Annotated in this window: 49 protein-coding genes and 2 tRNA genes (1 of these 51 running past the window's edge); 16 read left to right on the top strand and 35 right to left on the bottom strand. The window is 72.5% G+C overall.

Features of this window, described 5'->3' with window-relative positions; all coding sequences use genetic code 11:
* Together ACPA54_RS14895 and ACPA54_RS14890 are read right to left on the bottom strand one after the other, a co-directional pair.
* On the bottom strand, positions 1-2,116 hold the 5' portion of the coding sequence (locus tag ACPA54_RS14895; RefSeq protein WP_423529758.1) for an MMPL family transporter. The gene continues 17 nt to the left of window position 1, outside the view; only the first 2,116 of its 2,133 coding nucleotides appear in the window; the start codon lies at positions 2,114-2,116; its stop codon lies beyond the left edge, outside the window.
* A 181-nt stretch (positions 2,117-2,297) separates the two neighbouring features.
* A complete protein-coding gene (locus ACPA54_RS14890) occupies positions 2,298-3,104 on the bottom strand; it encodes an SDR family NAD(P)-dependent oxidoreductase (protein ID WP_423529756.1) in 807 nt (268 codons plus the stop codon).
* 318 nt (positions 3,105-3,422) lie between these two features.
* Here ACPA54_RS14890 and ACPA54_RS14885 point away from each other — a divergent pair, with 318 nt between their 5' ends.
* Positions 3,423-5,117 carry a SpoIIE family protein phosphatase gene (locus tag ACPA54_RS14885; protein WP_423529754.1) on the top strand — a complete coding sequence of 565 codons (1,695 nt, stop codon included), beginning with the start codon at positions 3,423-3,425 and terminating at the stop codon, positions 5,115-5,117.
* A 28-nt stretch (positions 5,118-5,145) separates the two neighbouring features.
* Here the strand turns inward: ACPA54_RS14885 and ACPA54_RS14880 are convergent, their stop codons facing one another.
* The 4 genes from ACPA54_RS14880 to ACPA54_RS14865 form a co-directional block, all read right to left on the bottom strand.
* Positions 5,146-5,622 carry a VOC family protein gene (locus ACPA54_RS14880; RefSeq protein ID WP_423529752.1) on the bottom strand — a complete coding sequence of 159 codons (477 nt, stop codon included), beginning with the start codon at positions 5,620-5,622 and terminating at the stop codon, positions 5,146-5,148.
* Positions 5,623-5,727: 105 nt separating this feature from the next.
* Complete coding sequence (locus tag ACPA54_RS14875) at positions 5,728-6,933, bottom strand: aminotransferase class V-fold PLP-dependent enzyme (RefSeq protein ID WP_423529750.1); 1,206 nt, start codon at positions 6,931-6,933, stop codon at positions 5,728-5,730.
* A 141-nt stretch (positions 6,934-7,074) separates the two neighbouring features.
* The gene (locus tag ACPA54_RS14870; RefSeq protein ID WP_423529748.1) at positions 7,075-8,697 is read right to left on the bottom strand and encodes an ABC transporter substrate-binding protein; all 1,623 of its coding nucleotides are present in this window, start codon (positions 8,695-8,697) and stop codon (positions 7,075-7,077) included.
* A gap of 74 nt (positions 8,698-8,771) precedes the next feature.
* Positions 8,772-9,569 carry a TauD/TfdA family dioxygenase gene (locus ACPA54_RS14865; protein WP_423529746.1) on the bottom strand — a complete coding sequence of 266 codons (798 nt, stop codon included), beginning with the start codon at positions 9,567-9,569 and terminating at the stop codon, positions 8,772-8,774.
* 77 nt (positions 9,570-9,646) lie between these two features.
* Here ACPA54_RS14865 and ACPA54_RS14860 point away from each other — a divergent pair, with 77 nt between their 5' ends.
* Together ACPA54_RS14860 and ACPA54_RS14855 are read left to right on the top strand one after the other, a co-directional pair.
* The gene (locus tag ACPA54_RS14860; RefSeq protein WP_423529744.1) at positions 9,647-10,291 is read left to right on the top strand and encodes a TetR/AcrR family transcriptional regulator; all 645 of its coding nucleotides are present in this window, start codon (positions 9,647-9,649) and stop codon (positions 10,289-10,291) included.
* Between the two features lie 61 nt (positions 10,292-10,352).
* Positions 10,353-11,171, top strand: coding sequence for a hypothetical protein (locus tag ACPA54_RS14855; RefSeq protein ID WP_423529742.1), 819 nt, complete (start codon positions 10,353-10,355; stop codon positions 11,169-11,171).
* 60 nt (positions 11,172-11,231) lie between these two features.
* On the opposite strand, the gene ACPA54_RS14850 is transcribed toward ACPA54_RS14855, so the two are convergent.
* Positions 11,232-11,861, bottom strand: coding sequence for an HdeD family acid-resistance protein (locus tag ACPA54_RS14850; protein WP_423529740.1), 630 nt, complete (start codon positions 11,859-11,861; stop codon positions 11,232-11,234).
* A gap of 185 nt (positions 11,862-12,046) precedes the next feature.
* The gene (locus tag ACPA54_RS14845; RefSeq protein ID WP_423529738.1) at positions 12,047-12,868 is read right to left on the bottom strand and encodes an NAD(P)H-binding protein; all 822 of its coding nucleotides are present in this window, start codon (positions 12,866-12,868) and stop codon (positions 12,047-12,049) included.
* A gap of 134 nt (positions 12,869-13,002) precedes the next feature.
* Here ACPA54_RS14845 and ACPA54_RS14840 point away from each other — a divergent pair, with 134 nt between their 5' ends.
* On the top strand, positions 13,003-13,626 hold the full coding sequence (locus ACPA54_RS14840; RefSeq protein WP_423529736.1) for a TetR/AcrR family transcriptional regulator: 624 nt from the start codon (positions 13,003-13,005) through the stop codon (positions 13,624-13,626).
* Between the two features lie 9 nt (positions 13,627-13,635).
* Here the strand turns inward: ACPA54_RS14840 and ACPA54_RS14835 are convergent, their stop codons facing one another.
* The 4 genes from ACPA54_RS14835 to ACPA54_RS14820 all read right to left on the bottom strand — a co-directional run bounded on the left by ACPA54_RS14835 (position 13,636) and on the right by ACPA54_RS14820 (position 15,193).
* Complete coding sequence (locus ACPA54_RS14835) at positions 13,636-13,998, bottom strand: DUF2203 domain-containing protein (RefSeq protein ID WP_345679534.1); 363 nt, start codon at positions 13,996-13,998, stop codon at positions 13,636-13,638.
* Positions 13,999-14,119: 121 nt separating this feature from the next.
* Entirely contained in the window at positions 14,120-14,335 is a 216-nt protein-coding gene (locus tag ACPA54_RS14830; protein WP_423529734.1) for a hypothetical protein, read from the bottom strand.
* 117 nt (positions 14,336-14,452) lie between these two features.
* Positions 14,453-14,528, bottom strand: a tRNA-Arg gene (locus ACPA54_RS14825).
* 574 nt (positions 14,529-15,102) lie between these two features.
* Positions 15,103-15,193 (bottom strand) — tRNA-Ser (locus ACPA54_RS14820).
* 148 nt (positions 15,194-15,341) lie between these two features.
* On the opposite strand from ACPA54_RS14820, the gene ACPA54_RS14815 reads away from it, so the two are divergent.
* On the top strand, positions 15,342-19,205 hold the full coding sequence (locus tag ACPA54_RS14815; protein WP_423529732.1) for a PAS domain-containing protein: 3,864 nt from the start codon (positions 15,342-15,344) through the stop codon (positions 19,203-19,205).
* A 67-nt stretch (positions 19,206-19,272) separates the two neighbouring features.
* Here the strand turns inward: ACPA54_RS14815 and ACPA54_RS14810 are convergent, their stop codons facing one another.
* On the bottom strand, positions 19,273-20,916 hold the full coding sequence (locus ACPA54_RS14810; protein WP_423529730.1) for a long-chain fatty acid--CoA ligase: 1,644 nt from the start codon (positions 20,914-20,916) through the stop codon (positions 19,273-19,275).
* Between the two features lie 124 nt (positions 20,917-21,040).
* Positions 21,041-22,612 (bottom strand): MDR family MFS transporter, encoded by a 1,572-nt coding sequence (locus ACPA54_RS14805; protein ID WP_423529728.1) that lies wholly within the window; start codon positions 22,610-22,612, stop codon positions 21,041-21,043.
* Between the two features lie 295 nt (positions 22,613-22,907).
* On the opposite strand from ACPA54_RS14805, the gene ACPA54_RS14800 reads away from it, so the two are divergent.
* Positions 22,908-23,426 carry a hypothetical protein gene (locus ACPA54_RS14800; RefSeq protein WP_423529726.1) on the top strand — a complete coding sequence of 173 codons (519 nt, stop codon included), beginning with the start codon at positions 22,908-22,910 and terminating at the stop codon, positions 23,424-23,426.
* Here ACPA54_RS14800 and ACPA54_RS14795 read toward each other — a convergent pair.
* From ACPA54_RS14795 to ACPA54_RS14770, 6 genes are all read right to left on the bottom strand, one after another.
* Entirely contained in the window at positions 23,380-24,213 is an 834-nt protein-coding gene (locus ACPA54_RS14795) for a DUF1906 domain-containing protein (RefSeq protein ID WP_423529724.1), read from the bottom strand. The two genes, ACPA54_RS14800 and ACPA54_RS14795, sit on opposite strands and share 47 nt — an antisense overlap.
* 193 nt (positions 24,214-24,406) lie before the next feature.
* Positions 24,407-25,588 (bottom strand): lipid-transfer protein, encoded by a 1,182-nt coding sequence (locus tag ACPA54_RS14790; RefSeq protein ID WP_423529722.1) that lies wholly within the window; start codon positions 25,586-25,588, stop codon positions 24,407-24,409.
* Positions 25,585-26,010 (bottom strand): MaoC family dehydratase, encoded by a 426-nt coding sequence (locus ACPA54_RS14785; RefSeq protein WP_345679541.1) that lies wholly within the window; start codon positions 26,008-26,010, stop codon positions 25,585-25,587. The genes ACPA54_RS14790 and ACPA54_RS14785 overlap by 4 nt, the downstream gene beginning before the upstream one ends.
* On the bottom strand, positions 26,007-27,140 hold the full coding sequence (locus ACPA54_RS14780; protein ID WP_423529719.1) for an acyl-CoA dehydrogenase family protein: 1,134 nt from the start codon (positions 27,138-27,140) through the stop codon (positions 26,007-26,009). The genes ACPA54_RS14785 and ACPA54_RS14780 overlap by 4 nt, the downstream gene beginning before the upstream one ends.
* Positions 27,141-27,142: 2 nt before the next feature.
* On the bottom strand, positions 27,143-28,129 hold the full coding sequence (locus ACPA54_RS14775) for an OB-fold domain-containing protein (protein WP_423529717.1): 987 nt from the start codon (positions 28,127-28,129) through the stop codon (positions 27,143-27,145).
* Entirely contained in the window at positions 28,126-29,307 is a 1,182-nt protein-coding gene (locus ACPA54_RS14770) for an acyl-CoA dehydrogenase family protein (RefSeq protein ID WP_423529715.1), read from the bottom strand. Before ACPA54_RS14770 ends, ACPA54_RS14775 begins: the two co-directional genes overlap by 4 nt.
* Before the next feature lie 1,256 nt (positions 29,308-30,563).
* On the opposite strand from ACPA54_RS14770, the gene ACPA54_RS14765 reads away from it, so the two are divergent.
* Positions 30,564-31,034, top strand: a complete 471-nt coding sequence (locus tag ACPA54_RS14765; RefSeq protein ID WP_423529713.1) for a hypothetical protein — start codon at positions 30,564-30,566, stop codon at positions 31,032-31,034.
* Here the strand turns inward: ACPA54_RS14765 and ACPA54_RS14760 are convergent.
* Positions 31,016-31,645, bottom strand: coding sequence for a DUF4291 domain-containing protein (locus ACPA54_RS14760; protein WP_423529711.1), 630 nt, complete (start codon positions 31,643-31,645; stop codon positions 31,016-31,018). The genes ACPA54_RS14765 and ACPA54_RS14760 overlap by 19 nt on opposite strands.
* A 306-nt stretch (positions 31,646-31,951) precedes the next feature.
* Between ACPA54_RS14760 and ACPA54_RS14755 the strand changes: the two genes are divergently transcribed.
* The gene (locus ACPA54_RS14755) at positions 31,952-32,788 is read left to right on the top strand and encodes a phosphotransferase family protein (RefSeq protein WP_423529709.1); all 837 of its coding nucleotides are present in this window, start codon (positions 31,952-31,954) and stop codon (positions 32,786-32,788) included.
* A gap of 25 nt (positions 32,789-32,813) precedes the next feature.
* On the opposite strand, the gene ACPA54_RS14750 is transcribed toward ACPA54_RS14755, so the two are convergent.
* Together ACPA54_RS14750 and ACPA54_RS14745 are read right to left on the bottom strand one after the other, a co-directional pair.
* Complete coding sequence (locus ACPA54_RS14750) at positions 32,814-34,253, bottom strand: DUF2079 domain-containing protein (RefSeq protein ID WP_423529708.1); 1,440 nt, start codon at positions 34,251-34,253, stop codon at positions 32,814-32,816.
* Between the two features lie 72 nt (positions 34,254-34,325).
* Positions 34,326-35,099, bottom strand: a complete 774-nt coding sequence (locus ACPA54_RS14745; protein WP_423529884.1) for a DUF1838 family protein — start codon at positions 35,097-35,099, stop codon at positions 34,326-34,328.
* Between the two features lie 115 nt (positions 35,100-35,214).
* On the opposite strand from ACPA54_RS14745, the gene ACPA54_RS14740 reads away from it, so the two are divergent.
* Positions 35,215-36,024 (top strand): cyclase family protein, encoded by an 810-nt coding sequence (locus ACPA54_RS14740; RefSeq protein WP_423529706.1) that lies wholly within the window; start codon positions 35,215-35,217, stop codon positions 36,022-36,024.
* Positions 36,025-36,426: 402 nt separating this feature from the next.
* Complete coding sequence (locus tag ACPA54_RS14735; RefSeq protein ID WP_423529704.1) at positions 36,427-36,747, top strand: hypothetical protein; 321 nt, start codon at positions 36,427-36,429, stop codon at positions 36,745-36,747.
* 10 nt (positions 36,748-36,757) lie between these two features.
* Here the strand turns inward: ACPA54_RS14735 and ACPA54_RS14730 are convergent, their stop codons facing one another.
* From ACPA54_RS14730 to ACPA54_RS14720, 3 genes are read right to left on the bottom strand one after another with little or no spacing between them, the layout of a single operon-like run.
* Positions 36,758-37,636, bottom strand: coding sequence for a 1-aminocyclopropane-1-carboxylate deaminase/D-cysteine desulfhydrase (locus tag ACPA54_RS14730; RefSeq protein ID WP_423529702.1), 879 nt, complete (start codon positions 37,634-37,636; stop codon positions 36,758-36,760).
* A 37-nt stretch (positions 37,637-37,673) separates the two neighbouring features.
* Positions 37,674-38,564: an RNA polymerase sigma-70 factor gene (locus tag ACPA54_RS14725; protein WP_423529700.1), complete on the bottom strand. Its 891-nt coding sequence runs from the start codon at positions 38,562-38,564 to the stop codon at positions 37,674-37,676.
* A gap of 23 nt (positions 38,565-38,587) precedes the next feature.
* Positions 38,588-39,505, bottom strand: coding sequence for an NAD-dependent epimerase/dehydratase family protein (locus ACPA54_RS14720; protein WP_423529698.1), 918 nt, complete (start codon positions 39,503-39,505; stop codon positions 38,588-38,590).
* Between the two features lie 236 nt (positions 39,506-39,741).
* Here ACPA54_RS14720 and ACPA54_RS14715 point away from each other — a divergent pair, with 236 nt between their 5' ends.
* A complete protein-coding gene (locus ACPA54_RS14715; RefSeq protein ID WP_423529696.1) occupies positions 39,742-41,292 on the top strand; it encodes an SPFH domain-containing protein in 1,551 nt (516 codons plus the stop codon).
* Between the two features lie 190 nt (positions 41,293-41,482).
* On the opposite strand, the gene ACPA54_RS14710 is transcribed toward ACPA54_RS14715, so the two are convergent.
* The 3 genes from ACPA54_RS14710 to ACPA54_RS14700 all read right to left on the bottom strand — a co-directional run bounded on the left by ACPA54_RS14710 (position 41,483) and on the right by ACPA54_RS14700 (position 42,964).
* The gene (locus ACPA54_RS14710; RefSeq protein WP_423529694.1) at positions 41,483-41,686 is read right to left on the bottom strand and encodes a hypothetical protein; all 204 of its coding nucleotides are present in this window, start codon (positions 41,684-41,686) and stop codon (positions 41,483-41,485) included.
* Positions 41,687-41,847: 161 nt separating this feature from the next.
* A complete protein-coding gene (gene tenA, locus ACPA54_RS14705; protein WP_423529692.1) occupies positions 41,848-42,543 on the bottom strand; it encodes a thiaminase II in 696 nt (231 codons plus the stop codon).
* Positions 42,544-42,646: 103 nt separating this feature from the next.
* Positions 42,647-42,964, bottom strand: a complete 318-nt coding sequence (locus ACPA54_RS14700) for a cupin domain-containing protein (protein ID WP_345679556.1) — start codon at positions 42,962-42,964, stop codon at positions 42,647-42,649.
* 192 nt (positions 42,965-43,156) lie between these two features.
* Here ACPA54_RS14700 and ACPA54_RS14695 point away from each other — a divergent pair, with 192 nt between their 5' ends.
* The 3 genes from ACPA54_RS14695 (at position 43,157) to ACPA54_RS14685 (ending at position 45,844) form a co-directional block, all read left to right on the top strand.
* Complete coding sequence (locus tag ACPA54_RS14695; protein ID WP_423529690.1) at positions 43,157-43,531, top strand: phage holin family protein; 375 nt, start codon at positions 43,157-43,159, stop codon at positions 43,529-43,531.
* Between the two features lie 38 nt (positions 43,532-43,569).
* On the top strand, positions 43,570-44,703 hold the full coding sequence (locus tag ACPA54_RS14690; protein ID WP_423529688.1) for a cystathionine gamma-lyase: 1,134 nt from the start codon (positions 43,570-43,572) through the stop codon (positions 44,701-44,703).
* A gap of 244 nt (positions 44,704-44,947) precedes the next feature.
* A complete protein-coding gene (locus ACPA54_RS14685; protein WP_423529686.1) occupies positions 44,948-45,844 on the top strand; it encodes a LysR family transcriptional regulator in 897 nt (298 codons plus the stop codon).
* Between the two features lie 37 nt (positions 45,845-45,881).
* Here ACPA54_RS14685 and ACPA54_RS14680 read toward each other — a convergent pair whose 3' ends face one another.
* From ACPA54_RS14680 to ACPA54_RS14655, 6 genes are all read right to left on the bottom strand, one after another.
* Positions 45,882-46,346 (bottom strand): NUDIX domain-containing protein, encoded by a 465-nt coding sequence (locus ACPA54_RS14680; protein WP_423529684.1) that lies wholly within the window; start codon positions 46,344-46,346, stop codon positions 45,882-45,884.
* A 773-nt stretch (positions 46,347-47,119) separates the two neighbouring features.
* Positions 47,120-47,791, bottom strand: coding sequence for a response regulator (locus tag ACPA54_RS14675; RefSeq protein WP_423529682.1), 672 nt, complete (start codon positions 47,789-47,791; stop codon positions 47,120-47,122).
* Positions 47,776-49,215, bottom strand: coding sequence for a sensor histidine kinase (locus ACPA54_RS14670; protein ID WP_423529680.1), 1,440 nt, complete (start codon positions 49,213-49,215; stop codon positions 47,776-47,778). Before ACPA54_RS14670 ends, ACPA54_RS14675 begins: the two co-directional genes overlap by 16 nt.
* Positions 49,216-49,246: 31 nt before the next feature.
* Positions 49,247-51,460, bottom strand: a complete 2,214-nt coding sequence (locus ACPA54_RS14665) for an MMPL family transporter (RefSeq protein ID WP_423529678.1) — start codon at positions 51,458-51,460, stop codon at positions 49,247-49,249.
* A 329-nt stretch (positions 51,461-51,789) separates the two neighbouring features.
* The gene (locus ACPA54_RS14660; RefSeq protein WP_423529676.1) at positions 51,790-52,437 is read right to left on the bottom strand and encodes a response regulator transcription factor; all 648 of its coding nucleotides are present in this window, start codon (positions 52,435-52,437) and stop codon (positions 51,790-51,792) included.
* Complete coding sequence (locus ACPA54_RS14655) at positions 52,401-53,690, bottom strand: sensor histidine kinase (RefSeq protein WP_423529674.1); 1,290 nt, start codon at positions 53,688-53,690, stop codon at positions 52,401-52,403. Before ACPA54_RS14655 ends, ACPA54_RS14660 begins: the two co-directional genes overlap by 37 nt.
* 218 nt (positions 53,691-53,908) lie before the next feature.
* On the opposite strand from ACPA54_RS14655, the gene ACPA54_RS14650 reads away from it, so the two are divergent.
* Together ACPA54_RS14650 and ACPA54_RS14645 are read left to right on the top strand one after the other, a co-directional pair.
* The gene (locus tag ACPA54_RS14650) at positions 53,909-55,474 is read left to right on the top strand and encodes an MFS transporter (RefSeq protein WP_423529672.1); all 1,566 of its coding nucleotides are present in this window, start codon (positions 53,909-53,911) and stop codon (positions 55,472-55,474) included.
* A gap of 297 nt (positions 55,475-55,771) precedes the next feature.
* Positions 55,772-56,560 carry an SDR family NAD(P)-dependent oxidoreductase gene (locus ACPA54_RS14645; protein ID WP_423529670.1) on the top strand — a complete coding sequence of 263 codons (789 nt, stop codon included), beginning with the start codon at positions 55,772-55,774 and terminating at the stop codon, positions 56,558-56,560.
* Positions 56,561-56,733 lie beyond the last annotated feature (173 nt).

The following is a 56,733-nucleotide window of genomic DNA, read 5'->3' as shown; positions in this document are numbered from 1 at the left end:
GCGACCGGTCGTCCGGACGGGTCGCCGCCGGCACCTCCGGGCGGGACTTGGCCAACGGACCCGGCCACCACACGCGGCGGCCGAGCAGCAGGCTTGCCGCGGTGACCAGGAACGTCCGCACCACGAAGGTGTCGAGCAGCACCCCGACGGCGATGACGAAGCCGACCTCGACGAGCAGCACCAGCGGCAGCACGGTCAGCACCGAGAACGTCGCGGCGAGCACGAACCCGGCCGACGCGATGACCCCGCCGGTCGAGGTGAGCGCGGGCAGCACGGCCCGCTCGGCCGGCAGTCCGGCGTGCACTTCCTCGCGCATGCGGTGCATCAGGAAGATGCCGTAGTCGACGCCGAGCGCGACGAGGAACACGAAGGTCAGCAGCGGCAGCGCCGGGTCGACGCCGGCGAACCCGAACACCGGCTCGAAGACCAGCGCGCCGAGCCCCAGCGCGGCCCCCCACACCAGCGCCACCGCGGACACCAGGATCAGCGGCGCCACCAGGCTGCGCAGCAGCGCGACCAGGATGAGCAGCACCGCGGCGAGGACCAGCGGCACGACCACCATGCGGTCGCGGGCGTTGGCGTGCTCCTGGTCGATGCGCTGCGCGGTCTGGCCGCCGACGGCGGCGCCCGGGACGGCGTCGAGCCGGTCGCGGAGCCGTTCGACGGTGGCACGTTCGCCCGCGGATTCCGGGCGGTCCTTGGCGTGCACGGTGATCTCGGTCCAGCCGTCCGCGGAGCGGCCGAGCCGGGCGTCCGCCACGCCCTCGGTGGCGGCGGCGCGGGCGACGGCGTCGGCGGCCCGGCCGGCCGGGGCGATGACGTCGATCGGCTGGCTGCCGCGTTCCGGGAACGCCTGGGCCATGACCTTCGCCGCGCTGACCGACTCGGGGGTCTTGGTGAAGCCGTCGGCGAGGTTGAGGTTGCCGGGCATGGCCAGGGTGCCGAAGGCGAGCGCGCCCAGGAGGATGCCGCCGCCGACGAGGATGCCGGCGGGGCGGCGCGCGACGAAGACGCCGATGCGGGCGTAGGCGCTGCGCCGCGGCTTGTCCTGGGTGCCGTAGGCGGGGATCAGCGGCCAGAACACCCGGCGTCCGAGCAGCACGAGGGCGGCCGGGAGCAGGGTCGTCATCACCACGAGGGCGCTGACCACGCCGACGGCGCCGACCGGGCCGAGGCCGCGCATGTTGTTCATGTCGGCGGCGAGCAGGCAGGTCAGGCCGGCGACGACGGTGCCCGCGGAGGCGAGCAGCGCCGGGCCGCAGCCGCGCAGGGCGATGCGCATGGCGTCGTAGGGGCGTTCGGTGCGTCGCAGTTCGTCGCGGTAGCGGGCGATGAGGAGCAGCGCGTAGTCGGTGCCCGCGCCGAACACGAGGACGGTCATGATGCCGCCGCTCTGCCCGGTGACGGTCAGACCGGTGGCTTTGACCAGCAGGTAGGTGAGTCCGCGGGACGCCGCGGCGGCGACGCCGACGCACAGCAGCGGCACCAGCCACAGGAACGGGCTGCGGTAGGTGGCGATCAGCAGCACGGTCACGACGAGGACGGTGACCAGCATGAGCGTGCCGTCGAGGGAGCCGAACACTTCGTCCATGTCCGCGCCGGTCGCGCCGGGGCCGCCGACCAGGACGTCCAGCCCCGCGGGGTGGTGCTCGGTCAGGGCGCGGACGTCGTCGACGACGTCGGCGCGCAGTCCGGCGCTCTCCCCGAGTTGGAAGGTGTAGACGGCGGTCCGGCCGTCGTGCGCGGCCGCGGGCGGTGGTGCTTGGCCGCCGACGGCCTGGAATTCGGCGGCGATCTCGCGGGCCTGCGCGTCGGCGGCGTCGCGGTCGGCCGGGGTCAGGCCGCTGTCGCGGTGGTAGACCACGGCGATGTCGGTGGTGCTGCCGCCGGGCAGGTCGGCGAGGACGTCGGCGACTTTCGTCGACTGCGCGCCGGCGGGCAGGTAGGACACCGCGTCGTTCTTCTGCTCGCCGTTGAGCTTGCCCGCAAGGGGGCCGAGGGCCACCACGAGGAGGACCCACACGGCGAGCGTCCCCCACAGCCATTTCCGCTGCCCCGTGGTGCGGGACGGGGGTGCCGTGCTCGGTGGTGATGCCGGTCGTTCCCGCGCTTCCATGAGCGCCCGCCTTCCGCGTCGGCCGGTGGATTTCCTGCTGTCCAGGCTTCCGGCGGAAAGGCATCGGTTCGTCGGGCGGGCGACCGATTGGGCGGGTACTGCGGCGGGTGGCGCGGCCGGGCGGCTACTCCGCGGGGCAGTACTCCCGGCGGAGTAACCACGGCGGCGCGCGGTAGTCGGGTCACATGTGGGTGCCGCCGTCGACACGGATCTCGGTGCCGGTGACGAACGCGCCGTCGTCCGAGGCGAGCATCGCGATGACACCGGCGATGCGCTCCGGCCCGGCGAAGCCGAACTGGGTGTTGTCGGGGTTGATCGCCGGGGTGAGCTTGGCGAACAGCGCCATGTCGGCGTCCGCGGGCAGGCCCGGGCCGAGGCTCTGGCCGCTCTTGCCGGACGCGTCGGTCATGCCGCTGCTGATCGATCCCGGCGCGACGCACACGGCGCGGAGGCCCTGCTTGGCGTACTCCGCGGCGATGGCGTGGGTGAACGACTGCACGCCGCCCTTGCTCGCCGCGTACGCCGCCATATAGGGGTGCGCGAACGACGCCGACGTGGAGCTGAAGTTGACCACCACGCCGCCGCCGGTGGCGAGCAGCGCGGGCAGCGCCTCACGGGTGACCAGGAAGGTGCCGGTGAGGTTGACGCCGATGACCTGGTTCCAGGCGTCCAGCGTCATCTGCTCGGTGTGCACCGACCGCAGGATCCCGGCCGCGTTGACCAGCACATCGAGCCCGCCGAGGTCGCGGATGGCGGCGGGCACCGACGCACGGACCGACTCCTCGTCGCCGATGTCCACCACGATGGTGACCAGCCGCCCTTCGGCACCGGCCCGGTCCGCCTTCGCCGCGGTGTCGTCGAGGCCCGGCTGCGCGATGTCCGCCGCGGCGACCGTGGCGCCCTCCGCCAGCAGCCGCAGCACGGTCGCCTGCCCGATGCCCGATCCACCGCCGGTGACCAGGACCTTGCGGTCGGTGAAACGCTGCATGGCTCTCCTCCTGGGGGGTGATAGCCGCCCGGCGCGGAATCTCCGGGCGTCCCGGCCAGGGTTCCCGGGCACGAACGAACCACAACATCCCCGGACGAAAACGATCGTTTCCCGGCGGCGGCCCCCGACCACCCCCGGCGACCGAGCGGCAATTTCGCCCGGTTGGCGCGTTACCGGCGCCCGGCCCGGCGGATTAACGTGCCCACATCGGCTTCCCCATTAGATGCGACACTGAGGCGACACCCCGTAGCCGACCTCCTCCGCGTCGGCGACGATGGTCACACACAGGGCGATCTCGAGGATGCGAAGGCATGGGCCGTGGGTGAGTGGTGGCAGGAAAGCGCGTCCGACGCGATGTTCGCGGACTGCCCGTTCGGGCTGGGCATCCTCGCCCCGGACGGCACCGTCCTGGCCGTCAACCGCGCCCTCGCCGACCTGCACGGCGTCCCCGCCGACACCCTGCCCGGCACCCGTGCGCACGAGGTCTCCGGCCCGCTCTCGCACCCCGAAGTCCTCGCGTCGCTGCTGCGCGCCGACAAGACCGGCGAACCCCACGTCGACCGGGTGATCCGCGGCCGGGTGACCGGTGTGGCCCATTCGTACGTGTGCAGCTTCGCCATATGGCCGCTGCGCGGCGACGGCGGCGTGCGCGGCGTCGGCATCACCTTCACCGACATCACCGGCGACACCTCCGCGCTCACCCGCATGGAGCAGGTCCGCGCCCGGCTCGCCCTGGTCAACGAGGCCGAGCTGCGCATGGGCTTCAGCCGCGACGTCGTCGGCTGCGCCGAGCAGGTGCCGCTGGTCGTCGTGCCGTCGTTCGCCGACGCGGCCGCCGTCGGCCTGTTCGACGCCCCGGTGCCGATCAGCATGCTCCCCGAACACGGATTCGACCCGCCGCCCGGCACGCTGCTGCGCACCGTCGCCGCCGTCGTCGACCCGAAGATCCCCGACCTGCCCGTACTGTCCCCGCGCGACTACGGCCGCCCGTTCCCGGTCCCGCCCGAAGTCCGCGCCGCGCTGCGCCGCCAGCGCGCCGAACTCAGCGGCGTCGACCCGCGCGAGACCCCGACCGTCATCGGCCAGGCCACCCCCGACGCGCCGCCGCTGCGCACCCACCTGCTCAAGGCCGGCATGCACTCGCGCATCGTCGCGCCGCTCATCGCGCGCGGCCGCGCGATCGGCATGACGATGTTCGCCCGGCTGGCCGGCAGCCCGCCGTTCGAAGCCGACGACCTGCAGACCGCCGAGGAACTCGGGCTGCGGGCGGCGTCGTCGATCGACAACGCGCAGGCGCACGTGCGGCAGCGGCACGCCGTCCGCACCCTGCAGCGGCATCTGCTGCCGCGTGACCTGCCGGAGGCCCCGGGGCTGTCGTTCGCGTACGCCTACCAGCCCGCCCGCGCCGGGCGCCTGGCGGGCGGCGACTGGTACGACGTCATCCCGCTGTCCGAAGGCTGCGTGGCGATGGTGGTCGGCGACGTCACCGGCCACGGCCTGCAAGCCGCCGCGCTGATGGGCCAGTTGCGGGTCGCCGTGCGCGCGGTCGCCCGCCTCGAACTCCCGCCTGCCGCGCTGCTCGCGCACGTCGACTCGCTGATGGACGACTTCGCGGTGGACGGCGAACTCGCCAGCTGCGTCTACACCGTCTACGACCCGAAGGACCGCACGCTCACCTGGGCCCGCGCCGGGCACCCCCCGCCGCTGCTGCTGTCCCCCGGCGAACGCCCGCGCGTGCTCGGCGGCCCCGCGAACGCGTTGCTCGGCCTCGGCGGCATCACCTTCGAGCAGACGTCGTACAGCGTCGCACCGGGCTCGACCGTCGTGCTCTACTCCGACGGCCTGGTGGAACGCCGCGGCCGCGACATCGACACCGGCATCGACGACCTGACCGGCGTCCTCGACGCCGAAGGCGCGGACGCGTCCCCGAACCGGCTGCGGGAGGCCGCCTTGCGGGTGCTCCCGGCCGATCCGGAGGACGACGTCGCGCTGCTGATCGGCCGCCTCACCTGACCGGCGACCACCCGGCGGGCACCCGTGGTCACTGCCCCGCGTGCGCCTTGCGGATGGTCTCGAGGTCGATCTTCTTCATCCGGTACATCGCTTCGGTGGCCCGCTTGGCCTTGGCCGGGTCCGGGTCGGCGACCAGGTCGAGCACCTCGGACGGGAAGACCTGCCAGGACAGCCCGAAGCGGTCCTTGAGCCACCCGCACGGCCCTTCCTCGCCGCCGTCGGTGAGCTTCTCCCAGAAGTAGTCGGCCTCCGCCTGGTCGGCGCACGGGATCTGGAACGAGACGGCCTCGTTGAAGGTGAACTCGGGTCCGCCGTTCAGGCCCACGAACTTCTGCCCGTTGACGGTGAACTCGACCACCATCACCGAGCCCGGCTCGCCGGGGCCGGCATCGTTGTAGTGCGCGACCCGGCCGATGCTGCCGTCCTTGAACACCGACAGGTAGAACTCGGCCGCTTCCTGCGCCTTGCCGTCGAACCACAGGCACGTGACGATTTCGCCGCTCATCGGATTCTCCTCCGAGGTGGGAACGAGCTGTCACCAGTACCGACTGCCCGACCACCGCCGACTCATCGGTCCGGCGCCGACGAACTGCCCGATCGGCCTACCTGCCTAACCCGCCCGGTCCGTCCGTCCGACGCGCGGCGCGGGCAGCGAGGCGGCGAGCAGGGCGATCTCGTCCTCGGTGTTGTAGTAGTGCGCGGACGCGCGCACCACCGAGGCCAGGCCGCGCGCCCGCAGGTCCCATTGCGCGTAGTCGCCGACCGACACCGACACGTTGACCTTGTGTGCCGCGAGGTGCCGGGCGACCTCCGCGCCGTCCACGCCTTCGACGGTGAACGACACGATGCCGCAGCGCCGCGCCCCCAGGTCGCGCACCGTGACGCCGGGCCGTTCGGCCAGGGCCGCGCGCAGCGACTCGCCCAGGGCGGCCACCCGGGCGCCGATGCCGTCCAGGCCGAGTCCGAGCGCGTAGTCGACGGCGGTGCCGAGGCCGATCTTGCCCGCGTAGTTGGTCTCCCAGGTCTCGAAGCGGCGGGCGTCGCCGCGGATTTCGTACGTGTCCGGGCTGGTCCAGGTGGCCGCGTGCAGATCGAGGAAAGGCGGTTCGAGGTCTTCCAGGACCCGCGACGAGCAGTACAGGAAGCCGGTCCCGCGCGGCCCGCGCAGGAACTTGCGGCCGGTCGCGCTCAGCAGGTCGCAGCCGATCTCGGCGACGTCGACCGGGAGCTGGCCGACGGACTGGCAGGCGTCCAGCAGGTAGAGGACCCCGGCCTCGCGCGCCGCCTTGCCGACCGCCGCGGCCGGGTTCACCAGGCCGCCCTGGGTCGGGATGTGGGTGATGGCGATCAGTTTCACCCGCTCGTCGATCATCGCGCGCAGCGCGTCGACGTCGATCTGCCCGGAGGCATCGTCGGGCACGGCCTCGACGGACACCCCGTGGCGGCGGGCGGTCTGGAGGTACGCGATCGCGTTGCTCGCGTACTCGGAACGGCAGGTCAGGATGCGGTCGCCGGGCTGCCAGCGCAATGCGTAGAAGGCCATGTCCCAGGCCCGGGTGGCGTTCTCCACGCAGGCGATCTCGTTGCGGTCGGCGTTGACGAGCCGCGCGAGCGCGTCGTACGTGTGGTCGATCCGTTCCGCCGCCGCGGCCGCCGCCTCGTAGCCGCCGATCCGCTCTTCCAACCGCAGGTGCCCGACGACCGCCTCGGTCACCGCGGTCGGCGGCAGCGCCGCTCCGGCGTTGTTGAGGTGCGTGACATGCGCGCACCCCGGTGTCTCGGCACGCAGGCGGGCGACGGTGGACGCATCGAACAACGTGGCCTCCGAGGTACGGGACGGCGGTCGGGCCCGCGGCGCCGGGCCCGTCCCGCACGCTAGCGGGCCCGACGCCACACCGCTCGCCTCGGAGGGCCGGACGCCGGACGCCCCCGATCCCGCGCGGCCGGCCCGGCAGGCTCAGCCCGCCCGGCCCAGCCGGTCCGGCAGCAGACAGGCGTCGCCGAACATCTCGATGCCGGTGATGTTCTTGCGGTAGGCCGTGTAGGAGCACGCGTTCAGGTACGTCCACACCGGCACTTGCTCGGCGACGCGCTTCTGCACGCGCCCGTACGCGGCCTTGCGCACCGCCGGGTCACTCGCCGCGCGTGCCTCGTCGATCGCGGCGTCGGCCTCCGCGTCCGTCCAGCCGCCCAGGTTCGCCGGACCGCCGGTGCGCAGCAGATCGGACAGCGCCGGCTCGGGATCGGTGAAGGAGATCGAGTACAGCGACGCGTCGAAGTCGCGGTTGACGATGACACTGCTCTGGTACGCGGGGCCGTCCACACCCTTCACGTCCATCCGCACGTTCTTCAGCGTGCCCAGGCGGCTCTGCACGAACTCGGCGATCTTCCGCGACACGGGGCTGTTCACCGCGGTGAACGAGAACGCCAACGGCTTCCCGGCGGCCGCCAGTTCGTCCAGCAGGGTCTGCGCCCGCGCACGGTCCGGACCGGGCTGGACGGCGGCCGGGTCGGCGTAGGGGCTGTCCGCCGGGAACAAGCCGGTCGTGCCCGCCGCGCCGTGGCCGTAGACCGTCTTGACCAGTTCGCCGCTGTCCAGCGCGGCGGCGAACGCCTGCCGCGCCCGCACGTCGTCGAACGGCGCGCGGGTGGTGTTGAAGACGATGAGGTAGCCGCCCGCGAGCACGGTCGACGCGACGGACACGCCCGCCGCGTCCCGGGCGACCTCGGCACCGGGCAGCGCCGAGCCGAGCAGCAGGTCCGCGCCGCCGGTCGACACCGTCGACAACTGCTGCTGCTCGTCGGCGACCGTCTTGACCACCAGCTTGTCCAGGAACGGGCGCCCGGACTGCCAGTAGTGCGGGTTGCGGTCGAACGTCGTCTGGCTGCCCCGCAGCCACGACGCCACCACGAACGGCCCGGCGCCGACCGGCGCGGCCGCGAACGCCTTCGGGTCCGCGCTGATCGCCTTCGGCGAGCCGACGAACGCCATGCTGCGCGCCACGACCGACGCGAAGTGCGGGTTGGGCGCGGGCAGTGTGACGGTCAGTGTGACCGGGTCGGTGACCGCCAGTTTCAGATCCTTGGCCGCCCGGAACTGCGGGGAGCGGACGCCGGGGTCGGCGAGGCGGGCCCAGTTGAAGCGCACCGCGTCGGCGTCCAGCGTCGTGCCGTCCGAGAAGAGCACACCGGGGCGGAGCTTGAGCACCCACGTCGTCCCGCCGTCCGGGCTGGTCAGCGACTCGGCGAGCTGCGGCCGGACTTCGCCGGTGTGCTGGTCGGCGTACACGAGCACGTCGAACACCGCGGCCATGCGGGTGCCGTAGGTGATCCCGGTCGGGTTCACCAGTGCCGGGTCGAAGCCGTTGGCTTCCAGCGACATCACCAGCGTCGCGGTGCCGCCGCGCACCGCGGCGGCGGTCGGTGCCTGCCCGCTCCGCGCTGCGGACTTCCCGCCGGAGCCGCCGGACCCGCCGCACGCGGCGGCCGAGGCGGCGAGGGCGGAGGTGAGCACGCCGGCGGAGAAGGCGCGCCGGGTGAGACCGGGCGCGGCGGGCAGTCTTCGGAACGCAGGGATCATCGGGGCTCCTCGAAGGTGGGGCGGAAAGACAGGCGGGGGTGGCGGCCGCGATCGCGGCCGCGGCGGGTCCGAGGTCAGCGGGGTTCGTCGCCCTCGATGACGATCCGGTGCATGACGCGCGGGGCTTGGTAGTCGTAGACCGCGTAGTGCTGCGTGCTGCGGTTGTCCCAGAACGCGATGTCGCCCGGCCGCCAGCCGAACCGCACCTGGAAGTCCGGGCGGGTCACGTGGTCGAAGAGGAACGGCAGCAGCAGTTCGTTCTCGCGTTCGTCGAGTTCGACGATGCGGGTGGTGAAGATCCGGTTCACGTACAGGCAGCGGCGGCCGGTGACCGGGTGGGTACGCACGACCGGGTGGGCGACCACGGGCAGCGCGTCGGGGTCGCCGCCGCGGTGGGTGCGCGACTTGGTGAAGTCGTGTTCGGCCGTGAGGCCGTCGAGCAGGGCGCGCATCGGGGCGGACAGCGCGGCGTACGCGCTCTCCATGTCCGCCCACAGCGTGTCGCCGCCGAGCGGGGGCAGCGACACCGCGCGCAGCATCGTGCCGAGCGGCGGACGCGCCATGAACGTCGCGTCGCTGTGCCAGATGTCCGCATTCGACTGCTTGGGGCCGTCGCCGGTGGCCAGCACCATGACCTCGGGCAGGTCAGGCGCGGGCGGGTGGCCGAACGGGAACCGCTGGAGCGTCCCGAAGCCGGCCGCGAAGTCGCGCTGGCGGTACGCGTCGATGTCCTGGCCGCGGAAGAACAGGACCTGGTGGGTGTGCAGCGCCTCGGTCAGCGCCGCGTAGGCGTCCGGTCCGAGGTCGTCGTTCAGGTCGATACCGGCCACTTCGGCACCGATCGCGGGGGTGAGGGGGCGGATGTCGAACACGGGCACTCCAACGTCGCACGCAATTTGAGACAGGTCGTCTTAACGGTTTCTGAGACGGAATGTCTTACACTCGTCGCGTGGATGTCAAGACCCGCACCCGCGCCCGGCTCCTCGACGCCGCGGAACGCCTCTTCGCCGAGCGCGGCGTCGCCGCGGTATCGCTGCGCGAAATCGGCGCGGCCGCCGGGCAGCGCAACAACTCGGCCGTGCAGTACCACTTCGGCACCCGAGACGCGCTGGTCCGGGCGCTCTACGAAGACCGCCTCGCCCCGCTCAACCGGCGCCGCCTCGCCCTCCTCGCGGCGCTGCCCGAGGACCGCCGCACCGACCTGGCCGGCCTCGTCGACGTGTACCTGCGCCCGCTCGCCGAGGCGATGCGCGACGGCTCCCACGACGGGCACTACGCCCGCTTCATCCACCGCTTCACCCTCGAAGGCGAGGTGCTGACGCCGCCCCTGGAAGCGGACTTCGCCGGCGGCATGCGCGCGGTCACCGCCCTCATCGCGGACGCCCTCGCCGCGGCCGAGCCCCACACGCCCCCGGCCGTGCACAGCGCCCGCCTGCGGCTCATGCAGCTGCTGGTCACCGGGACCCTCGCGGACAGCGAACGCCGCCTCGCCGACGGCACCGAGCTGCCGCTCCCGTTCGACGACTTGCTGACCGAACTCGGCCACGCCGCGGTCGGCGTCCTGCGCCCCCACGGAGCAACGCGGCACGGGTGACGCTCCGCGCCGCCGCGCGCCGCTCCACGCCCGGACGGGACGCGGTTCCTATCCTGCGGCTGTGACGCCAGGAGCAAACCCCTCAGACGACGGCAGTCAGGACAAATCCGAGGTGCCCGCCCCGGACCGCGCCCTCGACAAGCGCGGCGGCCCCGGCCACAGCGTGCTCCTGCTCGTGATCCTCACGCTGCCCGCGCTGAAGGTCGCCTGGACGGTCGGCGAAGGCACCGCGACCCGCGACATCGTCACCACCATGGGCCTCGCCAACTGGCCCAACATCGTCGTCGGGATAATGCTGAGCGACCCGGCGTTCGCCTCGCTGCTGGCCATCGTGGTGTCCCGGATCAGCTTCGGCTACTTCGCGGCCCGCGGCGCCATCCCCCGCGGCGACGACGCGGCGTCCAGAGCCCGCGTGCTGACCCTGGCGTTCGCCTCGCCGATCGCGTACGGCGTGCTCGTCGGGGTGTTCTTCGGCCCGTGGTGGGCGCTCTTCACCGCCGCGGCCTCGGCCGTCCTGCGGCACGGCGTCGTCGTCGAATACCGCGCGGGACGCCGCGGGAACCACCCCGAACGGCGCGCGGCCTCGACCACCTGGGAACGCCGCAGCACCACGGCCGGACACCTCGCCGCCCTCGTCCTCACCGCGGTCGTCCTCCCCGTCGTCGCCCTCGCCGACGCCTTCGACGGGCGCGCCTGGGCACCCGTCGTGCACTGCTCGGTCGACTACGGCCAAGGCCCGCACCGCGCCCGCCTCATCGAACTCGACCGGGTCGGCAACGGCATCGTCGGCTGGGACACCGGCGCCCGCGAAATCGCCAACGGCCTGGACTGCGCCGCCGCGGAGAGCGACGTGATCCGCGCACCGTGGTGGCGAACCTGACGAGGGTGCCGCCCCGGTGGTCCGGGAACGACACCCTCGGTGTGCGCATGCCGCGCGGGATCAGCCCTCGATGCGGGTCCCCGACCCCGTCGACCGCCACTCGCGTTCGGACAGGTGCCGGGTGTGCCTGCGCAGGGCGATGCCGGTGACGAACTCGGTGATGCCGACCACCATCAGCCAGATGCCGACCACGACCGCCAGCACCTTGATCGAGTCGAACGGCGCCGCCAGCAGCACGATGCCGCCCAGGAACGTGACGACGCCGACGAACACCTGCCACCCGCGGCTCGGCACGGTCGGATCCATCGCCGCGGCCATCACCTGCGTGATGCCGCGGAACAGCCAGCCGATGCCGATCCACAGCGCGAGCAGCAGGATCGACTCCAGCGTCCCGCGGAAGCAGAACAGGCCCAGCATGATCGACAGTGCACCGCTGATGAACGCCAGGATGCGCATCGCCGTCGACAGGTGGTCGCCGAACGCGGCCACCAGCTGGAACACACCGCTCACCAGCAGGTAGACGCCGAACAGCACGCCGACCACGCGCAGCGACGGGCCCGGCCAGATCAGCACGATCAGCCCCAGCGCGAAGGACGCGATGCCCATGATCAGCATCGCCTGCCACGCGCTGCGGGCCACCCGGTCCAGGTAGGCACCGAGGGTCGGAGGGGTCTCCATATCGTTCTGCATGGCACCCAGCTTTCGTCGTCTGCCGCCGGTGGCCGTCGCCGACCGCATGACGCGTCGAGCGATGGTCAAAATATGACAAATCGACTACATCAGGCTGCCCGCGGCCCCGCAAGACGAGACCGGGGCGGGCGCCCGCATCCGGGGCGAGATACGCCCGAACGCAGGGACCGCGCCCCGGCGCCGCGTCAGCGGAAAGCGTCGGCGTTCGCGGCGGCCCAGTCGGCGAACGTGCGCGGCGCGCGGCCGAGGAGCCGGGCCAAGTCCGGCGCCGGGGTGCGCTCGTGGCCGGTCGGGGCACCGAGGATGCCGAGGGTCGCCTCGAGCACCGGCGGCGGCATGAACCGGGCGAGCTGCTCGGCGGCTTCGGCGCGGGACTGTTCGACGTACCGGACCGGCTCGCCGAGCACGTCGGCGAGCACCCGGACCCGCTCGCGCGGGGTCAGCGCCTCGCCGCCGGTCAGCTCGTACACCTGCCCGGCGTGCCCGTCGCCGCGCAGCACCACGGCGGCCGCCTCGGCGAGATCGGCCGGGTGCACGGCCGGCAGCGCCACATCCCCGAACGGCGCGGCGACCGTCCGCGCCGCACGCACCCCTTCGGCCCACTGGAACGCGTTGCTGGCGAAGCCGCCGGGACGGAGCACCGTCCACACGAGGCCCGACGCGCGGACGGCCTGCTCGTACGCGACCGCGTGCGCATAGGCGTCCGGCCGCGTGCCGGCCCCCTGCGAGGACAGCAGCACCAGCCGCCGCACCCCGGCGGACCGCGCCGCGTCCACCACCGCGGCCGGGTTGTCCCCCGCCACCAGCAGGAACGCCGCATCGGCGCCCGCGAACACCTCCTTCAACCCGCCGGGATCACCGAGGTCCCCGGCGCGGAACGCCGCACCGCCGGGCAGCCCGCCGTCGGGCGCATAGCGCGCCACCCCGACGACGTCCTCGCCCGCCGCCACGAGCAGCTCCACCAGCGCACGCCCGACATTGCCCGTCGCACCCGTCACCACGATCACGGCAGTTCTCCCTGCGTTCTCTTAGTTAGTCATCCAACTAACTTCCGATGCGACGAAGGTAGCCGCCCTGCGCGAGCGCTGTCTAGAGTGTTTTTAGTCGGACAACTGACTCGCCCCGAGGAGCAGCACTCGCGATGGCCCGCAGCACCGCATCAACCGCCGGCGACAGGCCCGAGGCCGTGCCGGCCCGCAAACGGTCCGGCAAGCGCGAACGCCTGATCGCGGCGACGACCGACGTCCTGCACCGGCAAGGCGTCGAGAAGACGACGATCGCGGACATCGCCCAGGCGGCGGACGTGCCGGTCGGGAACGTCTACTACTACTTCAAGACCAAGGACCAGCTCGTCCAGGCCGCGATCGGCGAGCACCGCAGCCGACTCGGCGCACTGACCGAGATCCTCGACCGCGAGCCGGACCCGGCCGCGCGCCTCAAGGCCCTGATCGCGGGGTGGGTCGACCAGCGCGACGTGGCCGCCCGCTACGGATGCCCGTTCGGCACCCTGGCCTCCGAACTCGACAAGCGCGACGACGGCCTCGACCGCGAAGCCGCGGACGTGATGCGGGAGTTGGTGGACTGGGCAGCCGTGCAGTTCGGCGCGTTGGGCCGGGAAGACGCGCACGACGCGGCGGTCGCCCTGGTGGCCGGGTACCAGGGGATGTCGCTGCTGGCCAACACGTTCCGCGACCCGGAGATCATGACGGTGCAGGGCGCGCGGCTCACCGCCTGGATCGACGAGATCGCGGCGGAGGAGAAGTAGCGACGCGGGTCAGGCGAGCGGGCGGCGTCCCGCGAAGCCCAGGTCCTCGCGGTGGTACCAGGCGAGTTCGCGGTCGCCCTCGAGCCAGCAGAGCAGCACCGCGACGCCGTCGATCTCCGACGGGAAGTCCACCAGCAGCGGCGCGAACCCCTTCAGCTCGGCCCCGGACTGCTGGACGTCCGTCATCAGCTCGTCGAGCCGCGCGTGCATCCCCTTCAGCTCGGGAAGCCCGCCGTGCGGGGTCGGGCCGCCCGCGTCCGCCAGATCCGCGGCCAACTCGGCGGCCTGCCCGCGCACCACGACGATCTCGTCGAGGGTCGGCAGCATCTCGGCGAGCGCCTCGCGCGCTTCGTCCACGGTGAACAGCCCCATGCGGCCAGCTTGCCACGACGCGGACCGGGCCCCACGCGCGGCTCGGCGGGACCGGCAGCCGAGGTCGACGACGAGCCGATGCCGTGCCCATGCCGAGCCGATGCCGGGCCGAACGACGGGATCACCGAATCCGGCAGCGCCGCTCCGGACTCCCGGCCGGCCTGGACGACGCCCCTGACGCCGACGTGACCGCCACCCCGCGGGGCGAGAACACCACCCGGTCGTCCGCCCGCAGGAACAACGGCCTCGCCAACACGAACGCGCGGTCCCCGGCCACGAACTCGTTCACGAGCACCAGGCGTCCCACCACCGCCGAGCCGTCCCCTGCGATCCGCATGCCGCGAGCGTGCCACGTCGGGCTGTCCCCGACCGCCCAATTGCCGCACCCGGTTACGGCGTTGGCAGCCCACGCAAAGCAAGAGGCCCTCTCGATCACTCGAGAGGGCCTCTTCGCTGGTGCGCTCGGCAGGATTCGAACCTGCAACCTTCTGATCCGTAGTCAGATGCTCTATCCGTTGAGCTACGAGCGCTTGTCGTTGCGACGAGAAGAACAATACAGGAACTCCCGCCGGGCATGAAATCGATTAGCGACGGGGTAACGGTATGGGGGTTGAGCTGCGTGTTTGGGGCATTTTGGGAGTCCGGCGACCTCGGATACACCGGCCGGACGCGCCGATGGGACACGCCGATGAGACGGGGGCCACACGCGCGCCGTGATTCCGCCGGCCCACCCCGCAGCACCCTCTCCGTCGCTCCCGGAGCCATGGCCGACGACACCACCGCACCCACAGCGAGCCGCCCCCCGGGCCCGCCCCGGCCCGCGCCACGCCCGTCGTGTTCGCTCAGAGCGAAATGCTGGGTTTGGTGCACTGGTACGGAAGGCGGGTTTTGTGCGGCGTGGATCACACCCGGACGACGCGGCCGGGCGACCTGCGCGGGCCGGCGCAAGGACAACGGCAAGGCATCCGCCGCCCAATGGACTTGACGGACAATCAGGGCGTCGCGGCACACGTGCCGTACCGGCACGGCTACGGTACGAACCGATCCGGGGCCGGGCGGGCACACAAAACAGCCCGTCCGGCGGACCGGACGGGCTGTTCAGAGCGGAGGCTCCGGGATTTGAACCCGGGATGGGGTTGGTTACCCAAACCGCATTAGCAGTGCGGCGCCATAGACCAGACTAGGCGAAGCCTCCATCGGTGTAACCCGACGGCGGATAGATTACCTGCCAGGTCAACACGACTGCAAAAACAATGGGATAGTCGGTCGTGACATGCCTCGGGGGGACGGGCAAGGATGGGCCGTCGGCACAGTCCAGGGGACGTTGAGGAGGTACGCGCTTCGTGAGCAGCAGGCCATCTCGGGGCGCTGCTCGCCTCGCCGCCATACTCGACGCACTGCCGGACGCCCTGCTGCTCGTGAACCGCAACGGCACGGTCGTCAACGCGAACGCGATGGCGCTGGAGGCGTTGGAAGCCCCCGGCACCCCGATCGTCGGACGCGGGTTGCTCGACCTCCTGCCGACCTTCGACCGCAGCCGCATCCCCGGGTCGGTCCGCGCCGTGGAGCAGGACAGCCGGACGAAGCCCGCCCGCATGACCGCGCGCCGCACCGACGGCTCGCTCATGCCGGTCGAGGTCACCAGCGCGAACCTGCCCGGCGCCTACGACGACGAACTCCTCATGATCGTCGTCCGCGACCTCAGCGACTCCCTCGACGTCGAGTCCGAGCTGCAGCGCCAGCAGCGGCAGACCGAGATGATCCTGCGCGCCGCGTCCGAAGGCATCATCGGCATCGACTCCGACGGGTCGATCGTGCTGGCGAACCCGGCCGCCGCGCGGATCCTGCGGCACCGGGCCAGCGATCTGGGCGGCCGGTCCCTGCACGAACTCCTCCAGCCGAAGAAGGCGGACGGCTCGCCGCTGCCCGCCGACGAGTGCCCGGCACTGATCACCCTGAAGTCCGGCCGCAAGCAGCGGCTGCGCGACCAGGTGCTGTGGCGCGGCGACGGCGAAGCGGTGCCGGTCGAGATGACGACCGCGCCGATCCTGCTCGGCGAGACGGTCGTCGGCGCGGTCATGACGTTCACCGACACGTCGCGGGAACGCGCGCTGGGCGAGCGCCGCGAGCAGCTCGTCGAGCTGGTGCAGGCCGAGCTGGTGGCGCGGATCGAGGCCGGACGGGCCCGGCTCAAGACGCTCGCGGACGGCAGCATCGGTGAACTCGGCCCGAGCGCCCGCCGCGTGGTGCGGCAGGTCGCGAGCGACCTCGAGGAGCTGGCCGGGCTGGCCGGCGAAGTGCTGCAGCACCAGGCCGGCGAGGACAAGCCGGCCGCGGAGCGCACCGCGGCGACCGTCGACGACCTGCTCGACCGGGCGCTGGAGACGGTGACCTACCCGGCGCGCGCGGCAGGCGTGCAGTTCTCCCTGACCGCCGCCCCGGTGGGCGTGCAGGCCGACGTCGACGCGATGACACGGGCGCTCGGGCACCTGCTCGCGGACACCGTGGGCGCCGTCGAGAAGGGCGCGACCGTCGTCGTCGCCGCCGAAGAGCGCGACGGGAAGGCCCGCATCGAGGTGCGCGGCCCCGCCAGCCGCGGGAGTTCGGTGCACGTGCCGCTCGCCCGCACGGTGGTCGAGGCGCACGGCGGCACGGTCGAGCACACGACGGAAGACGACCAGAGCGTCTATGTGGTCGAGCTGCCGGCCGACAAGGACGCCGCGGAGAAGGCCCGTCCGCAGGAGGGCTCGGACGGCAACGCGCATGTGCGCGCCCGCAAACGGGCCCGCACGACCCCGGCCGTCCGCCCCGGCACCGCCGCCACGCCGCAGGACGACGCGGCGAAGGCGAAGACCGGGAAGCCGGACGAGAAGACCGGCGACAAACCCGACGACAAGCCCGAGAGCTCCGCTGCCGAGGCCGACGAGACTGCCGCGGACCCGAAGGACACCGCCGGCCAAGACGCGAAGTCCGAGACCTCGGACGCCCCGGGCGACGCCGAAGCCGCCCCGCCGGCCGGTGCGTCCGGCGGTGGCGCCGAGGTCGCGGTGCGGACCCCCGGGGACTCCGGCCCCCGGGCCGCCCGGCTCGCCCCCGCGACCCCCGCCGTGCCGCCGGTGCCGCCGCTGCCCGTTCCCGCCAAGCCGATCGCGCTCCCGGCCGGCCAATCGGCGGCCGCGGGCGGCCCGCCGTCCGTACCGCTGGTGCCCGCCTCGGGCGGACGCCGCGGCCGGCGCGCCCTCCAAGCCTCCGGCGCGCACACCGAAGCGGACAACGCCGACAACGCGGCCGACCACGCCGGGCAGGCGGCCAGGCCGCCCGCCGCGCACGGCCCGTTCGCGCTGGAAGGGCCGCGTCCGGAAGGACCGCTGCCGGCGCCCGCCGCCGAGAGCACGCCCGGCGCGGCTCCGGACCACAGCGGCGGCCACGCGCTGCCGCCCGCACCCGGCGCGCCGACGCCGTACGCCCCGGACGGGTACGGCCCGCAGCCGCAGTCCGGCCCGCACCCCGTTCCGCAGCAGGGCCCGCAGTCCGCTCCCCCGCCCGCCGGATACCCCGGCGACCAGTCCGGCCCGCACTCCCTTCCGGGTCGGCATGGCGGCGGTCCGGTGTACGCGCCCGAGCCCGGCGGATACCCGGCCGGTCCGGCGTACCCCGGCGCGGCCGCCCAGCACGCCCCGGGTCAGCCGGACGACGGCAGCGATCCGCACGCCCCCGGCCGCTACCTGCCCGGCCCCGGCGCTTTCCCGCCCGGGGCGGGTCAGCAGCACGCGCCGCAGGCCCCGCACGGCGGTCCGCCGTCCCAGCAGCCGCAACTCCCCGGCCCGCAGGGGCCGTACGGCCTTCCCGCCGGCCCGCACTACGGGGGTCCCGCGCTGCCCGGTCCGCAGCAGGGCCACGACAGCGGCGCCTACCCCACCGCCGAAGCACCGGGCGCGGAAGGCCCGCCGAGCGGCAGCACGCCCGCGGTCAACCGCAGCGGCGAGCGCCCCGCCGTCACCCGGCGCGGTGCGCCCGCGCGCACCAACGGGCACCACACCCGGCACATGGCCCGGGCCCGGCACCACCTGTCGGTTCCGCCCGCGTCGATACCGTCCCAGCCGCGCTCCGGCCCGGGCGGCCGCTCGACGAGCGTGCAGGACCGGGCCGAGACGCCGCCGCCGAACCCGTCGGCCGGGGACGCGCCGACCGCGCTGATGCCGCCGATACCGGCGCCGCCCACCGACCTGCCGCCGCAGCCCGGGACGCCGCAGGCGATCCCGCCGATGCCGGCCGCGCCGCCCGCCGCGCCCGGCTACGACCCCGGCCACCAGACCGGATACGGCAACGGCCCCGACAGCGGTCCGATCACTCCGGTGTCCCCGCCGCCGGGTTCCGGCCCCGCGCTGCCGGGACGGCGTCGGCGTGCCGCCGCGCAGCCGGAAGCCCCCGTGCCGCCCGGCGAACTCGCGGCGCTGGACCCGGACTACCCGGCGATGGTCGCGCCCGCACCGGACGGCCGTCCGCGGCGTCTGCTGGTGTGGCCCGCGCCCGACCAGGCGACCGCCGGTGCGTTGACCGCGCGCGGCTGGGACCCGGTGCTGGTGCGGTCCCGCGACGAGGTCGACGCGAGCGCGGCGGGCCATCCGGCCGCGCTGTTCGTGGACCCGCTGACCGGGCCGATCACCCGCACGGCGCTGCAGTCGCTGCGGACCGCGGCGACCGCGGCGGAGATCCCCGTCCTGGTCACCGCGGGACTCCAGCAGGCCACCCGGGAAGCGGCGTTCGGCGCCGACCCGGCGGTGCTGCTGCGGTCGCTGGCGCCCGCAGACAGTGCCGCGCACGCATCGCGTGTGCTGCTCGTCGAGGGCAATGCGGACATCGCGGCCGCGTTCACGGCGTCGCTGATGCGGCGCGGCATGGACGTCGCGCACGTCACCTCGGAGAGCGAGGCGGTGTCGAAGGCGTCCAGCGTCGAGCCGAACCTCGTGGTGCTCGACCTCATGCTGGTGCGGCGGCGCCGCCTCGGCATCGTCGACTGGCTGCGCAACAACCAGCGCCTGCACTCCACGCCGATCGTCGTCTACACGACGGTCGACATAGCGCAGGACGACCTGCACCGGCTGCGGACCGGCGAGACCGTGCTGTTCCTCGCCGAGCGCTCGACCCGCGAGGACGTCCAGCAGCGCGTGGTCGACCTGCTCACCAAGATCGCGTCGGTGGTCTGAGCAGCACCCGGAACAACGGAAAGGGCCCGGCGTCGCGCCGGGCCCTTCGGGTTTTCCGCCGACCGGGTCAGAGCGACACGACGTCCAGCTCGTCGTCGCCGTACTGGCGCCGGATCACCTTCTTGTCGAACTTGCCGACGCTGGTCTTCGGCACCGCCTGGACGATGCTCCACCGCTCCGGCACCTGCCACCGTGCGACGCGCGCCGCGAGGAACTCGCGCAGCTCGGCGAGCCCGGCCGTGGCGCCGGGCCGCAGCACCACCGTGGCGAGCGGGCGTTCGCCCCACTTCTCGTCCGGGACGCCGACCACGGCCGCCTCGGCGACGTCCGGGTGCGCCATCAGGAGGTTCTCCAGCTCGACCGACGAAATCCATTCGCCGCCGGACTTGATGACGTCCTTGGCGCGGTCGGTCAGCCGGAGGAAGCCGTCCGGGGTGAGCGTGCCGACGTCGCCGGTGCGCAGCCAGCCGTCGTGGAACCGGTCGCCTTCCGCCGAGTCGGCGCCGGTCTCCCCGCCGACGTAGCCGCCCGCGATCCACGGGCCGCGGACTTCGAGTTCGCCGACCGATTCCCCGTCGTGCGGCATGAACGTGCCGTCCGGGCCGACCAGCCGGGCCTGCACCGACGCGGGCAGCCGGCCCTGGGTGACGCGGTACGCCATCTCCGCCTCGCGGTCGAGCCCGGCCGGCGGCCGCGCCACGGTGCCCAGCGGCGACGTCTCGGTCATGCCCCACGCGTGGATGATGCGGACGCCGTGCCGCTCCTCGAACGCCTCCATCAGCGCGGGCGGGCACGCCGATCCGCCGACCACGACCTCGCGCAGCGACGACACGTCGGTCTTGTGCTGGTCGAGGTGGTCGAGCAGGCCGGTCCAGATCGTCGGCACGGCGGCGGCGATGCTGGGCTTCTCGGCGGCGATCATCGCGGCGAGCGGCTCGGGCTGGAGGAAGCGGTCCGGCATGAGGATCGACGCGCCGGAGAGCATCGCCGCGTACGGAAGGCCCCACGCGTTGACGTGGAACATCGGCACGACCGGCAGCACCTTGTCGGTCGGGCCGAGGCCGAAGCCCTCCACCATGCACACCTGCATGCTGTGCAGGTAAGTGGAACGGTGGCTGTAGACCACGCCCTTGGGGTTTCCGGTGGTCCCGCTCGTGTAGCACATCGCGGCGGCGGTGCGTTCGTCGATGTCCTCGGCCCACGGGAAATCGGTGGGCTGGCCGGCGATGAGGTCGTCGTAGCGGTGGATCTGCTTGCCCTGGCCTTCGAGCGGCGCGAGGTCGGCGTCGCCGGTGACGACCACGTGCTCGATGGTCGCCAGGTGCGGGAGTGCGGGGGCGAAGAGCGGGACGAGGCTGCCGTCGACCACCAGGACCTTGTCGTCCGCGTGGTTGGCGATGTAGATCAGTTGGTCGGCGGGCAGCCGCAGGTTGAGGGTGTGCAGCACGGCGCCCATCGACGGGACCGCGAGGTAGCACTCCAGGTGCTCCTGGTTGTTCCACAGGAACGTGGCGACGCGCTGGTCGCCGGTGATGCCCAGTCCGCGCAGCGCGTGCGCGAGCTGCGCGGTGCGCCGCCCGACCTCGGCGTAGGTGGCGCGGCGCGGTTCGGCGCCGGTCCACGTGACCACTTCGGACGTGCCGTGCACGGTGGTGCCGTGCTGCATGATCCTGGTGATCGTCAGCGGCACGTCCTGCATCGTGCTCAGCATCGTCAGACCTCCCGGGTCGGGTGCGCGGGGTGCGCGGGTGTGCCGAGACCGGGGCGCGCGCTCGGCGCGCGGCCCCGGTGCTACCGGCGGGTACCCAGGATTCTGCTGGGCATATCGCGGCTTGTCAGCCCCGGGTGGCGGCCTTTTCCAGGTCCGTCGCCGAAGTGGCGGCCGGTTCGCGGGGTTCGCGGGCTTCGAGGACCTCCGCGGGCCCGTCTTCGGGGTCGTCCTTGCCGCGCAGGGCGGTCTCGCGGATGGCGAGCACCGCGAGGAAGCCGAGCAGCGTCACCGGCGTGGCGATCAGGAAGACGGTGTGCAGGCCTTCCAGGAAACCGTCCAGGACGGCGCCGCGCAGCGGGGCGTCCAGGGCGTGGATGGCGGACGGGCTGCCCAGCAGGTGGCCGACGTCGGTGCCGGGCGGCGGCGCGACGTGGCGTTCCTTCATCAGGTTCGGGATGTCCGCGGCGAGCCGGTTGCTGAGGATCGCGCCGAGGACGGCCACGCCGACGGCGCCGCCCATCGAGCGGAAGAACGACGCGGCGGAGGTGGCGATGCCGATGTCGTCCTTGTTCGCGTCGTTCTGGATGGCCAGCACGAGGACCTGCGACGACAGGCCCAAGCCGACGCCGAGGACGAGCATGTAGAGCCCGGCGAGTGCGAGCGGCGTGCCGCGGTGCAGCGAGGACAGCAGGAACATGCCGAGCGCGATCATCGGCAGGCCGATCATCGGGAAGGCCTTCCAGCGGCCGAACTGCGTGATCAGGCGGCCGGAGGTGACGGATGCGCCGAGCATGCCGAGCACCATCGGGAGGGTCATCAGGCCGGAGCGGGTCGGGCTCATGCCGCGCACGATCTGCAGGTACTGCGGCAGGTAGATCATCGCGCCGAACATCGCGAAGCCGACGAAGAACGAGCCGGTGCCGGCGAGCTTGAAGGTCCGGCTGCGGAACAGGTGCGGCGGCAGGATCGGCTGGACCGCACGGCGTTCCTGCCACACCGCGCCGCCGCCGAGGGCCACCGCGAGCAGCACGAGCGTGTAGGTGGTCGCGGAGTTCCACGCCCACTTCTGCCCGCCGAGCGACAGCGCCAGCAGGATCGAGGTGACCGCGCCGGTGATCAGCGCCGCCCCGAGGTAGTCGACGTGCGCTTCGCGGCGGACGTGCGGGAGCTTCAGCACGCGCTCGACCATGACGAGCGCGGCGACCGCGAACGGGATGCCGACGTAGAAGCACCAGCGCCAGCCGAGCGCGTCGGAGCCGACGAGGAAGCCGCCGATGAGGGGGCCCGCGACGGTCGCGACGCCGAACGCCGAGCCGATCCAGCCGGAGTAGCGGCCGCGGGTGCGCGGCGTGGTGACGTCGGCCATGATCGCCTGGGTCATCGCGGTGATGCCGCCGACGCCGACGCCCTGGGCGGCGCGGGCGGCGATGAGCTGGCTCATGCTCTGCGAGAAGCCGGCGAGTGCCGAGGAGAGCGCGAAGACGATCAGCGCGATGCGGAACAGTCGCTTGCGGCCGTACAGGTCGGACAGCTTGCCCCACAGCGGCGTCGAGGCCGTGGTGGTGAGCAGGCCCGCGCTCGCCACCCAGGCGAGCTGGTTCTGCCCGCCGAGGTCGCCGACGATCGTGGGCAGGGCCGTGCTGATGACCGTGCCGGATATACAGGCCACGAACAGCGAGACGAGCAACACGCTCATCACACGCATGATCTGACGGTGCGTGAACTCGCCGGCCACGGGAGTTTCCGTGCCGGCAGGTCTTTCTGACGTTGTGTCACTCGCCGAGACGCGCATGCTCCACCCCATCATTGTTTCGTGCAACTAAAGGTAGCGGCGTTAGTTGTGGCAAGCAACCGGAATCAAGATCCCCGGGAGGGGTGTGACGGGACTCGCGTCGTGGAGGTCACGGCAATGCCTACGAACGAGTGAAAAACTGTGCCAATTCGACCGTTCGGGCTAATGCCCCCGTACGGCAGCAACGAGGATGAGCGGCATGTACGCGACGCACACTCCCCCTTTCGCGTCTCCCCCCGAGCCGCCCCTGGCCGCCTTCGACGTCGTCCTCCCCGACGCACTCGGCCATCCCGCTCTGGGATTCCGCGACGGCACGTGGTTCCGCATCGGCCACGCGCACCCGCCGCGCCCGGTCGCCGCCCGGAGCGCGATCCTCGGGCACCCCGACGCGGCCGGCCCAATCGTGCAGATCATGTGCTGGTGGATACGCGAGCACCCCGGCGACCGGCACGCCGTCGACCTGGCCACCGAACTCGCGCTGCTCGTAGGCGACATGAGCCGCAGCATCCCGACCCCGCGAATGCCGGTCGACTACCTGCCCGCGCCGCGCGACGCCCGCGAGCCCTGGGCCGGATTCCGCGAGCCGCCCGCCCGGCCGGCGGAGATCGCCGCGGCCGCCGCACCGGAACGCGGCGCCCTGCCCGCCGGGCCGGAGGCGCTGCGGCCCGCGGTCAGAGCACTGCCACCGGCCCCGCCAGCTCGTTCCGGTCGATGGTGATCGCCACCCCGCCGTAGGTCTCCTTCACGTTGCCGGCGTACTGGTGCACGCGGCGGCCCAGCCAGGCGCCGTCCGGGATGGCACCGTCGCCCGAGGTGACGGCCCGGTCGTCCCAGCGGGCGTACCAGAGCGCGTCGGGCAGCAGCCGGGTGCCGTCCGCCTTGAGCACATCCTCGATGCCGGAGTCGAGGCTGCTGTAGTAGCCCGCGACGTAGCCGCGTTCGTGCACCCGGAGGGTCCACGCGGACACGAAGTTCAGCACGTCGCGACTGCAGTCGGCGTTGCGGTTGTCGTACGCCTCCATGTCGAAGTACAGCGCGCTGCCTTCCTTGAGACCCAGCGCGGCGGCGCGGTCGACCGCGTCGTCGGCGTCCTCCCGGCCCATGTCCCACGACCGGGCCGGGTCGATGCGCACCGCCTTCGTCGAAGCCGTGCAGGACGCCTGGGCGCCGACGTAGACCGGCAGGAAGTCCCAGCCTTGCGCGTGCACCTGGCGCACCCAGTCCTGGGTCAGGCCGGCGTTCGCGCACGCCCGGTTGGCGCCGCCGACGTAGATCCCGACCGCCTTGTACGGCGACGCGCGCCACGCGTCCATCGCGGCGACGGACGGCGCTTCGCAGGTGTCGAACCCCGGAGCGGCGACGGACCGCATCACCGATGCCTTGGGGGCGGACGCGGCAGATGCGGGCTTGGGCTCGCCGGACGCCGCAGCGGCGGACGGAACGGCGAAGCCGACCAGGGCGAGGACGACGAGACCGGCAATTCCGGCACGGAAGTGAGGACGCACCCCACCACCTTGCGACCGGCCGCTCACGAAAAGCGACAAATCATCAGCAACACGCCGGGCCGGCCCGCCTGTTGGGCCGTCCGGGGGAACGACGCGGGCGCCGGAGGCTGTTCGCCTCCGGCGCCCGCAATGCCCTGCTCCGCCGGTCCCGCCGCCGGTCCCGCCCGCGGGCGCGTCCCGGGGCGGTCCCGGATCAGGCCTGGCTGAGGATCAGCCCGGACGTCGGCACACCGGTGCCGGCCGTGACCAGCACGTTGTGCACGTCCTCGACCTGGTTCACCGACGCGCCGCGGATCTGCCGGACACCCTCGGCGATGCCGTTCATGCCGTGCAGGTACGCCTCGCCCAGCTGGCCGCCGTGCGTGTTCGTCGGCAGCTTGCCGCCCAGCATGAGGTTGTTGTCGGCCACGAACCCCGGCGCCTCGCCGCGGCCGCAGAAGCCGAACTCCTCCAGCTGCATCAGCACGAACGGCGTGAAGTGGTCGTACAGCACCGCCGTCTGGATGTCGTCCGGGGTGAGCCCGGACGTCTGCCACAGCTGCTTGGCGACGACCTGCATCTCCGCGAGACCGGTCATCCCGTCGCGGTAGAAGGAGGTCATCATCTCCTGGTTGCGGCCCGCGCCCTGCGCCGCCGCGGTGATGACGGCGGGCGACTGCCGCAGGTCCTTCGCGCGCTCCGAGCTGACCACGACGATCGCCTGGGCGCCGTCGGTCTCCTGGCAGCAGTCCAGCAGACCGAGCGGCTCGACGATGCGGCGCGCGTTCTGGTGGTCTTCCATGGTGATCGGTTTGCCGTAGAAGTACGCCGCCGGGTTGGTCGCGGCGTGCGCCCGGTCCGCGATCGCGACGTGGCCGAACGCCTCGGTGGTGGCGCCGTACACGTGCAGGTAGCGCTGCGCGAACATGGCGACCCACGACGCGGGGGTGAGCAGGCCGTACGGCATGTTCCAGCCGATCGCCACACCCTCGGCGCTGGGCTCGCGCTCCAGCACGCCCGAGCCGAACCGGCGGCCCGACCGCTCGTTGAACGCGCGGTAGCAGACCACCACGTCGGCCACGCCGGTGGCGACCGCCATCGCCGCGTGCGCGACGGTGCCGCACGCCGCGCCGCCGCCGAAGTTCACCCGGCTGAAGAACGACAGGTCGCCGATGCCGCACGCCTGCGCGACGGAGATCTCCGGGTTGGTGTCCATCGTGAAGGTCACCAGGCCGTCGACGTCCGACGGCTTCAGGCCCGCGTCGTCGAGCGCCGCGCCGACCGCCTCGGCGGCCAGCCGCAGCTCGGACCGGCCGGATTCCTTGGAGAACTCGGTCGCCCCGATACCGGCGATCGCCGCTTTGCCCTTGAGGTTGTCCGCGTGCTTGAGGCTCATGCCTGCCCTCCCGGGAGCGCGACGGTCACAGTCCCCGTCACGTGGTTGCCGAGCTTGTTCGCCCCGACCACGGACACCTCGACCAGGCCGTCGGCCTTCGCGGTGACCTTGCCGGTGATCGTCATCGTGTCGCCCGGGTAGTTCGGAGCACCGAGGCGGATGGCGACCTTGCGCAGCTCGGTCTCCGGACCGCCCCAGTCGGTGACCATGCGGCCCACGAGGCCGTTGCTGGTCAGGATGTTCATGAAGATGTCCGGCGAGCCCTTGGCCTGCGCGAGGCCCGGGTCGTGGTGGACGTCCTGGTAGTCGCGCGTGGCGATCGCCGTCGCGGTGATGAACGTGCGGGTCAGCGGGACGACCAGCTCGGGCAGTTCGTCGCCGACGTTGACCTCGTCGTACGTCCGGCTCGTCAGGTTGGTCATGCCCCTACTCCCTTGGAATTCCCCGCGCCGCTCGCGAACAGTGCACCGAGCGTGGCCAGTTGCTGGATTCCGGTGCCGAGCGTCGCATCGATCTGACGCCCCCACAGGAAGTGCCGGTGGATGGGGTGGTCGATATCCGACCCCATGCCGCCGTGCAGGTGCTGGCACGCGTGCACGACGCGCTTGCCGCCCTCGGACGCCCACCAGCGCGCGACCAGCGCCTGCTCGGTCGCCGCCTCGCCCTGGTCCATGCGCCACGCGGCCTCCAGCGCCGTGACGCGGATGGCCTCGGTGTCCATGTAAGCGTCGGCGGCCCGCATCATCACACCCTGCTTGGTGGACAGCGGCACGCCGAACTGCTCGCGGGTCTTCACGTAGTCGACGGTGCGGGTGACGCCCTGCGCGCACACGCCGACCTGGAGCGCGGCGAGCGCGACCCGCGCCCGGTCCACGATCCACGCCGCGGCGGCCGGGCCGTCGGCCACGTCGCCGACCGGCTGCGCCGCGGCACCGGCGAGCACCACGTTGCCGGACGCCCACGGAGCGGTCGTCGGCGCGGCCTCGACGGTGACCCCGTCGGCGGCCGGGTCGACCACGAACACCGCGGTCGTGCCGTCCAGGTTCGCCGTCACCAGGATCCGGTTGGCGACCTGCGCCCACGGCACGGCGCGCTTGACGCCGTCCAGGACGTAGCCGCCGTCCGCCTCGCGCGCGGTCGTCCTGGGGGTGCCGGGCAGGCCGTTGCCGGTCTCCGCGATGGCACCCGCGACGATCCGCGAGCCGTCCAGCAGCGCCGGCAGGTCCGCCGCGATGGCGTCCTCGGAGCCGAACCGGAGCAGCGGCAGCAGGCCGTAGACGAGCGTGTCGAGCAGCGGCACCTGCGCGGTGAACCGGCCCTGCTGCTCCAGGAGCAGCGCAAGGCCGACCATGCCGAGGCCGCCGCCGTCGTGCTTCTCGTCGATGACCGCGCCGGCCAGGCCGGAGTCGGCGACCTGGCGCCACAGGTCGGCGTCGAACTCCAGCCCGGACGCCTTGAGCTGCTTCATGCGGTCGTGCGTGGACCGCGCCTCGAAGATCTCGCCGGCCAGGCCGGCCAGCGCCTTCTGGTCCTCGGTGAGGTTGAAGTCCATGGTCAGGCCTCCTGCGCCGCGTCGACCGGCCGGAACACCGGCAGCTTCAGACCCGGGTCGTGCTCCACGAACTCCAGCTTGACGCGCATGCCGATGCGCACCTCGTCGTGCGGAATGCCGACGATGTTGGACAGCGTGCGGACGCCCTCGTCGAGTTCGATGAGCGCGACCGCGTACGGCATGTCGAACGCCTCGAACTTGGGGTAGTGCATGGTCACGTGCGAGTAGATCGTGCCGTTGCCGGCCGACTCGACGGTGTCCCATTCCAGCGACGCGCAGTTGTTGCAGCCCGGGCCGAACGGCAGCCGCAGCGTGTCGCACTTCGTACAGCGCTGGATCAGCAGCTGCCCGGCGTCGATGCCGTCCCAGAACGCCTTGTTGTCGCGGTTGACGACGCGGCGCGGGCGCGGGCGGCGCTCGGCGGCGGGGGCCGCGGCGGGCTTCTTCGGGTGCGGGCGGTACCGCAGGATGCGGAAGCGGTGCGTGCCGACCAGCTCGCGCTCGCCTTCCGCGCCGCGCACGAAGATGTTCATCAGCGTGGTGATGAAGTGGCCGACGCCGAGGCCGGTCGTCTTCTCCTCCGACACCGTCTCGATGAGCTGGTCGAACTCGATCGACTCGCCGAGGGTGAGCGGGCGGACGTACTCCTGCTCGCAGTTGGTCGCCACGACCGAGCCGAAGCCGGCGTCCAGGATCAGGTCGTACAGCTTCTGCACGGGGCTTTCGCTGCCGCCCGGGGCGCCGCCGGCCAGGCCGCGCATCGTCCACACCTGCAGCATCGTCGCGGGCGCGACGACCTCGCCGAAGTGCGTGGTCTTGGCGAAGTCCGGGTCGGTGTAGACCGGGTTGGTGTCGCCCATCGCCTCGGCCCAGTGCCGGATCATCGGCCCGTTGACCGGGTCGAGCCCGAGGATGCCGGACTCGGCGTGGACGCCTTCGAACTCCTTGAGCCGCGCGAGGAAGTCGGCCTTCTCTTCTACTGTGGTCACCGCTTCACCTTCGTCATCCCGAGCCGCACCATGGCGACGATCTCGCGCTGGACCTCGCTGACGCCGCCGCCGAACGTATTGATCTGCGCCCGGCGGTTCATGGCCTCCAGGTAGCCGTCGCTGAACGCGCCCGGCGCGCCGGGCCGCAGCAGGGCGTCGGGGCCGACGATCTCCATGAGGTTCCGGTACACCTCGATCGCACCCTCGGTACCGAAGAACTTGACGCCCGAGGCGTCGCCGGCGTTCAGCGTGTTGTTGCCGACGTCGTGGACGAGCCGCCAGCTGAACATGCGCACCGCGGACAGGCGGGCGTACGTCTCCGCGAACTTGAGCTGCACCCACGGCTGGTCGATGACGCGGACGCCGTCCTCGACCTCGGTCTCCTTGGCCCAGGCCAGGACCTCGTCGAAGAAGTCCTCGGCCTGCATGCCCAGCGCGGCGAGCGCGACGCGCTCGTGGTTGAGCTGGTTGGTGATGAGGTTCCAGCCGCGGTTCTCCTCGTACACGAGGTTCGTGTACGGGACGCGGATGTTGTCGTAGTAGGTCGCCGTCGTGGTCATGCCGCCGACGGTGACGATCGGGGTCCACGCGAAACCGGGGTCGTTCGTGGGCACCAGGATCATCGTGATGCCCTTGTGCTTGGGCGCCTCGGTGTCGGTGCGGCAGGCCAGCCAGATCCAGTCCGCGCCCTGCGCGGTGCTGGTGAAGATCTTCTGGCCGTTGATGACCCACTCGTCGCCCTCGCGGACCGCCTTGGTCTGCAGCGACGCGAGGTCGGTGCCGGCGGAGGGCTCGCTGTAGCCGATCGCGAAGATGATCTCGCCGGCCAGGATCTTCGGCAGGAAGTACTGCTTCTGCTCGTCGCTGCCGTACTTGATCAGCGTCGGGCCGACGGTGTTGAGGGTCACCATGGAGACCGGGGCACCGGCGCGGTAGGCCTCGTCGAAGAAGATGAACTGCATCTCCGGGCCCTTGCCCTGGCCCCCGTACTCGACCGGCCAGCCGATGCCCAGCCAGCCGTCCGCCCCCAGCTGACGGCGGATGCGGCGGGTCGTCTCGCCGCCCTGCTCGCCTTCGGCTTCGAGTGCGCGGCGGACGTCCGGGGTGATCAGGCGGGCGAAATACTCCCGCAGCTCGGCGCGCAGGGCGTCCTGCGCAGGTGTTGGGGCGAGATGCACGTCATCGGCTCCTTACTAGGCCCGGCCCGCGCGACCCGGCGAGGCCTCGCAGCCCGCGCACCACGCGGGTACTTGGCAGAGTCGAATTTCTCCCACTCGCAAGAGCTTGTCAATATCAAGCATCTCCCCCGCCCCCGCTCCCCGCCCGGCACCCCGCCCACCAACCGGGCCACCGGCCAAGCCCCGCCCCGCCGCGAGGCTCCCCGACCGGGCCGATCGGCCATGCCGACGGGTGTCGGACATCACGCCGAAAGGGGACGAGGGGGTGCGAAGAGAGGAGAAGAGAGGAGAGGAGCCGCCGCGGGAGTCGGGACATCGGGCGGGTGGGCGCACAGGAAGCGGGCAGGCGTAGCGGCCAAGCCGCCGCGATGGCAGCCCGCGGGCGAGGGCTGCCGACGCGCAGGTTGCCGCGCGGACGCACCCGGCGCGGCACCACCTGCGGGGTCGGCCCGGCGCGCGGCTCGCGCACGCAGCCGCGCAGTGCCAGCGCTCACGTCGCCGTTAAGCGAACGACGCGGAAGCGCGCCCCGACCGCGTCGACCGTCGCGCACCCGGTCTCCACTGGGCAGGCCCACGGAGGAGACGCCGCGAGCGGTCCGGGGGCAACCCTGAGCGCCGGGCGCCGCACGCGTCGCTGCTCGGTCGGACTGCGTGGGTGGGGTGGGCGGCCTAGCGTGGTTTGTATGGACAGCGAACGGTTCGATGCGTCTCGTGAGCAGCCGGAGCCCGACAGGCCGGAAGGCAACGAGAGCGATGCCGGAGCCCCGAAGGGCGCCGGGCATGCACAGGCGGCCCGGGCCGCGGGCGCCGATCCGGGCGACGGGTCTTCGGCGCGGCCTTCCGGCGAGGAGGCCGCGCCCGGTGAACCGCCGGAAACCGGCCCCTCCGCGCCCGGTATGGCGCCCCCGCAGCACGAGCGGGCTCCCGCCCCCGGCGAAGAGCCGCCCCGGCCGGAAAGCGCGCCGCCCCACGAGCGCGCTCCCGCGCCCGGCGCGGCGCCCTCCCAAGCCGGTGCTGCGCCCCCGCCCCCTCCCCCGCATCCGCCGCCCACCCCGCCCGGGGACGGGGCGCCTCCCCCGCCGCCCGCGCCCGAGCCCCTCGGGGCGGGCATGGCCGGATCGGCCGGGGTCGAGCGGCCCGCGGTGCCTCCGCCTCCGCCGGGGCCGCCCGGTTCGTACGGGGTCCCGGTGGAACGCGCGTCGGATCGGTTCGATGTGCGGACCGAGTGGCCCGCGGCCGCCGTCATGTTCTGCGGGGTGCTGGCCGTCGCGATGATGTTCGTCGACTGGCAGACGAGCCGGTTCCGCGGCGAATCGGTCAGTTGGGACGGCTTCAATCGGGAGGTTCTGCCCGCCGCGCCGATCATCCTGGTGATCATGCTGGTCGCCGTCGTCGCGTTGGCAGGCTGGGCACTTGTTCTTCGGCGGCCATCGCGGCTGGCGTTCGCCGCGATACCGGCGTTCACGGCCATGCTCGTCATCATCATCGTGATCACCACGCTCGACGCCATGATCGGCAACCCGGTGCGCGCCGTCGGCGGCACCTTCGAAATCTCCGCCGGTGCCTGGCTCTGCCTCACCTTCACGATCCTCGCGATGCTGATCAGCCTCGTGCCGCTCGGCGAATCACTGCTCGCCGAGCAGAAGCGGCGGCAGCGGCAGCGGCAGCCCGTCGTGCCGCCCAAGCCCACCGAGCCGCCGCAGTTCCCTCACGCCGAAGGCGACTGACGGGGCGTCGCGCCGATCGTCGCGGCCAGCTCGTCGCTCAACTCGTAGGGGCGTTCCGCGGGCAGCAGCGCCGACGCCGCGGCGAGGTCGCGGGAACGGACGAGGCCCTGGATCTCGTGCGCGAGGTCCGTCACGTCGGTGACACCGACCAGCCACGCGTCCGCATAGTCCCGCGTCGCCCGGCCGGCGAGGCCGAGTTGCAGGGAGCGGTGCTCCAAGGGCCGCAGGTGCAGGTCGCGTTCCGGGTCCCACTGGATCCGCACGGTGGTCCGATGCAGGCGCCGTCCCCACGTGTCCCGGTCCGGGTACACGCTCGTGTCGTAGTGGCTCAGGCACGCGCCGGCGAGCGCCTCGTCGAAGCCCGCGCGGGTGATCTCCAAGGCCAGCACGTGCTCTTGCAGCTTCTTCGTCGCCCAGCCGGAGCGGTACATCATCCACAGGAAACTGGGCTTGACCCAGGTCATCCGGGACCGGCTCCAGGTGTCCGGGAACCGTCCTTCGCGGGCGGCGTACGTCGCGATCTGCGGTTTGTAGGCCTGGTAGACGGTGATCGTCTCGTCGCCGTACCGCGCCCGGATCTGGCGGTACGGGAAGGTGTTCGCTTCATTCATCGCGCCGCCCAGTCTCGGGGCCCGCCCCCGGCGCATTCCACCGGTTTTGCGCGCCCCTTGTCTCACGCCCGGTGCGCGGGCGATGCTCGGAGGCGAACCGGATGGCCGAAACCCGTCTTCCGGGACCTGCCACGAAGGCCGAGGCCGCGGCCGCGCAAGGGGGTGAGATGCCGTGCCCGATCCGTGTCCGCCGCACGACTGGGTCGACTGGAGCGGAAAAAAGCGCTGCCGCCTGTGCGGAACGACGATGTCGCCGCTCCGCCCCGTCCCTCCGCTACCGCCCGCCGAGGGTGACGGCGACGCCGCATGACCCTCCGGGTCCCGCCGCCGCCGGCGGGGTTCGCCACCGCGCCGCGGGTGCCGTGGGCGGAGTTGGAACCGCCGATCCGGGCCTGTGTGGAAGCCGCCGTCGGCCGGGTCGGCGATGCCGCGACGGTGTGGGCGGGCTTCAGCTGCGACTTCGCCGCCGCGCTCGGCACCGCGCACGGCAGCTATTTCGCCAAGGGTGTCCGCGCGGGGCATCCCGCCGTCCCGCAGCAGCACGTCGAGGCGTCGGTCGCGCCCTACGTCACCGGGCTGTCGCCGCGCCTGGTCCGGCACATCCGCCGGTGCGGGTGGGACGTGCTGGTGTTCGAGTTCGTGGACGCCGACCACGCCGACTTCTCCCCCGGCTCCCGTGACCTGCCGCAGGTCGCCGACGCGCTGCGCCGCCTCGGCGACCTGCCCCCGCCCGGCGCCGGCGTGCCGCTGGCCCGGGCCGCCGACCGCTGGGCGACCTATCTGGACACCACGTCGCTCGCGCTGCTCGACGGCGACGCCCTCGTGCACACCGATCTCAACCCGCACAACCTGCTGGCCGACGGGCAGCGCGCCTACCTGGTCGACTGGGCGTACGCCACGCGCGGCCCGGCCTGGCTCGACGTGGCCTACACCGTGCTGCGCCTCATGGAGAACGGCCACACCGCCGCCGACGCGGAGAACTGGGCCCGCCAAATACCGTGCTGGAACGCGGTCACCGAAGCCGCGGCGGACGCGCTGGCCACCGCGCACACCCGGGCCTGGCGCGAACTCGCCGGGCCGGAGGACGCCCGCCGCTGCTCGGCGCGGGTGCGGGCGCTGGCCGGGGCGATCCGGCGCCGCTGACCGCGGCCGGACGGCCTGCCGCTGGTCACGTCACGCGTTGCAGGATGACGAACGTGTCGTCGAAGACGATCCGGTACGTCGCACCCGGATGCCGTGCCGACGCGTCCTCCAGCAGCCGGCGGCGTTCCTCGTCGCCGAACGCCGGGGGCCGGTTGACGGCGACGTAGTCCGGGATCACGCCGCCGGTCGCGCCGATCCAGTACACGTGCGCCCGGGACGGCAGCTGGGAGATCAGCCCGAGGTCGGTCTCCACGGTCGCGCCCTCGGCCACGTGCCGGACGGCCGCTTCCGCGGCGGGCAGCCGCGGCGGCGTCTTGTACTCGTCGGGCTCGATGAGCTTCGCCGCCGGCAGCACCGCGCACAGCGCGAGCGACGCGCCGAGCGCCGCGCTCGGCACGTTCCGGGCCCACGTGCGCATCCACGGCCGCGGCGAATCGGCCGACCGCCGGATCGCGTCGACGAGGGCGACGAACACGATCGGCATCAGCACCGCGTTGTAGTGCCAGTCCTGGCCCCAGTGGTTCGGGGTGTCGGACAGCAGGCGCCAGGTGAGCGTGGGGGCGGCGATGATCGCGACGGGCGAGCGCAGCGCGAGGAACCCGACCGCGCCGAACACCCACAGCAGGGTCTTGACCTTGATCCACGGCCAGAACAGGTCCTTCGGGAAGCCGCCGAAGATCCCGAACAGCGATCCGCCGCCCGCGCTCTTGCCCTGGTCGTAGACGCCGTCCGGGTTGAGCGCAGGGATCAGCACGTAGACGGTCAGTGCCATCACCGCCGCGCCGATCACCATCACGGCGGCGCCGAGCCGCCACTGGCGCCGGGTCAGCAGGTAGATGCCGACCGCGCCGACGGTCAGGCCGAGGTCTTCCTTGACCAGCAGCAGCGGCAGGCACCAGAGCACCGCGGCGAGCCAGCGCTCGCGGAGCAGGGCTTCCAGCAGGAAGGCGAGGATCGGGACGGCGAAGGCGATCTCGTGGAAGTCGAAGTCGACCGCCCGCTGCACGCCCCACGACAGGCCGTAGGCGATCCCGATGGCCGTGCCGCGCCCGGACCCGAGGAAATGCGTCGCCACCCGGGTGACCGGGATCACCGCGAGCGCGAAGAGCACCGCCTGCCCGACGAGCAGCGTGACCGCCGACGGGAACACCCGGTAGAACGGGGCGAGGGTGGCCAGGATCGGGCTGAAGTGGTCGCCGAGCTGGTTCATGCCGGGTTGGCGGACGTCCACGATCGGCGCGTCGAAGTGCGCGTAGGCCTTCACGGCCTGCTCGAAGATCGCCAGGTCCCACGACGGGTTCTCGACGTGCCGGAAACGCAGCACCGAGATGAGCGTGTATACGCCGAAGAACACGACGGCGAGCAGGTACGGCGTCGGGCGGGCGACGAAGTCCCGCGGCGCCCGGGCCGCTCCCGTCCCACGCTGCCCGGGAAACGTCAGCGATCGGATCCGCGAGGTCTGCACGTACGTTTCTCTCCCAGATCGGCGGCGCTTGTCCAATTGCGCGCCGACCCGGGCGGCCGTACCCCTTCCGCGTCAGCCTTGCGGGTGACGCTTGCGGAAGTACGTCCAGCTGGTCTCGTTGGGCGCCGACCACTCCTCGGGCGAATGCGCGAACTTCGGATCGTGGGCGGCGACGTACTTGCGCAGGTGCTCGGGCAGCTCGTCGTAGCCGCCGAGCTTGGCCCCGTGGCAGTGGTAGACCAGTCCGCCGGGGCGGGCGCCGCGGCGCATCCACGGCAGCCACGGCGCCAGGCGCGTCCACGAGAAATGGCACGGCACCGACGGCAGGTCGGCCGCGTCGAGGTCGGCGCGGCGGCAGAAGAACTGGAACAGTTCGGCGGCCCGGTAGACGTCGTCGGCGGAGTTGTCCGGGTAGGCCGCCACCGGCAGCGGGGACGGGTAGGCGAGCAGGATGTCCTGCGCCCACATCACGTCGCCGCCGACTTCGGTGACCGGCGCCCGCCACGGGCCGCGCGGCCCGTCGAGCAGCAGGTCCTGGTTCACCGGGTCGTTCCAGATGTGCAGGACCTCGTGCTCGGCGCCGGTGTCCGGGTCGGTCCAGGAGTCGAGGATCCCGCCGGTGCGCGGGTCCTGGTAGAACGCCGCCTCGCGGGCCAGGAAGCGCCAGCCGCCGTCGACCTCGACCATGCGGCCCACGTTGAAGCCCTCGAACCGGAACAGATGCCGGTGGTTCTCGCCGGGCGCCTGGCTGTGCACGTTGCCGGTCCACCACACGACGGTGTCCTCGGGCCCGGTGCTCGCCCGGGCGCGCACGAACGACCTGAGGTTGTCCGCGGGGTCGGCCAGGTCGGGGCCGTCCGGGGCGGGGCCGCCCGGGGTTTCGCGCTCGCTGACTTGGGACACGGGAGCCTCCGTGGGTCGGCGTCGCTCCGAAGCGTAGCGGTCCGGACGGGAGAGATGTATGGCTTACATCGACGGGTACCGGCTGGCCGAATCGCGCGTCCTCGACCTTGCCCAACCGCTGCGGCGCGGCATGCCGCAGCCCGCGAACCATCCCCCGTTCCGGCTCGTGCCGGACCGCCGGCACGGCGACTACGTCCGCCCCGACGGCAGCTCGGACGCGAGCGAGATCGTCATCACCGGCGGGCATGTCGGCACGCACGTCGACGCGCTCGGCCACGTCGCGCAGGACGGGGTGCTGCACGGCGGCATCGCGGCCGCGGACGCGCAGAGCGGCCACGGGCTGTCGGCGCACGGCATCGAAGCGTTCCGGCCGTACGTCGGCCGCGCGGTCGTCCTGGACGTGCCGCGGCTGTACGGCGTCGACGTCCTGCCGCCCGGATACGAGATCACGGCCCACGACCTCTCCCGCGCGGAAGCACTCGCCGGCTCCGATGTGCGACCCGGGCAGGCCGTGCTGATCGCCACCGGCTGGTCGCGCGTGTGGGACCAGTACGACGTGTTCACGGGGATGCGCGACGGCGTCCCCGGGCCGGGCCCGGACGCCGCCCACTGGCTCGCGTCGCGCGGCGTCCGCATCGTCGGCGGCGAGACCCTCGCGTTCGAACGCATCGCCGCGGGGCTGGGCCCGGCGCCGCTGCCCGTGCACCGCATCCTGCTCGTCGAAGCGGGGATCCACATCGTCGAGACGATGCGGCTGAACGAACTCCTGGACGCCGGCGTCGGCGAATGCCTGCTGGTGCTCGCCCCGTTGCCGATCGTCGGCGCGACGGGGGCGCCGGTGCGGCCGCTGGCCCTGATTCCGGAGTAACGCGGGGCAGCACCGCCGGATGCTCTGGTGCCGGTGTGTCCGACCGGGCATGATCACGGCCTCGCGCCGCGCCCGCGGACCGGACTTGGGGGAGCAACCGACGATGGCACTGCCGCATCACACCGATCGCCGCCCCCGCGGCAGTCGGACGAGCCTCTCCGTGCTGCTCGTGGCCGGACTCCTCGCCGCTGGCTGCTCCCGGACGGGCGGGACGCAGGCCGCGGACGATCCGCGCGAGGTGTCGCCCACGCCCTCACCGGCGCGGGCACACCGAGCCCGGCGGACGCCCCCGCGACCACCGCAGCCGTGGATGCCGCACCACCCGAGGCCGCCCTTGGTGAAACGCCTTCCGAGCCTCCCCCGGCAACGCCGACAGCCTCGGCGGGGCCCGCCGTCCCCGCCATGCCGGACTTTCCCGAGGACACCATGCCGGCCACCAAAGTCGCCCTCGCGCTGAAGGCACGCGGCCAAGATCCGCGCACGAGCGCGCTCGTCCGCGCGACGGATTTCGCGTGCTTCGCCTGGGAAGCGCGGACGATCTGCACCATATATCTGGGCGACCGCGGCCTCGGCACCTCGCTCGCCTCGGCAGGCATCTACCACCCGCGCGACGAGACTCCGGACCCGGCGCGCCCCAGGCCGCTGCCGATCCTGCCGCCCGGCTGCGCCATCGCCGCGACCGTGCCGACCGGCCACCTCGTCACGTGCGCGGACGACTCCTGATCCCGGCCGGTCAGCCGGTCTTCACCGCGACGATGCCGGTCCCCGGGGGGAACGCGCCGCGTTCCGCGAGCGCGGTCAGGGCGTAGAGCAGTTTGCCGACGTAGGTCTCGTCCGGGGCCACGCCGTGCCGGGCCCGGAAGTCGTCGATGAAGTGCAGGAGTTCCGGGGTGGTGCGGGCGTAGCCGCCGTGGTGGAAGTCGTCTTCGACGCGCCAGTTCGCCGTCGCGCGGCCGTAGGCGGCGTGCTGCGACGCGGCGACTTCGCCGGAGAGGAAGCCGCCTTTGAGCACGGCGACGCCCAGGGCGGTGCGTGCCGGCGCGAGGCCGGCGGCGATCCCGGCGAGGGTGCCTCCCGTGCCGCAGGCCACCGCGACCACGTGGTGCTCGACGTCGATCTCGGCGGGGAGTTCCGCGCAGCCGCGGACCGCGGCCGCGTTGCTGCCGCCTTCCGGGAGCAGGAAGAAATCACCGTGGGCGGCCGCGAGTTCGGCGGCGAAGTCGGGGTCGGCGCGGCGGCGGTAGGTGCCGCGGTCGACGAAGACCAGCCGCATGCCGCGCGCGGCGGCGAAGGCGAGCGACGGGTTGAGCGGCCGGCCGACGAGTTCGTCCCCGCGGATCACGCCGACGGTGGCGAACCCGTAGAGTGCCCCGGCCGCTGCCGTCGCGCGGATGTGGTTCGAGTAGGCGCCGCCGAACGTGAGCAGCGTCCGGTGGCCGCCGGCGCGGGCGTCGGCGAGGTTGTGCTTCAGCTTGCGCCACTTGTTGCCCGGCAGCTCCGGGTGGATCAGGTCGTCGCGCTTGAGCCACAGCCGCACCCCGCGGGACGCGAAGCGCTCGTCGGTCAGCTCGGCGAGCGGCGACGGGACACGGACCTCGGGCGAATCGGACATCCCGTCGAGGATACGAGCCGGTCCGCGCGCCCGCCGGTCACCCGTCGCCCTGCAGGCCCTGCACCTTCGCCGGATTGACCTGGAAACGCAGCGCGGTGATGAGCCCGGTGTCGTCGGTGTCGAAGGTGAACGCGCCGACCGCGGTGCCCGCGTACCGCGCAAGGACGCCGGACTCGCCGTTGATCTCGGCCAGGTGCAGCTCGATGCCGGCCAGCGACGGCTTGGCGAGCACGCCGAGGATCCACCGGCCGACGTGGTCGGGGCCGTGCAGCGGGCGCCGCGCGGCGGTGACCACGCCGCCGCCGTCCGACCACGACGTGACGTCTGGGGCCAGCATGGCGAGGACACCGTTGAGGTCGCCGTCCGCGCACGCGTCGCGGAACTTCTCCGCGATGCGCCGCTGCTCGCCCGGGTCGGGGGTGAAGCGCGGGCGCCGGGCCTGCACGTGGGCCCGGGCCCGGTGCGCGAGTTGGCGTGTCGTGGCCTCGGACTTGCCGATCACCTCGGCGATCTCGGCGTGCGAGTAGCCGAAGACCTCGCGCAGCATGAAGACCGCGCGTTCGGCCGGGGTCAGGGTCTGCAAGACGACGAGGACCGCCATCGAGACGGTGTCCGCCAATTCCGCCTCCTCGGCGACGTCGGGCGACGTGAGGAGCGGTTCGGGCAGCCACGGCCCGACATAGGACTCGCGGACGGCCCTCGCGGACGTCATGCGGTTCAGGCTCAGGTTGGTCACCGTGCGCACCAGGTACGCCTTCGGGTGCTCCACCGTGCCTTGGTCCACGCCGTGCCATTTCAGCCACGCGTCCTGGACGATGTCCTCCGCGTCGGCGACGCTGCCGGTCAGCCGGTAGGCGGTCCCGAACAGCAGCCGCCGATGCGCGGCGAACACGTCCTCCGTCATGCCGTTCGTCATGCCGTCCGTCATGCTCCTCACCGTGGCATTCCCGGTCAGCGCGCGGCAAGATCCCGAAGCCCGGCGGCGCAGTCCGGGAACTCCGGGCGCCAGCCGAGCCCGGCGGCGGCCTTGGCGTGGGACACGCGCATGTTCGTGGTGACCATGGTGTGCGCGTAGGAGTACGGCCGCATCAGCCACCCGGGCACGTCGAGCGGCTTCGGCGTCCCGAACGCCGCGGCGACCGCGCGGACGTGCGCACCGAACCCCAGCGGCGTGTCGTCGACGATGTTGTACGCCTCTCCCGGCACACCTCCGTCCACCGCCAGGGCGACGGCCCGCGCCGCGTCCGCGAGGTTGATCCACGGCAGCACCCGCCCCTGGTCCTTCACCGCGGGCAGCTTGCGCTTGCGCAACATCGCGACCAGCGCGTCGGTTCCGCCCGCGCCGTAGAAGAGGCCGAAGCGCAGCCCGATGCCTTCGATGCCGGGTGTGCCGAGCATGAGTTCCTCCTTGACGCGCATGGCGTCGAGGTGGCGTTGGCAGGCGGGCGGCTGGCCGGTGGGGCCGTAGACGTCGGTGTCCTCGGTGAGGACGCGGTCGCCGAAGTCGCGGTAGCCGTAGCCGAAAACCATCGACTCGGAGATCATCCGGCGCGCCCCGACGGCCTGCGCGGCCTCGACGAGGTTGCGGGTGCCGGCCGTGCGCAGCACGTCGGTGGCGGCCATGTCGCGGTGCCGCATGGGTGGGCGGGCGAGCGCGGTCGCGGCGTGCACGACGGTGTCGACCGCGAGGCCGTCCACGGCGCGCAGCAGCGCGTCGCGGTCGGTCAGGTCGGCGCGCACGTCGTTGCCCGGTCCGCGGCCGAGCCCGAGCACGGTGTGGCCCGCGGCGGCGAGAGCCTCGGCGACCTGCCGTCCGAAGACGCCGGTCGCCCCTGCCAGCAGCACGTTCTTGGTGTCGGTCATGTCCATGGGACAAGCGGGAACCCGCGACCGTGACAGCCGAAGCCGCCCATCCGTGTGACGTGCGCCACAGCCGTGCGCCGTCGGGGTGAGGGAGATCCATCGACCCTGTTCCCCGGGGGTCAAGGAACGGATTTCCCCCTGTCTTGGCGCGATCGCCAGGAGCACAATCCAGACGCGCCACCTGGTCAGCGCGCAGCCAGCCGCTCAGTGGCGCACAGGGAAGTCCGAAGGGGGACAGTCCGATGGCCGTCGGCCTCATCGTGGCAGCAGTGATCCTGCTGCTCGTGGTCGTCATCGTGTTCAAACTCATGTGGCGGGTGGCGGAGCCCAACGAGGCGCTGCTGATCTCCGGTTCCCGGCACCGCAACGAGGGCCTCTCGGAGGGCCTCGGGTTCCGCATCGTCACCGGCCGCGGGACGCTCGTGCTGCCCGGCGTCCAGGCGGTGCGCAAGCTGTCGCTCGACCTCAATGCCGCGGACCTCGCGGTGGACTGCGTGACCAAGCAGGGCATCCCGGTGCACCTGCGCGGCGTGGTCATCTTCAAGGTCGGCGACGACTACATCTCGATCGCCAACGCGGCGCGCCGCTTCCTCGACCAGCAGAAGCTGATGACGGACCGCGTGCACAGCGTGTTCGCGGGCCATCTGCGGTCGATCGTCGGCGGGCTGACCGTCGAGGAGCTGATCCGCGAGCGGGAGAAGCTGACCGAGCAGACCCGCGCGTCGTCCGGCTCCGAGATGGAGAAGCTCGGCCTCATCATCGACTCGCTCCAGATCCAGGAGATCGAGGACCCGACCGGGTACATCGGCAACCTCGCACGGCCGCACGCGGCAGCCGTGGAACGCGACGCGCGCATCGCGCAGGCGCTCGCCGACCGGGACGCGACCGAGGCCGAGCAGGAGGCCGCGGCCCGCAAGGCCGAGGCGACCCGCAACAGCTGGGTGCAGCAGGCCGGGTACCAGGCCGAGATGGACAAGGCCGCGGCCGAGGCCAAGCAGGCCGGCCCACTGGCCGAGGCCGCCGCGCGGCAGGAAGTCATCGTGCAGGAGACGCGGGCCGCCGAGCTGGAAGCGCAGCGGCGCGAGCAGCAGCTCCAGGCGGACGTCCGCAAGCCCGCCGACGCGCAGGCCTACCAGACCCGCACCATCGCCGAAGCGGACCGCGACGCGCGGATCTCCGCCGCGCAGGCGAAGGCCCGCGAGACCGAGCTGGCCGCGGCCGCCGAGGCGACCCGGGTGAAGACGGCGGCGAGCGCGGAAGCCGAGTCGGCCAAGGTGCGCGGCCTCGCGCAGGCCGAAGCCACCCGGGCGATGGGTGCGGCCGACGCGGACGCCGCGCGGGCCCGCGGCCTCGCGGAGGCCGAGGCGGCAAAGGCGCAGGGCCTTGCGGAAGCCGAGGCGGCCAAGGCCCAGGGTCTGGCCGAGGCGGAAGCGATCAAGGCGCGTGCCGCGGCGCTGGCGGAGAACCAGGAAGCGGTCATCGCGCAGCAGTTGGCGGAGAACTGGCCGGACATCGTCCGGGCGGGCGCGGAAGCGTTCGGCAACGTCGACCACATGGTGCTGCTCAACGGTGCCGACGGCATGGCGGACATGTTCGCCAAGGCGCTCACCCTCGGCGGCACCGGCCTGGGCCTCGCCCGTCAGATGCTCGCCGCGATGAACACGGACGGGACGGCCGTCAACGGGGCACCGGAGGCCCCGGGCAAGATCGCCAAGCACGGCAAGCCGGAAGCCCAGGCGATCCCGGTGCAGGGCGACGCCGGGCAGGACGGGCGGAACATCACCCGCAAGTAGTCCGCCCCTGATCTGCCGCCGCGAGCGGCGGGCCTTCCTTCGGGACGGGCTCGCCGCCCGCGGGCCTGTCGTGCTTGCCGTGCTTGCCGTGCTTGCCGTGCTTGCCGTGCTTGCCGTGCCTGTCGGGCTCATCAGGCTTTTCGGACTTATCGGGCTTATCGGACTTACGGTGCCGTGGTCTCCCCGACGGTCAGCGCATCCGGTCGCCGCGCGCCGTTCCGGTGACCCCGGAATGCGTCAGCAGCGCCACGAACCCGATCACGATCAGCGAACCCACCAGCAGTTTCACGATGAACCCGAGGAACGCGCCGATCACCCAGACGAGCAGCCCGGCTATGCCGAGCAGGACGAGCAGCGGTATCCCCAGGCGCAGCCACTCGGGTACGGAACCCATGGCATCCCCCAGACGCGGTCGCGGACGGTCTTACGGTCCATGCAAGCGCCCCTGGCCACCCGATATTTCGGCGTGTACGGAGCGCCGGTGCAGTACTCGTTATCTGCCCGTTACCGGGGACGCGACACCCCCGTGTGTGGTTCCCGTACCGGAAACCCGGCTCAGACCGGCCAGGCCTCGCGGCGCCACGCGGCGTCCCAGAACATCCACTCGTACTTCGACGTCGTGACGAAGTGCTGGATCACGCGGGCGCGTTCGGTGGCACCGAGGTCCGCGCCGACCCGGTCGGTCAGCTCCAGCACGGCCTCCACGGTCTGCTGGAACGCCTCGTCGCCGTAGGTGGAAATCCAGTGCGCGTACAGCGGGTTCGGCGAGGACTTCTCCAACAGCGCCTCGCCGACCCGGGCGTAGATCCAGTAGCAGGGCAGCACCGCGCCGAGGCCTTCGGCGAACGAGCCGCCGTAGGAAGCCGCGAGCAGGTAGCTGGTGTACGCGCGGGTGGCGGGCAGCACCGGTTCGGTGGCCGCCACTTCGGCGGAAGTCCCGTACGCGGCCAGGAAGTCCGCGTGCATCGCCTGCTCGGCGGCGATCGCCCCGGCAGCATCCGCGGCGAACTGGCGGACGGCGTCCTCGTCCGGCGCCTTGGCGGCGCACACCGCGAGCGCGCGGGCGTAGTCGCGCAGGTAGTGCGAGTCCTGCACGACGTAGTGGCGGAACGCCTCGGCGGGCAGGGTGCCGCCGGTCAGGCCCTGGAGGAACGGGTGCGCGAGGATCTCCGCGTACACGTCCTCGATCGCCGCCCACAGTTCGTCGCGGAACGCCATGGTGTGCCCTGCCTGCCTTTCCTTGCCGCGCACCGGCCGCGCCTCGGCCCGGTGCCCGTTCAGCCTAACGGGGCCGTCGGGCGACGGGTCGGGAGTGCCGCGGGTCGGGACCCCGATCGGTCGGGACTCGGGCGGGTCAGGACTCGGGCGGGGAGAAGAAGACCAGCACGCGCAGCGCCTCGGTGATCCGGTGGAAACGGTGCTCGACGCCGGCCGCCACGAACACCACGCTGCCGCGTGCGACATCCGTCACCTCGTCGCCCACGGTCAGGCTCGCCCGGCCGCTGACCACGACGTAGACCTCGTCCTGGCCGTGCGGCTTCTGGGTGTCGACCTCGCCGGGCTCCAGCGCGTACAGCCCCATCGAGAAGTGGCGCTCGTTCAGGAACCGCAGGTAGGCCCCGCGTTCCTGCGCCCGCTCCAGATCCAGGTCGTCGAGTCGGAACACCTTCACCGCGCGCCACTCCTCCACCGTCCGCGGGCCCCCACCGGGCACCCCGGGCCCGAAGATACGGCACCCGGACGCACACACCTCTCCGCCGCGTGCCCGGCAGTGCACCACCGTTGCGCCACTGTTGGGCCACAGCAGCGCATCGGGACTTTCGGCGCCTCCCGCCAGACGGCCGCACCTGACACGATCGGGTGTATGAAGAGCCTTCTCGTCAAACTGCTCGCCAACGCGGCGGCCATTTGGATCACCACACTGGTGGTCAGCGGTGTCAACATCACGGGTGACTCGTGGGGCAACAAAGCCGGCACGGTGCTGATCGTCGCGGCGATCTTCGGCGTCATCAACGTGCTGATCAAGCCGCTCGTCAAACTGTTCTCACTGCCTCTGTTCATCCTCACCCTGGGCCTGATCACCTTCGTGATCAACGCGCTCATGCTGTGGCTGACGTCGTGGGTCTCCGGCAAGCTCGACTTGAGCTTCCACGTGGACGGGTTCTGGCCCGCCCTGCTCGGCGCGCTGTGCGTGTCGCTCGTCAGCTGGGCGCTCAACCTGATCTTCGACCGCGACTGACCCGTGGCGGCCGGGCAACCGGCCCGTCGCCGTTTCACGTGAAACATTCCCGAGGAGGGACCGTGACGTCGGAAGGCACCCGCGCGATCCATGCCGGACACCCGCCGGGCCGGCCGGGCGGCCCGTTCGCCGACGGCCCGGTGTTCGCCAGTACCTTCCACATGAGCGGCGACCCCGACGGCCCCTACCAGTACGGCCGTTTCGCCAACCCGACGTGGACCGCGCTGGAGACCGCGCTGGCCGACCTCGAAGGAGCCGCCGCAGCCGTCTCCTTCGGGTCCGGCATGGCCGCGGTCTCCGGCGCGCTGCTCGCCCTCGCACAGCCCGGGCACACCGTCGTCCTCCCCGCCGACGGCTACCCGGCCACCCGCACGGTGGGCGCCCACCTCGCCGACCGCGGGGTGACCGTCCGACATGTCCGCACCGATACCGCGGCCCTCGCCGCGACCGTCCCGGACGCCGACCTGGTGTGGCTGGAAACCCCCAGCAACCCCGGCCTCGACGTCTGCGACATCCCCGCGATCGCCGAACTCGCGCACCGCCACGGCGCGCTCGTCGCGGTCGACAACACCCTCGCCACACCGCTCGGCCAGCTCCCCCTCGTGCTCGGCGCCGACCTGTCCGTCGCCAGCGGCACCAAGGCCCTCACCGGCCACTCCGACGTCCTGCTCGGCTACGTGGCCTCCGCCGACCCCGCGCTCGGCGACCGGATCCGCGCCTGGCGCACCATGACCGGCGGCATCCCCGGCCCGATGGAAGCGTGGCTCGCGCACCGCTCGCTGGCCACCCTGCACCTGCGCGTCGACCGGCAGACCCAGAACGCCACCGCACTGGCCGAACTCCTCAGCGCCCACCCGGGCGTCGCCGACGTGCGCTACCCCGGCCTGCCCGGCGACGCGGCATATGCCCTCGCATCCCGGCAGATGCGCCGCCCCGGCTGCATCGTCGTCTTCACGCTGCCGGACGCGGACACCGCCCAGCGCTTCCTCGCCGCCCTCGACCTGGTCGCCGAGGCCACCAGTTTCGGCGGGGTGCACAGCATCGCCGAACGCCGCGGCCGCTGGCCCGGCGACGACATCCCGGCAGGCTTCGTGCGCTTCTCCGCGGGCTGCGAGGACACCCCCGACCTGCTCGCCGACGTCACCCAGGCGCTGGCCAAAGCCCTGGGCTGAACCGCCGGGCCAACCCGTCGGCCCGGTGGACCGGGCGCCCCGATTACAAGATCACGTCAACCCTGCGCGGTTTCCGGTCAATACCCCAGGATCCGGTGCACAACGACTTGTTCGCGCCCTCCGGGCCCGCCCAGGATGACTCTGGTCTTGGCGGGGACCGCACTTCAACAGTGTTTCACCACACGAATCCGGGCAGACATATCCCGGTGGGTATCCGGTGGGGGAACGAACGGCAGGGGGGTTCGTGGATCTGACTTTGCTGCGCACGTTCCTGGCCGTCCACCGGGCCGGATCCTTCACGCGCGCCGCACACCTGCTCGACCTCTCGCAGCCCGCGATCACCGCACAGATCCGCAGCCTCGAAAAGCAGGTCGGCCGCCAGCTGTTCCAGCGGCTGCCGCGCGGCGTCACCCCCACCACCGTCGCCGACGAACTCGCCGCCAAACTCGCCCCGCACCTGGACGCGCTGGAAGAAATCACCGCGCGCGACGTACTCGGCACCGACCCGCTGCGCCAGACCGTGCACTTGGCGGGCCCCCCGGAGATCACCGGACGGCTCGTGCTCCCCGCGCTCGCCGACCTGGTGCGCCGCGGACTGCGCCTGCGGGTGAGCCTCGGATCCGGCGACGACCTGCTCACCGGCCTGGCCGCGGCCCGCCACGACATCGTCATATCCGACGTCCGGCCACGGGTCCGCGGCATCACCGCCACACCGCTCGCCGACGAGGAGTACGTGCTGGTCGGCGCCCCGGCGTGGGCCGAACGCCTGCCCTGCCACCGGCTGGAAGCCGAAGGCCACCTCGCGCTGGACGGCGTGCCGCTGGTCGCCGACAACGAGGAGCAGACCCTCGTCGAGCGGTACTGGGCCAGCGTGTTCGACACCAAGCCGACCACGCCGGCCGCGCTCGTCGTGCCGGACCTGCGGGCCGTCGTCGACTGCGCGCTCGCCGGCGCGGGCATCGCCGTGCTGCCGCGCTACCTGTGCGCCGAAGCGCTCGGCAGCGGTGCGCTGGTGGCCTTGCTGGAACCGGAAATCCCGCCGCTGAGCACGCTGTTCCTCGCCGTGCGCACGGGAGAGCTGAGCCGGCCGCACCTCGCGCAGCTGCACGCGCGGCTGGTTTCGCGCGCGGCCGGCTGGTGAACTTCCCGGCTGTGCGGGCGGTTTAGGTGGGCGGGGCCTACTGCAGGTCGCGGCGGAGCAAGGTGAGGATGCCTTCGATGTTCGCTGTCAGGTAGGCCGCGAGCGTGGCGGGCACGACGTCGACGGTGGCCAGGCCCTCGGGAGTGAACGGCACCCGCACGACTTCGTACATGCCGTTGGGCTCGTCGACTTCGGGGCCGTGCCGCAGCGACGGATCGACGGACTCCAGTCGGCACGCGAAGAAGTGCTGCACCTTCACGCCGCCGCCGGGTTCCGGCACCGTGTCCACGAACGCCGGGACACACGAGGCGAGTTTCCCGCCCAGCTCTTCCAGCACCTCGCGCCGCAACCCCGCCACGACGGTGGTGTCGCCGTCCTCGACGCCGCCGCCCGGCGTGATCCAGTACGGCGTCCGCCCCGGCTTGGTGCGCTTGATCAGCACCAGCCGGTCCTCGTCGTCGAGCAGGATCGCGCGAGCCGTCTTCTTGACCACTTCCCGCATGCTGCCGCTCCCAGGCTGTCCGTGCCGTCCCGCGGGACCCGGCGGCGTTGGCGGGACTGACGCCGACGCCGCGATTCCCGATCCTGAAGAGATCATTCCGATTGCGGGAGCGGTTCATGCGCGAGGACAGGGTGGAGCAACACCCGAATAGGGCCCTCCCTCATGGGGTTCATCGAGTCGTAGTCGGAACCTCGATGAGTGGCCGCCGGCAGGTGAGCACCGCACCCTCCTGAGCCGTGGGAGTTCTGGTGGGAGACCGTGTCTCTTACCGGTTGTGGCCGGGAGGCCGACTGCTGATGGGATGGCGTGCCCGCCGCGGGGTTGTGGCGGTGTGAGCAGTGGGTCCATGAGAGCGCGAGCTGGGTCTTCCGCAGGCCGCAAACTCGCCGCGCCCCGGCTTCCGGAAGGCGTCGAGGCTGCCCGCGCTCATTGCCCGGCATGCCCGGGCAGGCCGCGGAACCGGGGCAGGTGCTACAACCCCGCCCTACGCCAACTCGGCAACCGCCTCGTCGGCATCCTCCACGGATACCTCAGAACACACACCCACTACGACGAAGCCACCGCCTGGGCCCACCACACCAACCTCACCGCAGCTTGACACCCCAACGCCATGGGATGTCTCCCACCGTCTCCGGTCGGAGTCTCTGCGAAGGCCCCTCCCCCACCCCCGCCGCCGTCGGATCTCCTTCCGACCCGGCGACCCTCTCGCACCCGCCCTCCGGTGGTCCACCACGAAAACCCGGCCTGTGGACAACCCGTCCCCCATCCCGCCGTCAGCCCGCCCCCGGCCCCGGCCGGACCACCCCCGACTCGTAGGCGATCACGACCAGTTGCGCCCGGTCGCGGGCGCCCAGTTTCACCATCGCGCGGCTGACGTGGGTCTTCGCGGTCAGCGGGGACACGAACAAGTGCTCGGCGATCTCGTCGTTGCTCATTCCGGACGCCACCAGTGCCAGCACCTCGCGTTCCCGGTCGGTCAGCGCGGTCAGCCGGTCCGGGGCCGCGACCTTCGGCTCGGGCTGGGACAGGAACCGGCCCACCAGCGCGCGTGTGGCGCCCGGCGAGAGTAGCGACTCGCCCGCCGCGACGGTCTTGATGGCGCGCAGCAGGTCGGCCGGTTCGGTGTCCTTGACCAGGAAGCCGCTGGCGCCCGCGCGCAGCGCCTCGAACACGTAGTCGTCGACTTCGAACGTGGTGAGCACCAGCACCTTCACCCCGGCCAGGTCCTCGTCCCCGACGATCCGGCGGGTCGCTTCGAGGCCGTCCATCTCCGGCATGCGGATGTCCATGAGGACGACGTCGGCGCGGGTCTCGCGCGCCAGTCTGACCGCATCGGCGCCGGTCGCCGCTTCGCCGACCACCTCGAGTTCGGGATCGGAGCCGATGAGCACCTTGAAGCCGGCGCGCACGAGCGACTGGTCGTCCGCGATCAGGACCCGGACCATGTGTTTCCTTCCGTTGCCGCGGCGGCCGCGGACGCGGGGGCGTCCGCACCGCTCGCGGAGGCTGAGGGGGCCGCGGGGGCCACCGCGGACGAGGGCGGCGCGCCGCCGGTCGGCAGCAGCGCCGCGACCAGGTAGCCGCGGTCCGCGCCGGGTCCGGCGCGCAGCGTGCCGCCGACCGCGGTCGCGCGTTCCCGCATGCCGAGGAGGCCGTGCCCGGTGCCGGTGCCCGGGCCGGCGGACGCGCCGCGGCCGTCGTCGGCGACCTCGACGTCCACCTCGTGCGGCACGTACCGGATGCGTACGGCGGCCTGCGCGCCGGGCCCGGCGTGCTTGACCGCGTTGGTCAGCGACTCCTGCACGATCCGGTACAGCGCCAGTCCGACGGGCGCGGGCAGCGGCCGCGGCGCCCCGGCGATCTCCAACTGCACCGGCAGTCCTGCCGTGCGGTACGACGCGACCAGCGACTCGATGCCGTCCGCTCCGGGCATCGGCTCGGTCGGGTGGTCGCTCTCCCCGTCCTGCCGCAGCACGCCCAGGGTGGTGCGGAGTTCGGCGAGCGCGTCGCGGCTGGCTTCCTTGATGTGCACGAGCGCTTGGCGGGCCTGGCCGACGTCCTGCTCGATGACGTGTGCGGCGACGCCCGCCTGGATGTTGATCATCGCGATGCTGTGCGCCACGACGTCGTGCAGCTCGCGGGCGATGCGCATGCGTTCGGCGGTGACCCGGCGGGCGGCCTCTTCCTCGCGCTCGCGGTCGGCGCGGGCGAGGCGGGCCTGCACCTCGGCCCAGTAGGCCCGCTTGGCACGGACCGCTTCCCCGACGGCGACGGGCAGGTACAGCCACACCACCGACAGGTAGTTCTCCGGCCGCACGAACGCCGAGGCGAGCACGGCGAGGCGGATCACGGTGTGCGCGACCGCGACCGCGGAGGCGATCCACAGGCCGCGGCGCAGGCCCTCCCGGGAGGCGACCGTGTAGAGCGCGATCAGGGTCGGCAGCAGGATCGACCCGTCGCGGCCGTCCGCGACGAGGTAGGCGAGCTGCGCGAGTTCGGTGATCGCGAGGACGATCAGGGGGTGCTGGCGGCGGCGCAGAAGCGCCAGGCAGCTCAGCACCGCGATGGTGAGGTTGAGCCCGTTGGGGGCGCCCGGTACGTGGGGTTTCTGGGATGGCGCGATGGCGCCGCCGACGGTCACCGCGATGACCATGGCGACCACGAGGATGTCCGACATCCAGGGGTGGTTGCGGATCGCGCCGCAGCGTTCCTGCCAGCGCCACCGCGGCCCGCCGGGCATCGGCGGCCCGGACGGTTCGGCGGGCTCCGGAAGCTGCGGGACGACGGGGGCGCCTGCCGCGGGGGCGGTGGGCGCGGACGCAGGACGGCCCCGCACGCCGCTGCGTACGGGGCCGTCCTGGTACTGCATGTCCTGCTCCTTCGGTTCCGTCAGCCGTGGATCACCGGCCGGCGAGCACCGGTTCCCGGTCTTCCTCGCCGTGTCCGCCGCCGTGGCCGGCCTTGGGCCGGTCGGCGTGGCCCGGCCACCAGGCCTTGTGGCCGATGAGCGCGGTGACCGCGGGCACCAGGAACATCGACATCACGAAGGCCGAGATGCAGATGCCCACCGCGACCGCGAAGCCCATCTCCATCATCATGCTGACGCCGGCGAACATGAGCGATGCGAACGTCCCCGCCAGGATGACACCTGCCGCCGCGATGGACGGTCCGGCGTGCTCGACCGCGAGTGCCGCGGCCTTCCGTGGCTCGTGGCCTTCCTGCGCTTCCTCGCGCAATCGGGCGATCATGAGGATGTTGTAGTCCGTGCCGATCGCGACCACGAACATGTAGATCATGATCGGCAGCATGAACATCACGCCCGCGTGGTCGGCGAGGCCCTGGAACACGAACACCGTCGCGCCGAGCGTGGCCGCGTAGCCGAGGACGACCGCGAGGATCAGGTACCAGGGTGCCACGAGGCTGCGCAGCAGCAGGCCCAGGATCAGCGCGATCAGCAGCCCCGCGACCGGGAAGATGACCTTCATGTCGCGGTTGGTGGCGTCGCGGACGTCCGCGAACGAACCGGTGGCACCGCCGACCAGGACGTCCGTGTCGGCCGGAGCCTGCGCGTCGGCCGTGGCGCGGAGCGGCTTGATCGTGTCGAGGGCCGCGTTGGTGTACGGGCTCTCCTTCAGGACCAGCTTGATCTCGCCGTAGAGGCCGTCCTTGCTGTAGTTCACGTGGAGCTTGGCCGGGTCCTCCGGGTCGACCACGTTGACGCCGCCGACGCCGTCCGCACCCTTGAGGCCCACCGCGAACTGCTCGGCGGCGTTCCGGTCGAGCGGCTTGCCGTCCTTGGACGCGATGAAGACCTGGGTCGGGTTGAGCGTGCCGGCCGGGAAGCCGGTCTGCATGTCCTTCATGGCCTTGGCCGACTCGGTGCCGCTCGGCAGCTGGCCGATCTGGTCGTAGTCCGCCTTGAAGCCGAGCACGCCGGAGGCGAGCGCGACCATGATCACGCCGGACACCACCGCGACGGCGACCGGCTTGTTGCCGGTCATCTTGCCGAGCTTGTGGAACGTGGTGCCCTGCGGCTGCTGCTGCCAGCCCTTCGACGGCCAGAACACCTTCGGGCCGAGCAGCGAGACGACCGCGGGAACCAGGGTGAGGCCGGCGATCGCCATGACGATGACCGCGATGGCCAGGCCCGGGCCCATCGACTTGAAGCTGCCGAGCGAGGCCAGGAGCATCGCGCCGAACGCGATGACGACGGCGCCCGCGGCGGAGGCGATGGCCTCGCCGACGCGCTCGACGGCCACGATCATGGCCTGCTTCTTGTCGTCGCCCGCTCGCAGCCGTTCGCGATAGCGGAACAGCAGGAAGAGGATGTAGTCCGTGCCGATGCCGAAGAGCACCACGATGAGCATCGTCTGGAGCGACTGTTCGACCTGGAAGTCGAACGCCTTGCCCAGCAGTGCGATCACCGCCGGGGCCACCATCGCCACGATGCCGACCACGATGATCGGCAGGAAGGCCGCGACCGGGCTGCGGTAGATGAGCAGCAGCAGCACGATGATCAGGACGATCGTGACTATGCCGACGATCGCCTCGGCCTTCTTGAAGGCGTCCTCGTTGTCCAGCATCATCGCCGGACCGCCGGTATAGCCGTACTTGAGGCCGGTGCCTTCCACCAGCGGCTTCGTGGCGTCGCGCAGGTCCTTGACGGCCTCGTTGACCTTCTTGTCCTGGGCGTCGCCCGCGATGCTGAAGTCGACCAGGCCGATCTTCTTGTTCTCGGACACCTGGAGCGGACCGACACCGCTGACCTCGCCGGCCGGGCGGGCGGTACCGGACGCGACCGGCTTGACCTTCTCCGCCTGGAGCTTGGCCGCGATCTCCTTGATCTTGGCCTCGTCCGCCGCCGTGAGCGCCCCGCCGTCGGCGCGCTTGAACACGGTCAGCGCGCTCTGGTCCTTGGACTGCGGGAACTGCTTCTCGGCGAGGTCGGCCGCCTGGACCGACTCGTACTTGTCGGGCAGGAAGCTCGCCGTGTCCTGGTTGGTGATGTCCGACAGCTTGGGCGCGAACGCGACCAGCGCCACGGCGGCGACCAGCCAGATGCCGATCACCTTCCACGGATTGTGGACGACGAGCCTTCCGAGTCGTCCGAACATGTGCTCTCCATTCGTCCTGCGTCCGCCCGCCCCGCCCGCGAACCGGGTTTGTGATCCGATTCACAAAGCTCGGCGACTGGCGTCCGCCGGGGAGAGCGCTGGTGGTGTCAGCATCGAAGGTAGACACCCGCAAGGGTCTGGCACAATCCGAAAAGCCGCAGGTCAGCGAAGTTCCAACCGCTGTAGGAGAGGCGCGCACCCCGCCCGCAGAAGCGCTCGGAGAGGGCTACTACGAGGGGAGTAGACGGCGTTCGTCCCCCAGGACGAAAGAGCCCGGCGCCGCCTCCAACCGGTCGGCTTCGGAGAACGTTTCCCGCGCGCTGCCGGGGCTACGCCCCGAGGTACGCGAGCACCGCCATGACCCGGCGGTTGTCGTCGTCCGAAGCGGTGATGGCGAGCTTCCCGAAGATGCTCGTCGTGTGCTTGCTGACCGCGCCCTCGGACACGAAGAGCTGCTTGGCGATCGCCGCGTTCGACCGGCCCTCGGCCATCAGCTTGAGCACGTCGCGCTCCCGCTCGGTCAGCCGCCCGAGCGGCTCGTGGCGCTGCTCGGTGCGCGTCAGCAGCTTCGCGATCACCTCGGGGTCCATCGCCGTGCCGCCGGCCGCGACCCGGTGCACCGCGTCCACGAACTGCGCGGTGTCGAAGACCCGGTCCTTGAGGAGGTAGCCGACACCGCCGGAGCCGTCGGCGAGGAGCTCGCGCGCGTACAGCTGCTCCACGTACTGCGACAGCACCAGCACCGGCAGGCCCGGGACACGCCGACGGGCCTCCAGGGCGGCCTGGAGGCCCTCGTCGGTGAACGTGGGGGGCAGTCGTACGTCGACGACAGCCACGTCGGGGCGCTGCTCGATCAGGGCCTTGAGGAGTTCCGGCCCGTTGTCCACCGCCGCGGCGATCTCGAAACCGTGGGCTTCGAGAAGCCGCACCAGCCCGTCCCTCAGGAGGGCGAGATCTTCGGCGAGGACAACTCGCACGGCAGCTCCATGGTCACCGTCGTCGGGCCGCCCTTCGGTGAATCGAGGGCGATGGTCCCGTCGAATGTACCCAGTCGCCGCTCGATCCCGCGCAAACCCGTGCCCTTGGCGAAGTCCGCACCGCCGCGGCCGTCGTCGACCACCTCGATGCGCAGCCGCCCGGCGCGGTGCCGCAAGTCGATCCACACGTGCGAAGCCCCCGCGTGCTTGGTCGCGTTCGTCAGCACCTCGGTGACCGCGAAGTACGCCGCGGACTCCACCGGAGCCTCCAGTCGGCCCGGGATCGCCACGGTGACCTCGACCTCGAGCGGGTTCTCCAGCGCGATCGTCCGCACCGCGTCGCCCAAGCCCCGGTCGGCGAGCACCGGCGGGTGGATTCCCCGCACCAGGTCCCGGAGTTCGTTGAGCGCCTTGGCGGACGCCTCGCGGGTCTCGGACAGCAGCGCACGGGCCGCGTCCGGGTTCGAGTCCATCAACTGCTCGGCGGCACCCAGGTTCATGCCCATAGCGACCAGCCGTGCCTGCGCACCGTCGTGCAAGTCCCGCTCGATGCGGCGCAGTTCCGCGGCGGACGCGTCGACCGCGTCGGTACGGGTCTCGGTCAGGTGGCGCACCCGCAGCTCCATCTCGGCCTTGCGGGTGGGCGCGAGGAGCGTGTGCGACCACTTCGCGTGGACCTGGAGCATCTTCGGGGCGATCCAGAAACCGATCACGATGTACGCCACGCCGACCAGCGCCGCGAGCCAGGCACGGCTGTCGCTGTCGACCTTGACGAACGTGTACCAGCCGCTGTCGCCGGCGTCCGTGATCGTCTTCCACAGCCACGGCTGGAGCAGCCCGAACACGCCCTCGGCGATGAACCCGAGCGCGAGGATGCCCAGGACCATGCCGATCACGAATTCGGCCAGCAGCCAGACCAGGTCGCGCCACGTCGCGGGGTCGCCCAGCAGGGCGCGGCAGCGCTGGACCTGACCGACGATGCCGCGGGCGTACTTCGGCTCGGGACGGTACGGGCGGGCGATCGGCACGCCGTTCTTCTCGGCCCGGCGCCGCGCGGTGTCCGCAAGGGCGCGGGTCGCCGCCACGAAGACGGGGACCAGCAGCACACCGATCCCGAGGACCATCAGCGGCAGGAACACCACGGTGAGCACGAACAGCACCAGGCCCACCGTCATCGGCGCCACCAGCCACAGCCCGCGCCACGCGTCGACCCACCCGACGCGGATCCGCCGCGCGACTCCGCTTGCACTCACTGCTGCCTCCTCGGCGTGGGCCCCGACCTGCGAGGTTTCTTGCTCCGACACGGGTAAGTCTGCCTACGGCGCGGGGGTGGGGGCATTGCGCTGGGGCCCCGGGGTTGGGTGGGTCTGGCCCCACCCTTACCGCTCCGGGTGCCCGCTGACCAGCCGTCGGCCGGCCCGGTCAGCGCGCGGTCACCGTCCGGTCAGCGGCCCCCGCGAGTCTTCTCGGCATGGAGACCTCGCAGATTTCCCCGGCCCGCAAGTGGGGGACGCTCGCCGTCGGCTGCCTGGCGGTGCTCGTCCTGACCATCGACATGGGCGCCCTGCACCTGGCCATCCCCGGCCTCGTCGACGACCTCGACCCGTCCGCCACCCAGTTGCTGTGGATCGCCGACGGCTACGGCTTCGCCCTGGCCGGCCTGCTCGTCACGATGGGCTGGCTCGGCGACCGCATCGGCCGGAAGCGGCTCCTGCTCATCGGCACCGCCGGATTCGCCGCCGCGTCCGCGCTCACCGCCTACGCGTCCAGCCCGGAAATGCTCATCGCCGCCCGCGCCCTGCTGGGCGTGGCGGGCGCCACGATCATGCCGTCCACGCTGTCCCTCATCCGCAACGTCTTCACCGACCCGAAGGAACGCACCGCCGCGGTCGGCATCTGGAGCGGCATCAGCGGCGCCGGCGTGGGCCTCGGCCCGCTCCTCGGCGGCCTCGTCCTCGACCACTTCTGGTGGGGGTCGGTGTTCCTGATCAACCTGCCGATCATGGCCGCGATCCTCGTCGCGGGCGCGGTCGTCCTGCCGGAATCCCGCAACCCGAACCCCGGACGCCTCGACCTGCCCAGCGTCCCGCTGTCCATCGCCGCCGTGCTCGGCCTGGTCTACGCGGTCAAGGAAGCCGCGCACAGCGGCATCGCGCAGCCCCAGGTCGCCGTCGCCGCGCTGATCGGCATCGCCGCCGCCTTCCTCTTCGTGCGCCGCCAGTCCCGGGTCGCCTCGCCGCTCATCGACCTCGCGCTGTTCCGGGAGCGGGCCTTCGCCGGATCGATCGCCGCCAACGCGTTCGCGATGTTCGCCCTGGTCGCTCAGTCGCTGATCTTCGCCCAGTACTTCCAGTCGGTGCTCGGCTGGTCCCCGCTCAAGGCCGGCCTCGCCGGACTGCCCGGCGCGGTCGCCGCGATGGCCGGCGGCGCCCTCGCCGCCGCGCTCATCACCCGCATCGGCCGCGGCAACACCGTCGCCCTCGGCCTGCTCGTCTCGTCGGCCGGCTTCTCGCTGTACCTGCTGACCGGCACCGAGGCCCACTACGCCGTGCTGGTCGCCGCGATGCTGCCGGTCGGCACGGGCATGGGCATGGCGCTGACGGTCACCGCCGACACCGTCCTGGCCGCGGTGCCGAAGGAGCGCGCCGGAGCGGCGTCCGCGATCTCCGAGACGGCCACCGAACTCGGCGGCGCACTCGGCATGGCGGTCCTCGGCTCGGTCCTCAACAGCGTGTACCGCACCAACCTGGACCTGCCCGCCGGGACGCCCGCCGGCACCGCCGACGGCGCCCGCGAATCGCTCGGCGGCGCGCTGGCCGGCGCCGCGCACCTGCCGGCCGACCTGGCCGGCGCGGTCGGCGACGCCGCCCGCAGCGCCTTCGTGGGCGGCATGCACGTCACCGCACTGATCAGCGCCGGGCTCGCCCTGGTCACCGCGGTCGCGGCCGCCTACGGGCTGCGCGGCGTGCCGGACACCATCGCCGACCCGGCGGACGAGGCCGCGGCCGAGGAGCCGGAGTTCACGACGGCCGCGTAAGACGCGCGGAGGACCTGCCTCACCGGGAACCCGGCTCGCCTCGGCGAGCCGGGTTCCGGCGTTCCCGGTGTTCTTCCGCGGCCTTCCCCGGCCTTCCACAGCCTTCCGAGGTCTTCCGGGTCTTCCTTCGCGGCTTCCTTCGCGGCTTCCGGGGTGTCGTCCGGCGGCCCACGCCCCGTCCGATTCCCGCCAGCGGCCCCCGCCGAGGTACCGCAAAGTAGAGGACGTGATCACGAGCCGGGCCCGGCTGCGACACCGAAATCCTCTGCGCGAAAGCCCTGTTCGGAAGGCAGCAGCATGTCCACTCCCCTCCCCGCCCCCGTCTCCGCCCGCATGGCCGGCAAGGCCGTCCTCGTCACCGGCGGCACCTCGGGCATCGGGCTCGCCGCGGCCCGGCGTCTGGCCGCCGAAGGCGCCGCGGTCGCCATCGCCGGCCGCCGCAAGGACGTCGGCGAGCAGGCCGCCGCCGAACTCCGCGCCGCCACCGGAGCCCAGGTCCTCTTCGTCGCCGCGGACTTCACGGCGGCCGAGGACGCGGAGGCCGCGGTCGCCGCGACCGTCGCCGAATTCGGCCGCCTGGACGGCGCGTTCAACAACGCCGGCGGCGTCAACGCGGGCGGCCCGCTGGAAGGCATCCCCGCCGACGCCTGGCACGCCGAGATCGGCCACAACCTCACCAGCGTCTTCTACGGCCTCAAGTACCAGGTCCCGGCGATCCTCGCGTCCGGCGGCGGCGCGATCGTCAACAACGCGTCCAACCTCGGCGTCGTCGGCATGGCGCAGGTCGCGCCGTACGTCGCCGCCAAGCACGGCGTCGTCGGCCTCACCCGGGCCGCCGCCCTGGAGAACGCCGAGCGCGGCATCCGCGTCAACGCCCTCACCACCGGCGGCGTCGACACGCCGCTGTCCCGCGCCACGATGATGACCACCGACGAGGCTGCCGCGGCGATCGCCGCACTGCACCCGGTCAACCGGATCGCCCAGCCGGACGAGATCGCCCCGCTGATCGCGTACCTGCTCAGCGACGAAGCCTCGTTCGTCACCGGCGCCGCCATCGCCATCGACGGCGGCTTCACCGCCCGCTGAACCGCCGAGGCCCGAGCCGGGCGAGGCGAAGGCGCCCCCGTCGCCGCCTCGTCCGGCACGGCCACCCCGGTGGGGGGGGGCCCCCGCCCCCCCCCCCCCCCCGGGGGGGGGGGGGCCCCCGGGGGCGCCCCCCCCCCCCCCCCCGCCCCCCCCCCCCCCCCCCCCCCCCGCCG

The sequence above is a fragment of the Uniformispora flossi genome (genome assembly GCF_049534875.1).
GTDB lineage: Bacteria > Actinomycetota > Actinomycetes > Streptomycetales > Streptomycetaceae > Yinghuangia > Yinghuangia aomiensis.
This window is presented reverse-complemented; position numbering and strand designations above follow the sequence as displayed.

Excerpts from the sequence above, each read along its gene's own strand:
- ACPA54_RS14890 (WP_423529756.1), bottom strand. The coding sequence starts at position 3,104 with ATGCAGCGTTTCACCGACCGCAAGGTCCTGGTCACCGGCGGTGGATCG.
- ACPA54_RS14880 (WP_423529752.1), bottom strand. The coding sequence starts at position 5,622 with ATGAGCGGCGAAATCGTCACGTGCCTGTGGTTCGACGGCAAGGCGCAG.
- ACPA54_RS14870 (WP_423529748.1), bottom strand. The coding sequence starts at position 8,697 with ATGATCCCTGCGTTCCGAAGACTGCCCGCCGCGCCCGGTCTCACCCGG.
- ACPA54_RS14850 (WP_423529740.1), bottom strand. The coding sequence starts at position 11,861 with ATGCAGAACGATATGGAGACCCCTCCGACCCTCGGTGCCTACCTGGAC.
- ACPA54_RS14840 (WP_423529736.1), top strand. The coding sequence starts at position 13,003 with ATGGCCCGCAGCACCGCATCAACCGCCGGCGACAGGCCCGAGGCCGTG.
- ACPA54_RS14835 (WP_345679534.1), bottom strand. The coding sequence starts at position 13,998 with ATGGGGCTGTTCACCGTGGACGAAGCGCGCGAGGCGCTCGCCGAGATG.
- ACPA54_RS14830 (WP_423529734.1), bottom strand. The coding sequence starts at position 14,335 with ATGCGGATCGCAGGGGACGGCTCGGCGGTGGTGGGACGCCTGGTGCTC.
- ACPA54_RS14810 (WP_423529730.1), bottom strand. The coding sequence starts at position 20,916 with ATGCTGAGCACGATGCAGGACGTGCCGCTGACGATCACCAGGATCATG.
- ACPA54_RS14805 (WP_423529728.1), bottom strand. The coding sequence starts at position 22,612 with ATGAGCGTGTTGCTCGTCTCGCTGTTCGTGGCCTGTATATCCGGCACG.
- ACPA54_RS14800 (WP_423529726.1), top strand. The coding sequence starts at position 22,908 with ATGTACGCGACGCACACTCCCCCTTTCGCGTCTCCCCCCGAGCCGCCC.
- ACPA54_RS14790 (WP_423529722.1), bottom strand. The coding sequence starts at position 25,588 with ATGAGCCTCAAGCACGCGGACAACCTCAAGGGCAAAGCGGCGATCGCC.
- ACPA54_RS14785 (WP_345679541.1), bottom strand. The coding sequence starts at position 26,010 with ATGACCAACCTGACGAGCCGGACGTACGACGAGGTCAACGTCGGCGAC.
- ACPA54_RS14780 (WP_423529719.1), bottom strand. The coding sequence starts at position 27,140 with ATGGACTTCAACCTCACCGAGGACCAGAAGGCGCTGGCCGGCCTGGCC.
- ACPA54_RS14760 (WP_423529711.1), bottom strand. The coding sequence starts at position 31,645 with ATGAATGAAGCGAACACCTTCCCGTACCGCCAGATCCGGGCGCGGTAC.
- ACPA54_RS14755 (WP_423529709.1), top strand. The coding sequence starts at position 31,952 with ATGACCCTCCGGGTCCCGCCGCCGCCGGCGGGGTTCGCCACCGCGCCG.
- ACPA54_RS14740 (WP_423529706.1), top strand. The coding sequence starts at position 35,215 with ATGGCTTACATCGACGGGTACCGGCTGGCCGAATCGCGCGTCCTCGAC.
- ACPA54_RS14735 (WP_423529704.1), top strand. The coding sequence starts at position 36,427 with ATGCCGGACTTTCCCGAGGACACCATGCCGGCCACCAAAGTCGCCCTC.
- ACPA54_RS14730 (WP_423529702.1), bottom strand. The coding sequence starts at position 37,636 with ATGTCCGATTCGCCCGAGGTCCGTGTCCCGTCGCCGCTCGCCGAGCTG.
- ACPA54_RS14725 (WP_423529700.1), bottom strand. The coding sequence starts at position 38,564 with ATGACGGACGGCATGACGAACGGCATGACGGAGGACGTGTTCGCCGCG.
- ACPA54_RS14720 (WP_423529698.1), bottom strand. The coding sequence starts at position 39,505 with ATGGACATGACCGACACCAAGAACGTGCTGCTGGCAGGGGCGACCGGC.
- ACPA54_RS14715 (WP_423529696.1), top strand. The coding sequence starts at position 39,742 with ATGGCCGTCGGCCTCATCGTGGCAGCAGTGATCCTGCTGCTCGTGGTC.
- ACPA54_RS14710 (WP_423529694.1), bottom strand. The coding sequence starts at position 41,686 with ATGGGTTCCGTACCCGAGTGGCTGCGCCTGGGGATACCGCTGCTCGTC.
- ACPA54_RS14695 (WP_423529690.1), top strand. The coding sequence starts at position 43,157 with ATGAAGAGCCTTCTCGTCAAACTGCTCGCCAACGCGGCGGCCATTTGG.
- ACPA54_RS14680 (WP_423529684.1), bottom strand. The coding sequence starts at position 46,346 with ATGCGGGAAGTGGTCAAGAAGACGGCTCGCGCGATCCTGCTCGACGAC.
- ACPA54_RS14675 (WP_423529682.1), bottom strand. The coding sequence starts at position 47,791 with ATGGTCCGGGTCCTGATCGCGGACGACCAGTCGCTCGTGCGCGCCGGC.
- ACPA54_RS14670 (WP_423529680.1), bottom strand. The coding sequence starts at position 49,215 with ATGCAGTACCAGGACGGCCCCGTACGCAGCGGCGTGCGGGGCCGTCCT.
- ACPA54_RS14665 (WP_423529678.1), bottom strand. The coding sequence starts at position 51,460 with ATGTTCGGACGACTCGGAAGGCTCGTCGTCCACAATCCGTGGAAGGTG.
- ACPA54_RS14650 (WP_423529672.1), top strand. The coding sequence starts at position 53,909 with ATGGAGACCTCGCAGATTTCCCCGGCCCGCAAGTGGGGGACGCTCGCC.
- ACPA54_RS14645 (WP_423529670.1), top strand. The coding sequence starts at position 55,772 with ATGTCCACTCCCCTCCCCGCCCCCGTCTCCGCCCGCATGGCCGGCAAG.